Below are 42,117 nucleotides of genomic sequence, written 5' to 3'. Positions count from 1 at the left end.
ATATATTATATATATAGTAAAATAGTTAATTACATATTTTGAGGTGCTCATGAGAAAACTGTGCTCTGTGCTCTGTGCTCATATCAATATACTTATCGATTTTAACAATTCATTAACAATTAATATTTCAATATATGACGAAATTTTCGTACCTTTGCATAGTCAAGACAAAGATAGAGATGATGCTCCCGCGCGAGGAAAAAGATTCTCCCACGTGCACTAAGAAAATCTCCCACACGTGGCCGCAAAATCAACATCGGAATTGAGACAAACCGCCAACAAAACAACACTAACAAAATTATTAACAATACAAAAAAAACAAAGGTGCACCCAATAACAGACACACCCTTGTTTTAGTTAGGAAAAACCGTGCTTACTTTCCTGTTAAGAAAGCTTCGAGCTTGGCTTTGATGGCGGCATCGGGATAGCCATTAGGAGTGACGCACACAACGCGCAGATCGGCATTGCTGAACAGCTCATTACAGCAGTTGCGGATATCCTGGTCGGTAACCTCGTGCTTGAAATACTGGTAAGGCATAGTCTCCTTGAGCAGTGGTTTGCCATACACGAAATTGTTCTTAATACAGGTATGAGTGTCGAGCACCGTATAGCTACGAACATGGGCTAACTCCTGCTGCTGAAGCTGCTTTCGCTTTTGGAGGGGCAACTGGGTGATATGGGCCTGCACGCCGTTACGCATGACATCAGTGAGATTATGGATAACCTCATCAGCAAAATCACCAAACTGCTGCTGGTCGGCATTAGGCTCTAAGCCCTTTACGACAGTCAAGGTGAATACTGGGCGGTTGAAAAGCCTGTGGTTATCATCGAACGCCGACACCACATGGGCATTAAAAGCTGTGCCTATCACCTCGCCAAGACGGTTGTAAGCGGCTGCCTTGCGAAGATCGTCGAGACTCTTTGTATCGGATGGCGACACACGAGGCTTCAGGAAACAGAACTGAATAATACATGCTGGCACATCCTGCTGGATCATCAGCACCAACTGGTTGCTAAGCTGGTTGGGGGTTGGCTGGGGAGCGGGCATGCTGGGGCGGCTGCCGAACTGCTGCTTGATGATATCAACGATGTTGGCGGGCGCCTTGCCAAACACATACAGGCACTGATTCTGCGGCACATACCAGCGCTGGTAATACGACTGGAGCTGCTGGAGGGTTATACTGCGGATACTGGCAATCTGCTTGCTAACGAGCTCGTCGAGGGTGCATCCATCTACGAAAGCGGCCTTGAAGTAGTTGGCCTCGGACAGGGCAAGATTGTAACGGCTGTTAGTAATCTCGTTGATGGCCAGCTGCTTCTGGCGCTCCAACTCGGCAGCCGAGAAACGGGCATTGCCTGCAATCTGGGCCAGCAATCCCATACACGACGCCGCGTAGGCGCGATCGTTCTTTAAACGGAACAGATTATACTCTGTGCATCTGTTCTCGATTTCGGAACAGTAGGCAGCCACATTGGGCACAAGGCCATCAACGGCACGGAACTGGGGGAGCAGCTGCAGTTGCAGTTCGTCGAGCTTATCCTTCAGCACACCAGCAGTACCGGCAGTGAGGTTCTCGGAGCAAAGCATCCGTCGTAATAAGAGCGCGATGCCCGGGTTATCACCCTCGTCGTCGGTGCCTGATTTCTGGATGAGTCGCATCTCGAGTTGGTTACCAGGAACACCGTTGTCGCACAAATAATAGCGGAAACCATTGGCAAGTACACCTTGCTTGATGTTGGAAGAGTTGGTTACGACGAAATCGTTGTACTTAACACTTCCCGTCTGTGCCGATGCTTGCACGGTAAGCGCACAAGCCATCGCAAAAAGTAGAATTCTTGTTTTCATCATTGTTGTTTATTATAGATAATAATCAGTTTTATAAGTTTTTTTGACGGTACAAAGGTATGGCAATCCGGCTATTAACACAAGGCATATAGCAGTTGTATCATGAATTAACCCTCATGATAATACGGCTTAAAATTCACAAATAGATGATTACCAACCATTTACAGATACAGTCAGCAGACTGCTGTATCTATGCATGTATTATGATTGTATCAGGCGGGTGTGTTTGCGGGCGGCGCGCCAATTGGGGAAATACTGATCCATGAGGGCGTGGAAACGGGCGTTGTGGGTGGGCTCTAACAAATGGCAGAGCTCGTGGGCCACTACATGCTCGATACACCACTCGGGCAGCAGCAGGGTGTAGATTGAGAAACAGATGGCATGGGTCTTGATGTTGCACATGCCCCAACGGGATATCATGGCCTTGTAGGTGATGGCGGATGGGGTGACACCCATCTGACGGGCATAGCGCTCGACCATGGGCTGGACAATGGCATCAAGACGGGCGATGGCCTCGGCACGCTCCTTGCGGGTTTTAAGCGGCAGCTGACCATAGAAGGCAGCACGCTGCTGCTGACGGGCCAGGGTGCGCTTACGGGCCTGCTCAATCCAGTTGAGATGCTCGGCAACGAACTTCTCGACGGTCGTCCTGGGCAGTCCGACAGGTGCAGAAACATGCACATCGCCATTTTTGGCGATGCGCATGGATAATCGGCTTGTAAACCTATATGTAAGCTTTACTTGCATACAATTACTGCTGCTTGCTCTTGTCCTTGGCCTGCTTGGCAAACTTAAAGAGCTCGAGGGGCAGGTGGCAGTAGCCATCGGGATTCTTATCCAGGTAGTCCTGATGATACTCCTCGGCCGAATAGAACTTCTGCAAAGGCAGCTTTTCTACTGCCAAAGGCTCTGCGTACTGGGCCTGCTGCTGGGCATAAACCTTCTCGATAACAGGCAGATCGTTGGCATCCTGATAGTAGATGCCCGTACGATAGCGGGTGCCCTCGTCGTGGCCCTGCTTGTTCAAGCTGGTAGGATCGATGGCATTGAAGAACATCTGCAACAGGAACTCGAGACCAACTACCGCATCGTTGTACTTGATACGAACGGTTTCGGCGTGGCCTGTGGTATCGGTATAAACCTCCTTATAGGTTGGGTTCTCGGTGTGGCCGTTGGCAAAGCCCACTTCGGTCTCGATCACACCTTCTATCTGCTTAAAGAAGTGCTCTGTACCCCAGAAGCAACCTCCAGCCAGGTAAATCTCTTTTTCCATAATTTATCATGCTTTTGTTAAATCCGGGTGCAAAGATACGACTTATTTCTGAGAAACCAACAAAAGTTACCTACTTATTTTTGGCAATGACGAGTACACCAGCCGACAAAGCGGGTACGGCGAGCACTACATCGGTGCCATCGACCTGCGCCTGGGCCTGCTTGAGGGCTACAGCGTGCTTGTTCTGCATGCTGTTGGCTACGGTAAGCGAGCCTGGGGCGTAATACTCGAACTGTGCACGCTCTACCCCAGCCCAATCGCCCTTGATACGCAGCGTGGCAGGTGTTTCGGTAGGATTAACCACCTTGACGATGACATCGGCGCCATTCTCGGAGAGCGTGGTGCTGACACTTACATCGCCTGTTTCGCCGCTATAGGCCAAGCGGTACTTTGAGAAGTGGTTGTACCAGAGCTCGGTAACCTGACAGTTGGGGGCCTTGAACAGGTCCTTATAGTCGAAATTGATAAAGGCATTGTTCCAGTCGGGGGCATCGGTACGGCGGATAAACAGGGCTGCAGCACCCATGGCCACTACATCGCGGGCCTCGCACATATTCAAGAAGCCGCCTGCAAACAAACCTGTACGCCAGTCGATACTATTCAGGTTCCACTCGGAGATAAAGAGCTTGATGTTGGGGTTAGGACCATCGGCAATCATCCTGGCGTAGTTATCGTACTGCTGACCAAGGCGAACGGGACCGCTGGCATAGCCGCCCTGCTGCTCGTAATGGTGCAGACTGAGGTAATCGAAATACTGGCCGCTACGCTGGATGAACTGCTCGTCCTCGCGGAAGCCGCCACAGGCGATAATCTTGATGCTGGGATCGACCTTACGCATGGCGGTGCTGAAATCGCGCACGCACTGCTCGTAGCGCTCGATACCCATCTCCCACATCTCGTTATCAATCTCCCAGTACTTCACGTTGTAAGGCTCGGGATGACCGTTGGCAGCACGCTTGGCACCCCACTCATCGGTAGCGGGGGCATTGCAGTAACGCAACCAGTTAACGGCATCCTGCAGTATCTGATTGTACTCGCTGGCGGGGCGCTCGAACTTAACGCTTACCACAATCACTGGCTCGGAGTTAACCTCGCGACAGAAACGGATAAACTCGTCGGTACCAAAGCAGTTCTGATCGTAATCCATCCACATCCAGTGGTCCCAACGCTGACGGTTCTCCTGCGGACCGATACCCCACTGCCAGTCGTACTGGGCCACATAACCGCCACCAGGCCAGCGCAGACAGGTGGGATGCAGCTCCTTAACGGCCTGCAGGATGTCGGGACGGAATCCACCCAGGTTGATACCGGTCTGGGTGGTCATGGTGGCCATATCAACCTGTACGCTACCATTGTTAACCACGATGGCGAAATCGCCGTCGCAGCTGGTTTCGGGCTCTAAGGTAAAGGCATACTTCTGCCAGCTTTTACCTACCTTACCAAGCGATTGGCGGGCCACAAAGCGGCCATTGGTATCGCGCAGGCCCACCATGAGCTCGCCCTTACCCTTGGCATAGATAGAGCCTACGTATTTCTCGCCCTTGACGATGTTCTGCGGACCCTGGAAGATACCGGCCTGGCCTTTGGTGGCGGTAATAAGCTGCGAATAGCGCATGTTGATGGCATCGTCCTTCACCAAGCGGTACTGACCACCATCGCCAAAGGCGGTCCACTGCTGGGCTACGGCAGGTGTCTGTACATCGCCAGGGGTGCCCTGGAACAGCACCTTGCCATCGGCAGCGGTGAGCTGGATGTTACGATAGGTGGCCTCGGTATAGTTTACCCAGAAGGTTACAAAGTTCTTGCCTTGCAAGCGACCAGAGGTCGAGCGTCTATCGGCTACCTCTAAGCCATCGTAGGTGAGCACCTGCACATCGTCCCAGAACACGGTAACACGGCTGCCACGACTCTCGACACGCAGCTTGTGCCACTGCTGACTCTCGTTAACCTGCTCCTTAGTGGCAGGGGCCGACACCAATGGTACGAGCGTGTTGATGCGACGGGTACGACCGCCCCAGCCTGGCACCTCGCGTTCTTCCATGCGGCAGATAGAGAAATCGGCTGTAGCGGCCTGCTGCTGGAGGGCGGCACGGGCTTCGGCCTCTTTGGCCGCCTGGATCTGTGCCTGCGTCTGAGCGGGAGTGAACATACGGCTCTCGTAATAAGGATCGTGTATGCGCAGATAATATGGTGTGCCATCGGCCTTGTTGCGGAAGGCAAAACGGATATCCATCAGGCCGCCACTCCAACTGCGACGGGCCAGCTTATAGGCGCGCCAGTTGACATCCATTGTGAGATTGAAATCGCAGGTGCCGATGCTGTCGATCCTGAGGGGCTGCTCGTAGCGGGTTGGTGAGTGCAGCACCTGATCGTCGTCGATAAACCAACCATCAAAGTAGCCATCGCGCGGATGGATGCCAGGATACTGCTCGGGTTCGAACGAGCGCTCCTGTATCAGCTCCTGCCACACACCATTGTTGGCACTAAAGTAGATGTGCTCAAAAAGCTGTCCGTAAAGCATCTCATCGATGATGCCCGACGGCTTTTTGCTCTGAACGGTAATCTGGTACTCACTCTGGGCACTGACAGTTAATCCAACAGCCATGAATGTCAGCAATAGGGTTTTCTTCATTTTACTCTTTATTTATAGTTATTCAAAATTTAGCCGGTAAATACAAAAAAAACCGCCAACTATAAATAGCTAGCGGTTAAAACCATTTTGTTTTGGTCGAGGTGACAGGACTCGAACCTGCGACAGCCTGGTCCCAAACCAGGAACGCTACCAACTGCGCTACACCTCGTTTTTGTTTTGCGGGTGCAAAGGTACGAAGAAAATTTGGAATACAAAAATATCAAAGCCAAAAAGTGGCATTTATTTACGTATTTTAACAAATAAGCCATTTTCATCCCCCAAAACACAAAAAAGCCTCCCAATTTGGGAGGCTAATTATCGAATTTCAATTTTCAATTATCAATTATTTGATAATGCCCTGCTCTACGAAAATCTTCTTCAGAGCAACTACAGAACGGTCGACCTGTTCCTTAGTGTGAGTTGCCATCAGCGCGTAGCGCACCAGTGTATCCTGAGGTGCACATGCAGGAGGTATTACGGGGTTGATAAACACACCAGCCTTGAATGCCAGAGCGGTTACCAGGAATGTCTTATTAACATCGCGCACGTAAAGAGGAATAATAGGACTCTCGGTCTCACCGATCTCGAACCCTTCCTCGCGGAAACGCTTCAGGGCATAGTTGGTAACATCCCACAGAGCCTGGATGCGCTCGGGTTCCTGCTGGATGATGTGCAGAGCCTCGAGAGCTGCAGCTGTAGCAGCAGGTGTGTTAGATGCCGAGAAGATATAAGTGCGGCAAGTGTGACGCAGATAGTTGATGGTATCCCAATCAGAAGCGATGAAACCACCGATAGAAGCCAGACTCTTAGAGAATGTACCCATGATCAGGTCAACCTCGTCGGTAAGTCCGAAGTGGTCGCAAACACCGCGTCCCTGCTTACCGAATACGCCGATACCATGAGCCTCATCAACCATGATAGAGCAGTTGTACTTGTGCTTGAGCTCAACGATAGCAGGCAGGTTAGCCAGGTCGCCCTCCATAGAGAACACGCCATCAACCACAATCAGCTTAACAGCCTCCTGAGGCAGCTTCTGCAGCACGCGCTCCAAGTCGGCCATATCGTTGTGCTTGTAGTGCAACTGACGGGCAAAAGCCAAACGACGGCCATCAACGATAGATGCGTGGTCGCGATCATCGCAGATAACGTAATCGTCCTTACCCAGCAGAGCAGGGATAACACCCTGGTTTACTGAGAAACCTGTTGACAGGCACAGACAATCGTCCTTACCAATAAACTTTGAGATTTCCTTTTCGAGCTTAACATGCAGATCGAGTGTACCATTAAGGAATCGACTTCCGGCACAACCAGAGCCGTACTTGTCGAGTGCTGCCTTGGCTGCATCAATAATACGCTGGTCGCCAGTCAAGCCTGTATAGGCATTAGAGCCGAACATCAGCACCTTGTGGCCACCCATCTCAACTTCCGTTCCCTGCTTTCCTTCAATCTCGCGGAAATAGGGATATACGTCAGCCTCCATAAACTTCTGTGGCTCACGATAATGCTTGAATCTTTCTTGTAACTGTCCCATTCCGATATAGGTATAGTCTATTATTTTCTAAATTTCAGGGTGCAAAGATACACATTTTTCGGCAAAACGTGCAAGTTTTTACTAAGAAATAGTTAGTTTTTGCTATTTTTCTTGTCTTTAGGGCCTATTTTTCGCCCAAATTTCGTAAATTTGCACCATAATTATGACGAAAAAGAGAAAGATTACATTTATTTTGAACCCTAAATCGGGAACCACTTCGAAGGCCGAGGTTCCCGCGCTGATAGGACAGATTATCGACAAGGATCTGTTCGACACCGAAATATGCTTTACTGAATACCGAGGACACGCTGCTGAGATAGCAAAACGTAAGGCCGAAGAAGGCGTTGACGTAGTAGTTGCCGTGGGTGGCGACGGCACCGTAAACGAGGTGGCACGATCGCTGGTACACACCAATACTGCCCTGGGCATCGTACCCTGCGGCAGCGGCAACGGACTGGCCCGCCACCTGTGTGTGCCCATGGACATCAAGAAAGCCATCGGCATGATTAACAGTTGTAAGATTGATTCGTTTGATTATGGCGTGATTAACGGTATGCCCTTCTTCTGCACATGCGGCATGGGTTTCGACGCCTTTATATCGCTGAAGTTTGCCGAGGCTGGCAAGCGCGGTCCCATCACCTACGTGGAAACCGTGCTGAAGGAGGGACTGAAGTACAAGCCCGAGACCTACGAGGTGAGCGACGATACCGGAGCACGCAAGTACAAGGCATATCTGATAGCATGCGCCAACGCCTCGCAGTATGGCAATAACGCCTACATTGCTCCAGGCGCCACCATGAAGGATGGCGAGATGGACGTGATTATCATGGAGCCATTTACAGCACTCGACGCACCACAGATTGCCGCCGACCTGTTTATGAAAACCATGCATAACAACTCGAAAATAAAAACTTTCCGCACCAAAACACTGCATATCACCCGTAAGCAGGCAGGTGCCATACACTACGATGGCGACCCGATTATGACGGATGCCGAGATTGATGTGCATATTGAGCCACAGGGTATCAAGATTCTGATTAACCCTGAGGCCGAAGAGGATGCCGGACAGCCCAACGCAGTGCTGAATGCCTTTAGCGACTTCTTTAATAATATAAATAATGTACGCGAGGACATTGAGCGACAAGGGCACCGAATCCAGGTGATCAATAAAGTTTTGTTGAGGAAGCTCACAAAACTTTAGTAATTGACAATTGATAATTGACAATTATGCAGCAGATTGCGGTTTATTTCATCTTAGCTTGTGCGATTGGTTATGCCGCGTGGTGGGTTTACCAGCGACTGCAAAACACCAACGATCCGTGCGAAGGTTGCGACGGATGCCAGCTAAAAGAGCTGAAAGAACACGTAAAACAGTGCAAGAAACAGAAAAAAAGCGGTTGCTGCGCGAAAAAGTAGCTAAAAAATTTGGTAGTCTCGGAAAAACTCACTACCTTTGCACCCGCATTTGAGAAAATGTCAGTCATTCTTTTTACCTGGTGCCTTGGATGAGTGGCTTAGTCAACGGTCTGCAAAACCGTCTACGGCGGTTCGAATCCGCCAGGCACCTCTGAAAAATCCTCAGCAAACGCTGAGGATTTTTTGTTGTCCTGATGTTTAATCTTCAGGTGCGAGAATATCACCAATCTCTGCGATCTCTTCCTCGTCGAACCAGCGACTAAGCTTGCTCTTAGCCTGCTCTACGATCTCGGGATCGATACCTGTCCACACCTTCTTCAGCACGTACAGCAGCACGGCCAAGTCGTCGGTAAGTCCGGCAATGGGGATGGCATCGGGAATCACATCGAGCGGACTGATCATGTAACCCAGAGCACCAATGATGATAGCCTTATCGGCCTTGCTCACCTTGTCGCTCTGCAGGGTGTAATAAAGTATCAGTGCCGCATAAACCAGTTTGGCACCAGCGCGCTTAGCAATACGCGCAATCTTCTCGGCAAATTCGGTCTGCGAAAACTTGTTCGCATAACTCATAAAATCGGGTAATTCCATCTTTTACTCTCCTTTGGTTAAGTTACTATTTTATTTTGTTATTCTGATAATTCTGATTCCAGTATGCGAGGGATGCTTCTTAAGATACTGATAGAGCGTCATGGGCTCTAACACTACCTTGTGATGCAGCTGCGAGGCATTCAGCAGATGCAGTCCGTCGGCACGCCATACGGCAAAGCCTAAGTGGGCGATATCAAGTCCGGTCTTATTGCAGGTAATGGCAATAATATCGCCATCCTTGATAGCCTTATGCAGCAGCTGACTCTTTCCCACCAGCTTTTTGGGGATAAAGCGGTACTTGGCACCCGACACCTGACGCTCTTGCTTGGCAATAACGCTTACATACTCGGGATGCTCCTTCAGGGCCTGATAGCTCTTGGGATGGGTACTCATATAGCTCACCTTGACGGTTTGTACAGCAGTAAAGGGGGGATTTGGGGTCTGTACCTCGTTTACTACCCCAGCCTTGGTATTATCGGTAATCCACTCGGTAAAGTAATGCAACCTGCTGGGATAGCCATCAATCACCCCACCACGATAGCGCAAGCCCACCAACGCCTGCTGATAGGCCAGCCACGAGTAATCCTTGCGCTGGGCACAGAGGGTAAGGGCTGTAACTGTCTCGACCAGCGTGGTGCAATCCAGCTGACGGGTATTGACTACCAAGCGCTCCTGTTTATCGCCTTCGAGGGTATGCGCCACATAGGGGATGCCCACGAACTTCTGTGCAAAAAACAGCGGCAGACAGGTTGATGCAGGCTGCTGCTCAGCCTCGGCAAGCAAACGGCAGATAGTGGCGCTATCCTGAGGCAGCGCCTTTACACTGCCCCAACCTGCGGCATACGATGAGAGGCAGGCGGTAATACCTATGATGATATATAAGATACGTTTCATGCTTTACGATATTTCTTTTTCAACAAAAAATTATAGCCGATATAGGCATTGAACGAGCCAAAGATATTATTGGCCGTGAATCGCGACGTACGGTAGTTGTTGGTGCGCAGGATAGCACTCCAACCGGCATACCAACGGGTATTATTGTAAACCATTCCAAAGCGGCCGATACCATCCATGTTCACCTTATCAAAGCTAAAGCCCTTCTTCTCGTCGGCTATTTCGCCATAGCTCGACTTATAGCAGAGGGCCAGCTGGGCACTGGCACAGAACAGCCAGTTCTTAGCAAACACCCAGTTATAGGCGTAGCCACCAGATATCATAAAATCGCTGTACTTGATGTCCTTGAACATCAAGCCTGAATCCAGTTTCAGTTCCTGACTACGGTCCATGCGCGACTTGAGTGTGGTCTGCAGTTTATCGTAGTCCATATCGAGCGTGTTCCTGGTAAAGCCGATACCCGCCATCCATGAGCCACAGCTAATCTTCTGACAGGTACTCTGACTGAAAGCAGCCGGATAAGAAAAGCGTCCGTGATTAAAGATGTAATAGGCGCTGGCACCTGTGATACCCACATTCACACCATCGAAAGGCATACCCTCGAACAAGTCGCCATTCATGCCGTAGCCCAAGCGCACATCGCGGATCTTGTAATCGTTGCCCGTACGGCGATAGAAGATGTCGATACCCACCTGCGACGAGTAGATACTGAGATCGAACTCCTTACGCAAGCCACTCTGACTAAAGCCGATATTCTTGATATCGAACGTGTAGCCCAGGAAGAACCAACGCCAGCCAAAGTAAGGACCGATTTTGGTAAGTCCATCGGGCGCCAGCTTGATCTGCTGCCCGTTGCTACTCAAAATAAAACTCTCGTAAGTGCGGGTAATCTGTCCCATCACCGTAAACTCGTAGTGCTGGGGCTCGATATATTCATCGTTCAGACGGTCGAACTCGCGTACGGTTCGGCGAATCAGACCCAACTCCTCCTTGGTGCCGACGGTATCAACAGACAGCGTGTCGGGCTCAGCAGCCAAAGCGCTCAGCCCCACCATCATCCATAACAACACCATCAGTCCCTTCTTCATATCACAAAAAACAATCAGAATTTGCCCAGAATACGATCCATCACCCAGTTAACAGGCGTGGCCGACATACTGGTACACTCGCAAACACCAAGGCCCTGCAAGTGCTCAATCATATTCTTAATAAGCGGATATTGCACGTAAGGCGGATTGGGCACCGTTATGCGCTCTTCGCCCTGATTGGTTTGCAAACGGATGGGGGTATAATCGAACACCGAGAAGCTTACCTGACCCTCGGTTCCGATAATCTCGATACAATCCTCACGCGCCGACTCGTGGGCCACATAACACCACGAACCACTTCCCGGCAAACCATTCTCGAACTGGAAACAAGCACTCACCGAATCCTCGGCCTTGTACAGTCCGCCACGATTACTACAGATACCTCGCGCCTCGAGAATCACACCAAACATATCCTGCAACAGGTCGAGCTGGTGGGGCGCCATATCGTAGAAATAACCACCACCCGCAATGTCGGGCTGCAAGCGCCAAGGCAACGGCTCGTGGTTGGCAATCGCATCCAAATCGGCCTGACGAGGGGGTTCGGTATAGCGTATCTGTACGTTGATAATCTTTCCTATTCTACCACTTTCAATAATTTCCTTAACTTTCTGGAAATAAGGTAGATATCTGCGATAATAAGCTACAAAACAGGGAACTCCGGTCTGCTCGCTGATGCGGTTGATACGGGCACAATCCTCGTAACTGGCTGCCAGCGGTTTCTCCACATAAACAGGTTTGCCAGCCTTCATGGCCATGATGGCATAAGTGGCATGACTGGAGGGCGGCGTGGCCACATAAATGGCATTCACATCAGGATCGTCGATCATTTCCTGCGCATCAGTGTACCATTTGGCGATACCATGCTGAACAGCATAAGTACGTGCATGCTTCTCGGTGCGACTCATCACAGCCACCACACTCGAGCCTTCAACCTCGCTGAAAGCGGGACCGCTCTTCTTCTCGGTCACTTCGCCGCAGCCTATAAAACCCCATCTTAATAACTTCATTATTAAAAAATTTGCTGCAAAGATAAAAAAAATCCGTGTAATCCGTGCAATCCGTGCCTAAAAATTACTATCTTTGCACGCGAAAAAATGATATTTGCAATGGATACAGAGAAAAAAGAGATAGAAATGAAGGTGCGTAGCAGTCAGGCGTGCATTCGCGAGGGCTACCAGTTGTACAGTGCTAACTTCCGAAAGATATTCCGTGCCACCTGGTGGCTGGCTATCGGCTTTGCACTCCTCACGGCTGTGGCTCAGGCTTTGCCTGTACTGATATCACCCACCCTACTCTTACCCGCTTCGATACTGGCTATAGTAGCCGTAGGCGTATGGCTGGCAGCAGCCAAATGGCGCCTGAAGAAACTGCAGATGCTACCCCCTGTAACACTGCGCTACGGCTCGTGGCTAATACACTCAGGCAAACTGCTGTTAGTAAGCATTGTATGTCTGGTGATCGTAGCCGCTCTGGCACTACTGACCACCCTGCCTGCAGTGATACTGATTACTGCCAACTGGCAGTCGCAGGTAGGCATGCTTTACGGCGATCCTTCAGGTATGCCCGAGAACGTAAAATGGCTGAGCATTGCGGTATTCGCGATAGCTGGCTTTATTCAGGCTTACGTATGGCTTACGATGGTGCTGCCCATGTACCTGGTTAAGATTTCGATGTACAAGCAGGACAAAGAGAAAGAAGAATTCAACAAAAAAACAATATGAAAAAGATTTTATTTATCGACCGCGACGGCACGCTGATTGAGGAGCCCGCCGATGAGCAGATAGACAGCTTTGAGAAGCTGAAGTTTGTAAAAGGAATGATACGCAACCTGGCCTTTATCCGCGAGAAACTGGACTTTGAGTTTGTGATGGTTAGTAATCAGGATGGCTTAGGAACAGACAGTTTTCCAGAAGACACATTCTGGCCAGTACATAACTTTATTCTGCAAACACTTGATGGCGAAGGCATTACCTTCGACGAGATACTGATCGACCCTCACTTCCCCAAAGACAATGCGCCAACCCGTAAGCCAAATACCGGATTGGTAGAAAAATATATTAACAATCCCGACTACGATATCGCTAACTCGTACGTGATTGGCGATCGCGAGACCGACCGTCAGTTTGCCCAGAACATCGGCTGCAAATCGCTGATTCTGAGCGACGAGGGCATCACGTGGGCCAAAATTGCCGAACTGCTGTTTGCCGGTGAGCGTACAGCCGAGGTGAAGCGCACCACAAAAGAGACCGACATCTGGGTAAAAGTAAACCTTGACGGATCGGGTAAGTGCGACATCAGCACGGGTCTGGGATTCTTCGACCACATGCTGGAGCAGATTGGTAAGCATGGTATGATAGACCTGACCATCCACACCAAAGGTGACCTGGAGGTTGACGAACACCACACCATCGAGGATACCGCCATTGCCTTAGGCGAGTGTATCCTGCAGGCACTGGGCGATAAGCGTGGTATTGAGCGCTATGGCTACTGTCTGCCAATGGACGATTGTCTGTGCTCAGCCTGTCTGGATTTCGGCGGTCGCCCCTGGCTGGTTTGGGATGCCGAGTTCCATCGCGAAAAAATCGGCGAAATGCCTACAGAAATGTTCCTGCACTTCTTCAAGAGTCTGAGCGACGCATCGAAGATGAACCTGAACATCAAGGCCGAAGGACAGAACGAACACCACAAGATTGAAGGCATATTCAAAGCCCTGGCAAGAGCACTGAAAATGGCTGTGAGACGCGACATTTATCACTACGAACTCCCTTCAACGAAGGGAATGTTGTAGAAAATTTGGTAATTTCAGATTTTTTTCGTACCTTTGCAGCCCAAATAACATAAAGGTTTAAGAAGTTAAGATGATTACAGTTACAAATCTGGCAGTCCAGTTTGGAAAGAAGGTTCTCTACAAGGATGTGAACCTGAAGTTTACAAGTGGTAACATTTACGGTATTATCGGCGCAAACGGCGCTGGTAAGTCAACCCTTCTGCGTGCCATCAGCGGCGAGCTCGAGGCCAACAAGGGTACCATTGAGATGCAGCCAGGCGAGCGCCTGAGCGTGCTGGAGCAGGACCACTTCAAGTATGATGAGTTTTCAGTGATGAACACTGTGCTGATGGGACATCAGCCACTTTGGGAAAACATGAAAGAGCGTGAGGCTCTGTATGCAAAACCCGAAATGAGCGAGGAAGACGGTGTACGTGCCGCCGACCTTGAAATGGCTTTTGCCGAGATGAACGGCTGGGAGGCCGAAAGCGAGGCTGCACAGCTGCTGCAGAACCTGGGCGTTGCCGAGAGTCAGCACTACAAGCAGATGAGTGAGATCTCGAACAACGAGAAGGTACGCGTAATGCTGGCTAAGGCCCTGTTCGGACATCCCGACAACCTGTTGCTCGACGAGCCTACCAACGACCTCGACCTGGATACCGTTCAGTGGTTGGAGGAATACCTGAGTAACCTGGAGCAGTGCGTGCTGGTTGTATCGCACGACCGTCACTTCCTGGATGCCGTTTCTACACAGACCGTAGATATCGACTTTGGTAAGGTAACCCTGTTCTCGGGTAACTACTCGTTCTGGTACGAGAGTTCGCAGCTGGCTCTGCGTCAGGCTCAGAACCAGAAGATGAAGGCTGAGGAGAAGAAGAAGCAGCTGGAGGAGTTTATTCGTCGATTCAGCGCCAACGTAGCAAAATCAAAGCAGACCACATCGCGTAAGAAGATGCTGGAGAAGCTGAATGTAGAAGAGATTACACCATCAACACGTAAATACCCAGGTATCATCTTCCAGATGGAGCGTGAGCCTGGAACACAGATTCTGGAGGTAGAAGGACTGAAGGCTGTTGACAGCGACGGTACCGTACTGTTCGACAACGTGAACTTCACCATCGAGAAGGGACAGAAAACCGTATTCCTCTCGCACAATCCAAAGGCTATGACCGCCTTGTTCGAGATTATCAACGGTAACCGTCAGGCCGATGCAGGTACCTACAAGTGGGGTGTTACCATCACTACCGCCTATCTGCCACTCGATAACACCGAGTTCTTCCAGAGCGAGATGAATCTGGTTGACTGGCTGAGCCAGTGGGGACCAGGTAACGAGGTTACCATGAAGTCGTTCCTGGGTCGTATGCTGTTTAAGGAAGAGGACGTACTGAAGCATGTAAACGTGCTTTCGGGAGGTGAGAAGATGCGTTGTATGATTGCTCGTATGCAGCTGAAGAATGCCAACTGTCTGATCCTGGATACACCTACCAACCACTTGGATCTGGAAAGTATTCAGGCCTTCAACAACAACCTGATCAACTTTAAGGGTAACATTCTGTTTGCATCGCACGACCATGAGTTCATCAACACTGTGGCCGACCGCATTATCGAGCTCACTCCAAAGGGCACCATCGATAAGCTGACAACTTACGACGAATACATCTACGACGAGACCATCAAGGCTCAGAAGGAGAAGATGTACGTGTAATTGGCACGCATTTTGCTATGCAGTAAGCAGAAACTTTAAACAACGCTATTATGACAGAAAAAGATATCAACATCGAAAGCGAGGAGAACCTGAACGAGGCTCCCGTTGAAGACACTGACAAAGAGACAGCAGAGGCAACCAAGAACCAGGAGGCTGCTGCCGACGAGACTGCAAAGGAAGAAGAGGAAGTTGATCCTCTGACAAAAGCACAGCAGGAGATTGAGGAGCTGAAGACACAGCTGCTCTACAAAGCTGCCGAATTTGAGAATTACCGCAAGCGCACCCTGAAAGAGCGTGCCGAGCTGATTCTGAACGGTGGCGAGAAGGTCATCTCAGCCATTCTGCCTGTACTCGATGATATGGAGCGTGCCATTGCCAATGGCGCCAAGACTGACGACCCACAGGTACTGCGCGAGGGTGTGGAACTGATTTACAACAAGTTCGTAAAAACCCTCGAAGGTCAGGGCGTTAGCAAGATTGAAACCAAGGATGCCGACTTTGACACCGACCTGCACGAGGCCGTAGCAATGGTTCCTGGTATGGGCGACGACAAGAAAGGCAAGGTTATCGACTGCCTGCAGGAGGGATACAAACTGAACGACAAAGTAATCCGCCACGCCAAAGTGGCAGTTGGACAATAATACAATATGGCACAAAAAAGAGACTACTACGAGGTGCTGGGCGTAGAAAAAAGCGCCACAGAAGACGAAATTAAGAAAGCGTATCGTAAGATAGCCATTAAGTACCACCCCGACCGTAATCCTGGCGACAAGGAAGCCGAAGAGAAATTTAAGGAGGCGGCCGAGGCATACAATGTACTGCACGATCCAAAGACACGTCAGCAGTACGACCAGTTCGGATTCGACGGACCAAGCATGGGCGGCGGATTCGGCGGTTTCAGTGGCTTCGAGACCAATATGAACATGGACGATATCTTCTCGATGTTCGGCGATATCTTCGGCGGTCACGGCTTTGGTGGCTTTGGCGGTGGACAGCGTCGTCCACAGCAGCATCGCGGCAGCGACCTGCGTCTGAAGGTGAAGCTTACACTCGAGGAGATCAATACTGGTGTTACCAAGAAGTTCAAGGTTCGCAAGGACATTCCTTGTCCACATTGTAGCGGTACTGGTGCCGAGGCTGGCAGCATGAAGGAGCAGTGCCCCACCTGTCACGGTCAGGGTTACATCACCCACACCACCCAGAGCATCTTCGGAATGATGCAGCAGCAGAGCGTATGCCCTACCTGCGGTGGCGAAGGTCAGGTGATCAAGAACAAGTGTAAGCACTGCGGCGGTACTGGCGTTGAGAAAGGCGAAGAGGTGGTTGAGATCAACATCCCCGCTGGCGTTGCCGAGGGTATGGTTGTAAACGTGCCAGGCAAGGGTAATGCCGGCAAGCACAACGGTACATCGGGCGACATCCAGGTGTTTATCGCCGAGGAGCCACACGAGACATTTATCCGTGATGGTAACGACTTGATTTACAACCTGTTGCTCGACTTCCCAACAGCAGCACTTGGAGGCGAAATTGAGATTCCTACCATCGAGGGAACCAAGCTCAAGGTAAAGCTCGAGAATGGTACCCAGCCAGGTAAGACCTTGCGTTTGCGCGGTAAGGGTCTGCCCGTGGTTCAAGGCTATGGTAGCGGTCGTGGCGACCTGGTGGTTAACATCAGCGTTTACGTGCCTAAGACCTTGAGCAAGGAGGAGAAGCAGGCCATTGAGCAGTTCAAGGGCAGCGACAACTTCAAGGGCGACAAGCAGACACGCGACTCGATCTTCCAGAAATTCAAGAATTACTTTAATTAATATATAATAAGGTATAAAGCTATGACTTATCAGGAAACGTGTGAATACCTTTACAGCCAGTTACCCATGTTCGAGCGTCAGGGAGCAGGCGGGTATAAGGAAGGACTGGAAAACAGTCATGCACTCGACAAGCATTTCGGACATCCACATCAAAAGTATGTTACTATTCATGTGGCTGGTACTAACGGAAAGGGGTCGTGTGCTCACACGCTTTCTGCTATTTTACAGATGTGCGGCTATCGTGTAGGTTTGTACACATCGCCACATCTGGTTGACTTCAGCGAGCGCATCCGCGTAAACGGTCAGCCCATCAGCGAGGAGTATGTCATTGACTTTGTGGAGAAGGAGAAGAGTTTCTTCGAACCCATCAAGCCCTCGTTCTTCGAGCTTACCACCGCACTGGCCTTTAAGTATTTTGCCGAGATGAAGGTGGATATCGCCGTGATCGAGGTTGGATTGGGCGGTCGATTAGACTGTACCAACATCATCACCCCTGCCCTATCCGTCATTACCAATATCGGTATGGACCACACGCAGTTCCTGGGTAATTCGCTCGAGCAGATTGCTATGGAGAAAGCTGGAATTATTAAGAAGGATGTGCCCGTAGTTATTGGCGAGACCACACCCGAGACACGTATGGTGTTCGAGGCTGTTGCCGTTGAGAACCACGCCCCCATCGTATTTGCCGAGGATCACAACCAGATTATTTCAGCATCGAACAGTGCAGCAGGCTTTGAGTACAACACCAAGGACTTTGGCATCATCAAAGGCGAGCTGGGTGGCAGCTATCAGGAAAAGAACACCAATACCATCCTGTGTGCCGTACAGCAGCTGGAGGCTCTGGGTTATATGCACGCCTACCCATGCGAGGCTAACAAGCCCAGCATGAACCGTGAGGTGCGTCAGGGATTCCTGCATGTCTGCAACCTGACAGGCTTGAAGGGACGCTGGCAGAAGATCAGCGAGGCCCCACTCACCATCTGCGATACCGGTCATAATGTGCCAGGTTGGACTTATCTGAGCGAGCAGCTCAAGTCGGTAAAGTGCAATCATATGCACATTGTATTCGGCATGGTCGACGACAAAGACATACAGGGCGTACTGGCACTGCTGCCCAAGAATGCTACCTATTATTTTACAAAAGCGAACAATAAACGTGCCGTTTCGGAGAACGTTCTGAAGCTTTATGCCCAGACCATGGAGCTGATGGGCGAGGCCTATCCCGATGTAAAATCGGCTTACGAAGCAGCCAAGGCAGCAGCCGATAACAACGACTTTGTGTTCGTTGGAGGTAGCAGTTATGTGGTAGCAGACCTGCTAAAGAACTGTATTTAGATTTTTTTAAGACTGCAAAAACTTTTTTTTCGCTGAAACGTTCGTTAGTTTGATTTTTTTTCTGTTACTTTGCAGAAAATTAATTTTTAACTAATAAACATATTCATATGGCGAACACTACAGAGACAGTGAATCTGTGCGGCTTGAAGCGTGAGAACTTCCAGGCCACAATCAACGGTAAAAAAACCGACTTGTATATTCTTAGAAACCGTAAAGGATTCGAAGTTGCCATCTCAAACTATGGCGGTGCCATTTGTGCTATTATGGTTCCCGGCAAGGATGGTAAAGTAGCTAACGTTATCCAGGGTCACGACAGTATCGAGCAGCTGACCAGCGGAAACGAGCCTTATCTGTCGACTCTGATCGGCCGTTGGGGTAACCGTATCTGCAAAGGCCAGTTCATTCTGAACGGCAAGGAGTACCAGCTGGCTCTTAACGATGGACCTAACCACCTGCACGGCGGTTCAGTAGGTTTCAACGCTAAGGTTTGGGATGCCCGCCAGATGGGTCCTCGCTCTTTGGCTCTGCACCGTATTTCTTCTTATGGTGAGGAAGGTTTCACAGGCGAGCTGGATGTAACAGTAGAATTTACCTTTACCGACAACAACGAACTGGTAATCGAGTACCTGGCTACTACTAACAAGAAGACTATCGTTAATCTGACACACCACGCCTTCTTCTCACTGGCTGGTACTGCCGATCCTACACCAAGCATCGACGATCAGATTTGCGAAATCAATGCCGACTTCTATCTGCCTACCGATGCTACTGCTATCCCAACAGGTGAGATCCTGAAGGTTGAGGGAACTCCATTCGACTTCCGCAAGCCAAAGGCATTCGGACAGGACATCAACGCCGATCACGAGCAGATTAAGTTCGGACACGGTTTCGACCACAACTACGTACTGAACAAGCAGGAAGAGGGCGAGCTCTCATTCGCTGCCAAGGTTACCGATCCTAAGAGCGGCCGTACTATGGAGGTTTACACCACCGAGCCAGGCCTGCAGCTTTACACAGGTAACTTCCTGAGCGGCTATAAGGGCGCTAATGGTTGCACCTTCCCACATCGTTCAGCTGTCTGCTTCGAGGCACAGCACTTCCCCGATTCACCTAACCGTCCATACTTCCCAAGTGTGGTTCTGAATCCAGGACAGCGTTACAAGCAGAAGACCGTATACCGCTTTGGAGTGGTAGAGTAGAAATTATCCAACATTTAAAATAAATAGACGACAAATATGACTGAAACAAACAAGAATGGCAAGGTGATTGCCATTGTCACTATGTGCTTCATCTTCGCGATGATCAGCTTTGTAACTAACATGGGCGCTCCCTTTGGCAACATCTGGGGTTTCGAGTATCCTTTTGCCAAAGCTTGGGGTAACCTGATGAACTTTGCGGCTTACCTGTTTATGGGAATACCTGCAGGTAAAATGCTTACGAAATACGGATACAAAAAAACAGCCCTGATCGCTCTGATCGTGGGTATCGTTGGTTTGTGTTTCCAGTATCTCTCAAGCCTTGTAGGCGCAGGTACTTACGTATTTACATACGATAGCATTCCTGTAGCCCTCAACTTGGTAATCTACCTGCTTGGTGCATTCATCTGCGGTTTCTGCGTATGTATGCTGAACACCGTAGTTAACCCTATGCTGAACCTTCTTGGAGGTGGCGGTAACAAGGGTAACCAGCTCATTCAGGTGGGAGGTACTCTGAACTCACTCACCGGTACACTCACCCCGCTGTTGGCAGGTATCCTGGTAGGTACTGTAACAGCCGAGACCAGCATGGGCGACGTTGCTCCACTGCTGTTTATCGGTATTGCCGTATTCGCCATTTCGTTCGTTATCATCAGCCGTGTTAGCATTCCAGAGCCCACACTCGGAAAGGTATCTCCTAAGTACGAGCGCAGTCCATTGGCATTCCGCCACTGCGTGCTGGGTGTTATCGCTATCTTCTTCTATGTAGGTATCGAAATTGGAATTCCTATGGAGCTGAACTTCTACGTAACCGATCTTGGTTTCGAAGGTGCAGCCGCCATCGGTGGTACACTGGCTGCTGCCTACTGGTTACTCATGATGATTGGTCGTGCTTGCTCGAGTGCTATCTCAGGTAAGGTTTCTACCAAGCTGCAGCTGTCAACAGTTAGCGCTGTTGCTATCCTGCTGCTCGTAGTAGCTATCTTTATGCCTGAGAGCGTAACCATCTCGTTCAGCGGACACGACGTACCTGCTAAGGCATTCCTGATTCCTGCTTGCGGTCTCTGCACCTCTATCATGTGGGGTGGTATCTTCAACCTCTCTGTTGAGGGACTGGGCAAGTACACTGAGGCTGCCTCTGGTATCTTCATGACAATGGTTGTTGGTGGTGGTGTGATGCCTCTCCTTCAGGAGGCTATCGCCAAGTCAGCCGGTCCAATCTTCAGCTACTGGCTCGTCATCGCTATGTTGGCCTATATTCTGTTCTACGCCCTCGTAGGTTGCAAGAACGTGAATCAGGACATCAAAGTCGATTAATATTAACCCTTTAAATTTTAAAGCTTATGGACATTGAATTTGTAAGAAGCCGCTTCATCAAGCACTTTGATGGAAAGACTGGTAACGTATATGCATCTCCCGGACGTATTAACCTGATTGGTGAGCACACCGACTACAATGGTGGTTTCGTGTTCCCAGGTGCTGTCGACAAAGGTATTGTAGCCGAAATGCGTGCTAATGGTACCGACGACACTGTGATGGCATACGCTATCGACCTGAAGGACCGCGTTGACTTCAAGCTCTCTGACCCTGCAGGTCCTAAGGCCTCTTGGGCTCGTTACATCTATGGTATCGCTCTGGAGATGAAGAAGCTGGGTGTTCCCGTTAAGGGCTTCAATATCGCTTTTGCCGGCGACGTTCCCCTTGGTGCTGGTATGTCATCATCAGCCGCTATGGAGAGCTGCTTTGCCTGTGGTTTGAACGATATCTTCGGCGACAACAAGGTTTCGCAGTGGGATATGGTACTGGCAGGTCAGGCTACCGAGCACAACTACTGCGGTGTTAACTGCGGTATCATGGACCAGTTTGCCTCAGTATTCGGTAAAGCAGGTTGCCTGATGCGCCTCGACTGCCGCAGCCGCGAGTTTGAGTACTTCCCATTCAAGCCCGATGGCTACCGTCTGGTACTGCTCGACTCAGTAGTTAAGCACCAGCTGGCAGGTTCGCCTTACAATGATCGCCGCAACAGCTGCGAGAACGTAGTAAAGCACATTCAGGCTAAGCACCCAGAGGGTAAGTTCGAGACCCTGCGCGACTGCACATGGGAGCAGCTGGATGAGGTTCGTGCCGAGGTAGGCGAAGAGGACTACAAGCGCGCTAAGTTCGTTCTCGGTGAGAAGGACCGCGTACTGGCAGTCTGCGACGCACTGAACGAGGGCGACTACGAGAAGGTTGGTGAGCTGATGTATCAGACTCACGCTGGTCTGTCGAAGGATTACGAAGTATCATGCGAGGAGCTCGACTTCTTGAACGATATCGCCAAGGAGAACGGTGTAACAGGTTCACGTATCATGGGTGGCGGCTTTGGTGGCTGCACCATCAACCTGGTTCGCAACGACCTCTACAAGAAGTTCATCGACGATGCTAAGGCAAAATTCAACGCAAAGTACGGACACGAGCCAAAGGTTTACGATGTAGTCATCGGCGACGGTTCACGCAGAATTTGCTAACTCCGAACCAACAAAAAACACATTTTTGTGTTTATAAAGGTTAAATATTGGGGGTAAGGTGTGTTTTTTACACCTTACTCCTTATTTTTTTTGCATTTTTGTTTGTCAGTTCAAATTATAATTGTAATTTTACACCCAAATTAGCATTAACAATAACGTAATAATTAAAAACAAGTAAAACAATGAAAGCATTGAAAGCAACATTGATGGGAGTTGGTGCAGCCGCACTGATGCTCTCATGTGCAGGTAGCCAGCAGGCTCCACAGCTCACGGTATCGGGGCTTAACCCAGCCAAGTTCGACACTACTATTCAGGCAAAGCCAGTAAAGCTTTACACACTGAAGAACGAGAATGGTATGGAGGTATGCATCACTAACTATGGTGCCCGTATCGTATCGTTGGTAGTTCCCGACAAGGATGGTAAGCCAACCGACGTAGTTCTGGGATTCGACAACATCGCCCAGTATGCCGATACCATCAACACCCCATCTGATTACGGCTCAAGCGTAGGCCGTTATGCTAACCGCATCAAGAACGGACAGTTCCTGCTGAAGGGCGACACCGTTAAGCTGCGCACCAACGATGGACCTAACTCATTGCACGGCGGTGGCAACACAGGTTGGATGCACAAGGTTTATGATGCCGAGCAGATTGGCGACTCAATCCTGAAGCTTACCATCGTAGCTGCTGATGGCGAAAACGGATTCCCCGGCAAGGTAATGGCTGTTACCACCTACAAACTCACAGCCGACAATGTGCTGGATATGACTTGGGAGGCTGAGACCGACAAGCCAACTATCATTAACCAGACCAACCACAACTACTACAACCTGAGCGGCGACTTTACACAGCCCGCTTACGACATGGTATTGTATGTTAACGCTGATAACTTTACACCCAGCGACAAGCTCTATATCCCCACAGGCGAGATCAAGTCGGTTGAGGGCACTCCAATGGATTTCCGTCAGCCACACGCTCTGGGCGACAGCATCAACTCGCAGTTCGACCAGATTCAGAACGCTACTGGTTACGACCACAACTACTGCCTGAACACCTTTAAGAACGGTAAGGGCGACGACACTCAGGTATGCGCCAGCCTCTACAGCGCCAAGACAGGTATCCTGATGGAGATGTTTACCAACGAGCCAGGTGTACAGGTTTACAGTGGTAACTTCCAGGGTGTAGGTACCGATAAGGACATCGCCCGCAAGCATGGTATCACCTATCCTAAGCACGTGAGTGTTTGCTTGGAGAGCCAGAAGTATCCCGACTCACCAAACCATCCTGAGTGGGTACAGCCAACCTTGAACCCAGGCGAGAAGTACTACAGCCACGCTGCTTACAAGTTCTCGATCAAATAACACGGAATTTCTAATTATTAACTAATATCAAATATTAAAAAATGGCATTATTAGACTGGATTGTCATCGGTGCGTTCTGTTGTGCACTGATTGGCATTGTACTTTGGGTTATTTCACAGAAGAACAATAACTCAGCAGATTATTTCTTGGGAGGTAAGGACGCAACATGGATTGCTATCGGTGCGTCGATCTTTGCTTCGAACATCGGTTCTGAGCACCTGATTGGTTTGGCTGGAGCCGGTGCCTCATCAGGTATGGCTATGGCCCACTGGGAGATTCAGGGTTGGATGATCCTGATTCTGGGTTGGGTGTTCGTACCATTCTACACCCGTTCGATGGTTTACACCATGCCTGAGTTCCTGGAGCGCCGCTACAACACTCAGAGCCGCACCATCCTCTCGGTAATCTCTCTGATTAGCTATGTACTTACCAAGGTTGCCGTTACGGTTTATGCCGGCGGTCTGGTATTCCAGCAGGTATTCGGTATCGAGCAGCTCTGGGGTATCGACTTCTTCTGGATTGCAGCTATCGGTCTGGTAGTTATCACAGCTATCTACACCATCTTCGGTGGTATGAAGAGTGTGCTCTACACCTCTGTTCTGCAGACTCCTATCCTGCTGCTTGGTTCACTCATCATCCTGGTACTTGGTTTCAAGGCCCTGGGCGGATGGGACGAGATGATGGCTGTTTGCGGTGCTGTTGATGCTAACGAGTATGGCGACAAGATGACATCGCTGATTCGCGACAACCGCGATGCCAACTATCCTTGGTTGGGTGCCCTTATCGGTTCTGCTGTTATCGGTTTCTGGTACTGGTGTACCGACCAGTACATCGTTCAGCGTGTACTCTCTGGTAAGGATGAGAAAGAGGCTCGTCGTGGTACCATCTTCGGTGCTTACCTGAAGCTGCTGCCCGTATTCCTGTTCCTGATTCCTGGTATGATTGCCTTCGCTATGAGCACAAAGGGAATCACCCTGCCAAACGGCGAGGTATTTGTACTGAGCACTCCCGATGCTGCCTTCCCTACCCTCGTAGCTAAGTTGCTGCCTGCTGGTGTGAAGGGTCTGGTAGTCTGCGGTATCCTCGCGGCCCTGATGTCATCACTGGCTTCGCTGTTCAACTCTTCAGCTATGCTGTTCACTATCGACTTCTGGAAGCGTCTGCGCCCCGAGACTCCTGAGAAGCAGCTCGTACGTATCGGACAGATTGCAACTGTAGTTATCGTAATTCTGGGTATCCTGTGGATTCCCATCATGCGTTCGGTAGGAAACGTACTTTACAACTACCTGCAGGACGTACAGTCAGTACTGGCTCCTGGTATCGCTGCCGCCTTCCTGCTGGGTATCTGCTGGAAGCGTGCTACTGCCAAGGGTGGTCAGTGGGGCTTGCTCTCTGGTATCATCATCGGTTTGACACGTCTGGGTGCTAAGGTTTACTACAGCAATGCTACCGATGCTGCCGACAGCTGGTTCAAGGCTGTGTTCTACGACTTCAACTGGTTGTTCTTCTGTGGTGTAATGCTCATCGTTTGCTGTCTGGTTGTGATTGCAGTATCACTCTGTACCGAGGCTCCCGACGAGCAGAAGATTCAGGGTCTGGTATTCGGTACATCAACACCCGAGCAGATCGAGGCTACCCGTAATAGCTGGAATAAGTGGGATGTATTCCATACCATCGTTATTCTGGGCTTCACAGTAGCTTTCTATATCTATTTCTGGTAATAAAAAGTTAGAATATGACGTTTTATAACGAACATTCCAAGGTCTGGTTGTCGGTCGACTGCATCATCTTCGGTTTCGATGAAAAGAAACTGAAGGTGTTGATCGGTCGCCGCAAGATGGACCCGGGACGTGGCGAATGGAGCCTCTACGGAGGCTTCGTTGGCGCCACCGAAAGTGTGGACGAAGCAGCTTCGCGCACACTTTTTGAGTTAACAGGTTTGCGTAACATCTACATGCGCCAGATTGGTGCCTTTGGTAAGGTGGACCGCGACCCGGGCGAGCGCGTAGTATCAATTTCGTACTATGCCCTGATTAATGTGATGGATTACGACGACAAGCTGCGCCAGGAGCATGGAGCCGAGTGGATCGACGTTGAGGAGATTCCCCAGCTCTATTCCGACCACAACGAGATGGTAAGCAAGGCTCGCAAGCTGGTTCAGCAGAAGATGTCGCACGAGCCAGTAGGCTTCAATCTGCTGCCCGATCTGTTCACACTCACCCAGTTGCAGACGCTCTACGAGGCCGTTTATGGCACCGAGCTCGACAAACGCAACTTCCGCAAGCGTGTCAAGGAGATGGACTTCATTGAGAAGACCGAACTGATTGACAAGAAGAGTTCAAAACGCGGCGCTTATCTCTATCGTTTCAATAAGCGCGCTTATACCGAAGATTCAAATTTCAAACTGTAAGAACAATGTTAGAAGAACTGAAAGAAAAAGTATTCAAGGCAAATCTCGACCTTGTAAAGCAGAACCTGGTAATCTTTACCTGGGGTAATGTCTCAGGTATCGACCGTGAAAAAGGACTTGTAGTTATCAAGCCCTCTGGTGTTGACTACGATGTAATGAAAGCCAGCGACATGGTTGTTGTTGATCTCGAGAGTGGAAAGGTAGTCGAAGGCGATCTCAACCCTTCGTCTGACACCCCCACACACCTTGTATTATATAAGGCATTCCCCAACATTCAGGGCGTGGTTCACACCCACTCTACCTATGCCACAGCTTTTGCTCAGGCTGGTAAGGATATCCCCAACATCGGTACAACGCATGCCGACTACTTCTACAAGGATATCCCCTGCACCCGCGATATGACCGAGGCTGAGGTTAAGGGAAACTACGAGTTAGAGACAGGTAACGTGATTGTAGATGAGATTCTGAACATCCGTAAGATTAACCCCGATCACACTCCCGCTGTGCTGGTTAAGAACCACGGTCCATTCTCATGGGGAACCTCACCCGACAATGCCGTTTACAATGCCAAGGTGATGGAGCAGTGTGCCAAGATGGCCTTTGTAGCCTTCTCGGTTAACCCTAACCTTACTATGAATCCGCTGCTTGTTGAGAAGCACTACATGCGCAAGCACGGACCTAACGCCTACTACGGACAGAAGGGACAGAAACATTAATAATTAACTAAGAAACAATTATACGATAATGAAAGCATTTGAGAACTACGAAATTTGGTGGGTAACTGGCGCACAGCTCCTGTACGGAGGCGACGCAGTAGTTGCCGTTGACGGACACTCTAAGGAGATGGTCGAGGGTTTGAACGCCTCTGGCAACATCCCTGTTAAGATTGTATATAAAGGTACAGCCAACAGCTCTAAGGAAGTAGAGCAGGTGATGCTGGCTGCCAACAACGACGAGAAGTGCGTAGGTATCATTACCTGGATGCACACCTTCTCGCCTGCAAAGATGTGGATCAAGGGTCTGCAGCAGCTGCAGAAGCCTCTGCTCCACTTCCACACACAGTATAATGCCGAAATCCCCTGGAGCGAGATCGACATGGACTTCATGAACCTGAACCAGAGTGCTCACGGCGATATCGAGTTCGGACACATCTGCACTCGCATGCGTGTAGCCCGCAAGGTGGTTTGTGGTTACTGGAAGGACCAGAAGGCTCAGCAGCAGATTGCCGTTTGGGCACGTGTAGCTGCTGGTGTAGCCGATGCTCATAACGTACGCTGCCTGATGTTCGGTATGAACATGAACAACGTAGCTGTAACCGATGGCGACCGCGTAGAGTTTGAGCAGCGCCTGGGTTACCACGTAGATTACTATCCCGTAAGCTCGCTGATGGAGTACTTCAAGAAGGTTACCGATGCCGAGGCCGACGCCCTGGTTGAGGAGTACAAGAAGCTCTACACCATCAAGATCGACGAGAGCGGTGAGCAGGTTTACTGGGAGAAGGTAAAGAACGCTGCCAAGGCCGAGATTGCCCTTCGCCGCGTACTGAAGGACGAGGGCGCTACTGCTTTCACCACTAACTTCGACGACCTGGGCGATGCCAACATCGACGATCCTAACTTCTGCGGTTTCGACCAGATTCCTGGTCTGGCTTCACAGCGCCTGATGGAAGAGGGTTACGGTTTCGGTGCCGAGGGCGACTGGAAGACAGCCTGCCTGTATCGCACTCTGTGGGTTATCCAGCAGGGCATGCCTACTGGTTGCTCATTCCTCGAGGACTACACACTGAACTTCGCTGGCGACCGCAGCTCTTGCCTGCAGAGCCACATGCTCGAGGTTTGTCCTCTGATTGCTACCGATAAGCCAAAGCTCGAGGTTCACTTCCTGGGCATCGGTATCCGCAAGCAGCAGACCGCCCGTTTGGTATTCACCTCAAAGACTGGCGCTGGTATCAAGGCTACCGTAGTTGATCTGGGTAACCGTTTCCGTCTGATCAGTCAGGAGGTAGAGTGCATCGAGCCACAGCCCATGCCAAAGCTGCCTGTAGCTTCAGCACTCTGGGTTCCACAGCCCACATTCGAGATTGGTGCTGCAGCCTGGATTCTGGCAGGTGGTACTCACCACAGTGCCTTCTCTTACGACATCACCGAGGAGTACTGGGAGGATTTCGCCGAGATGACTGGCATCGAGTATGTTCGCATCAACAAGCAGACAAACATCGCCGACTTCAAGCAGACTCTCCGCAACAACGAGGTTTACTTCATGCTTAACAAAGCGCTGAGATAATAATTATAGGCACGGATTACACGGCCTTATAAATAAGGACACGGCTATATCACATCATAAAAAAGCAGTGTCTTTTAGAATAAAAGCCGCGTAATCCGTGCCAAAATAAAAATGATCAATATGACAGCAAAAGAAACTATTCAGGCAGGTAAGGCCATTCTCGGTATCGAGTTTGGCTCTACCCGCATAAAGGCCGTCCTCATCGACGAGGACAACGAGCCCATTGCACAGGGTTCACACGAGTGGGAAAACCAGTTGGTAGATGGTCTGTGGACCTACTCTACCGAGGCTGTTTGGTACGGTCTGCAGGACTGCTATGCCGACCTGCGCAAGGACGTTATGAAGCAGTACGACTGCGAGATTGAGGCGCTGGCCGCCATCGGCTTCAGCGCTATGATGCACGGCTATATGGCCTTCAACAAGGACCAGCAGATTCTGGTTCCTTTCCGCACCTGGCGTAACACCAACACAGGTAAGGCAGCTGCCGAGCTCTCAAAGCTCTTCAACTACAACATCCCCCTGCGTTGGAGCATCAGCCACCTGTATCAGTGCATTCTCGACAACGAGGAGCACGTAGCCGACATCAAGTACCTCACCACCCTGGCTGGTTATGTTCACTGGCAGGTAACAGGCGAGTTTGTACTGGGCGTAGGCGATGCATCAGGTATGATTCCTGTTGATCCCGCTACCAAGACCTACGATGCCGAGATGGTTCGTAAGTTCGACGAGCTCGTAGCTCCAAAAGGCTTCTCATGGAAGCTGCTCGATATTCTGCCTAAGTCACTCAACGCTGGCGAGAATGCAGGTTTCCTGACTCCCGAGGGTGCTAAGAAACTCGACGTATCAGGCCACCTGAAGCCAGGTTGCCCCGTTTGTCCTCCTGAGGGCGACGCCGGTACTGGTATGGTTGCCACCAACGCCGTTAAGCAGCGTACAGGTAACGTTTCAGCCGGAACTTCATCATTCTCAATGATTGTGCTCGAGAAGCCACTCTCTAAGCCTTACGAGATGATTGATATGGTAACCACACCTGATGGCTCGCTCGTAGCAATGGTACACTGTAACAACTGCACCAGCGATATCAACGCCTGGGTAGGTTTGTTCAAGGAGTACCAGCAGCTGTTGGGTATCGAGGTTGATATGAACGAGCTCTACGGCAAGCTGTTTAACAAGGCCCTTGAGGGCGAGACCGACTGCGGTGGTCTGATGGCATACAACTACGTATCTGGTGAGCCTGTAACAGGTCTGCCCGAGGGTCGTCCTATGTTCGTTCGCTCTGCCGGCGACAAGTTCAACCTGGCAAACTTTATGCGTGCCCACCTCTATGGCGCTATCGGTGTACTGAAGATTGGTAACGACATCCTGCTGAAGGAAGAGAAGATTCAGGTAGATCGTATCACCGGTCATGGTGGATACTTCAAGACTCCTGTTGTGGGTCAGCGCATGCTGGCTGCAGCCCTTAACTCACCTATCTCGGTGATGGAGACTGCTGGCGAAGGTGGTGCCTGGGGTATTGCTCTGCTGGCTGGCTACCTGATTAATAAGAACGGTAAGAACCTGGCCGACTACCTCGAGGAAGTGGTATTCGCCGGTAACACAGGTACCTCTTTCGCTCCTACCGCCGAGGACGTAGCTGGTTTCGAGAAGTATATCGAGAACTACAAGCGCTGTCTGCCTATCGAACAGGCTGCTGTAGATAACAAGTAATTTTTTATCAACGACATGAAAAAGTATATTTTTACCGCGACTATCGCACTGGCTTTTGCCACATCGGCATCAGCCGCTGACCGCTCGGCGACGCAAGGAGACGCTTCGCTTGCGAAGAATGTGAAAGCTACGGTTCATGCCGATCAGGCTGGAGCCAAGATCAACAAGGAGATTTACGGTCAGTTCTCTGAGCACCTGGGTAGCTGTATCTACGGTGGCCTGTGGGTTGGCGAGAACTCTCAGATTCCTAACATCAACGGTTACCGTAAGGATGTGTTCGAGGCTCTGAAGGCTCTGCAGATTCCAGTACTGCGCTGGCCAGGCGGTTGCTTTGCCGACGACTATCACTGGATGGACGGTATCGGTCCCAAGTCAGAGCGCCCCTCTTTGCGTAACAATAACTGGGGTGGCACCATCGAGGACAACTCGTTTGGTACCCACGAGTTCCTGAACCTGTGTGAGATGCTGGGCTGCGAGCCATACATCTCGGGTAACGTAGGTTCTGGTACCGTAAAGGAGATGGCTCAGTGGGTTGAGTATATGACCAGCGATGGCGATACGCCTATGGCCCGTCTGCGCCGTGCTAACGGCCGTGAAAAAGCCTGGAAGGTAAAGTACTTCGGAATTGGTAACGAGGCCTGGGGCTGCGGTGGTAACATGAGTCCCGAGTACTACAGCGACGAGTTCCGTAAGTTCAACACCTACCTGCGCGATCAGGGTGGCAACCGTTTGTATCGTATTGCATCGGGTGCCAGCGACTATGATTACAACTGGACCAAGGTTTGTATGGATAAGATTGGTGCCCGCATGCAGGGTATCTCTCTGCACTACTACACCTGCACCGGTTGGAACGGTCCTAAGGGTTCGGCCATCAACTTCGATAACGATCAGTACTACTGGGCACTTGGTAAGTGCTTGGAGATCGAGGAGGTGATTAAGAAGCACAAGGCTATCATGGACGAGAAGGATCCTCAGAACAACATCGGCCTGCTGGTTGATGAGTGGGGAACCTGGTGGGACGAGGAGCCCGGTACTATCCCTGGCCACCTGTACCAGCAGAACGCCCTGCGCGATGCTTTCGTAGCTGCTCTGAGCCTCAACGTGTTCCATAAGTACACCGACCGTGTAAAAATGGCTAACATCGCTCAGGTGGTTAACGTGCTGCAGTCGATGATTCTTACCGATCAGGAGGGTACAGGCCACATGGTTCTCACCCCAACCTATCACGTATTCCAGATGTACACCCCATTCCAGGAGGCTACTTATCTGCCCGTTGATCTGCAGAGCGAGACTGTACAGTGCAGCACCGAGTACTTCAAGGAGAAGCAGAAGACCAGCGACAACACCACACGTCCTTGCCCACTGCTCTCTGCATCGGCAGCTAAGACCAAGGATGGCAGCATTGTTCTGGCCATCACAAACGTAAGTCTGGATAAGGATCAGACTGTAGATTTCAACTTTGCAGGTTTCAACGCCAAGCAGGTTAGCGGCCGCATCCTCACTTCAAAGAATGTAGCCGACTTCAACGACTTTAATCATCCTAACGTGGTTGCTCCAAAGGAGTACAAGGACGCTAAGATTAAGAAGGGCGTGCTTACCATGAAGGTGCCAGCTAAGTCGATTGTTGTGGTAACGCTGAAATAAAAAATTGCCTCGCACTTAAAATGTGCAAGGCAATGTAAGCAACTGATAGTAAAGGGTACGGGCCAAGCGCTCGTGCCCTTTATCATTGGGGTGCAGACGGTCGTTCTCGGCACTCTTAAAATACTGGGTGTGCTCGTCCATCAGCGGGTACAGTCCACTCATAGCGCCCCAGTCAATCACAGGCAGCGCCCAAATCTGGCCAGCCTGCTTTACCGACTGCACGTAGGCATCCACATACTCGCCACACTGGTTGGTATAATCCTCGGTAGGCTGCCAGTTCTTGTCGTTGGCATAAAAGCCCGCACGGTGGATGGGTGTCAGCAGTATGATCTGCTTGGTGGGATACATACGCTTTACCTTATTTAATGCGATGTTGATACGTCCGCGATACGTACTGTCGGTCATCACCGGATAGCGATGCAAACGGTCCACGGGGTGCTTCTGCTCGTGTATGCCAGCCACCACCTTCTCGGGTTTCTGTGTAAACCACTCGCCTATGGGCACACCCGCATTGTAATCGTTGGTACCAATAAAAATCATAATGGCATCAATGCTGTCGCCATGCTCCTCGTAGCACTTATCCGCCTGTCGTGGAATATCGTTCCACTGGCGTCCGCTCACCCCATATACGTAAGGCTTGATATCCAACCAATCGGCCAGATAGCCCCAATACTTTATTTTCGAACCATTGTTACGCGGGTCGGTAATCGAGTCGCCAAAGTAAGCCACACGCTTACCCTGCCAAGGATGTGTAAAAACGGTTTGCGACAAAGCCTGGATGGCAAAAGCAGCACACAGCTGCACCACCATCAATCGTAGTTGTAGATTAATTTTGTTGTACATCGTTATTAATTTGTTTTTATTATTCGCCGCAAAGGTAATACATTTTGCCAACTTTTTTGTACCTTTGCCCCAAAATCTTTAATTAAAACCCATTTATGAAACTAAAAAGACTACTTGTAGGAGCCCTGCTGCTCCTCTCTGGGCTGCATGTTACGGCTCAGGACACCAAAATGAATGATTTTATCAGCCAGCTGATGGCCAGGATGACCGTCGAGGAGAAGTTAGGACAGATGAACCTGCTGCCAGGCACATCGGCAACCACAGGCGAACTGAAGAACAGTCCGCTGATGCAACTGATAGCCCAGGGCAAGCTGGGCACCATCCTGAATCAGAAAGGTGTGGATGGCATCCGTCAGCTACAGGATGCCGCCGTCAAGAAGAGCCGTCTGGGTATTCCCCTGCTGGTGGGTATGGACGTGATTCATGGCTACGAAACCATTTTTCCTATTCCCCTGGGCATGTCGTGCAGTTGGGACCTGGCTGCCATCGAGCAGGCTGCACGCATCGCAGCCAAGGAAGCCACAGCCGATGGCATCTGCTGGACCTACAGCCCCATGGTGGATATCGCCCTCGATGCCCGCTGGGGCCGTATTGCCGAGGGTAATGGCGAGGACCCGTTCTTAGGCTCACGCATTGCCGAGGCATTGGTACGCGGCTATCAGGGCAACTATGGTCCTGAGAACATGATGGCCTGCGTAAAGCACTACGCCCTGTACGGCGGTGCCGAAGCCGGTCGCGACTACAACACCGTAGATATGAGTCACATACGCATGTACAACCAGTTCTTCCCACCCTACCAGGCAGCCGCCAAGGCAGGGGCTGGCTCGTTCATGACATCGTTTAATATCGTAGATTACACCCCTGCCACAGCCAACCGCTGGCTTATCGACGATGTGCTGCGCAAGCAGTGGCAGTGGGATGGCTTTGTAGTTACCGACTACGGCGCCATCGCCGAGATGATGAAACACGGTCTGGGCAATCTCCCACAGGTATCGGCACTGGCCCTGAAGGCAGGCACCGATATGGATATGTGTGCCGAGGGATTCATCGGTACCTTAGAGCAGTCGCTCAAGGAGGGTAAGGTCACTATGGCCGAGATCGACCAGGCCTGCCGTCGTGTGCTGGAGGCGAAATACAAGTTAGGACTGTTCCAGAATCCCTACCGTTTCCTTGATAAGAAACGCCGCGCCACCGACATCTATACCACCGAACACAAGCAGGCAGCCCGCAATCTGGCAGCCGAGAGTTTTGTGCTGCTTAAGAACCAGGACCAGCTGCTACCACTCAAGAAACAAGGCAAGATAGCCCTTATCGGTCCGATGGCCCACAACCGTGCCAACATGGCTGGCACCTGGGCACCTACAGCCGACAACAGCAAGTACATCACCCTGAAAGAGGCTATGGAGCAGGCGCTGGCAGGTAAGGCCACCGTGAGCTATGCCCAGGGCTGCAACTTTACCAGCGACTCTACGCTGCAGAAGGATGGTGGTTTTTATCGCGCCACCCCGTTCAAGGATAGCGAACTGTTGAAGCGCGAGGCACTGGCCATAGCCAAGGATGCCGACGTGATTGTGTGCGCTATGGGCGAGAGTGCCGAGATGAGTGGCGAGAGCAGCAGCCGCGCCACACTCGAGATGTTTGATGTGCAGCGCGAACTGCTCCAGGCCCTGCTGCAACTGGACAAGCCCGTAGTGGTACTCAACTTTGCAGGCCGCCCCACCGTGCTCAGCTGGGAGCAGGCCCATGTGCCCGCCATCCTGCAGGTATGGTTTGGTGGCAGCGAGGCAGGCGATGCCATCTGCGACGTACTGTTTGGTGACAAGGTGCCCAGCGGCAAGCTCACCACCTCTATGCCTCAGGTCACAGGTCAGGAGCCACTCTACTACAACTATCTACCCACCGGTCGCCCTGTAGGCGAGGATCGCAAGGAGTTCCAGAAGTTCGGCAGCAACTACTTCGATGTACGTAACGACCCACTCTACCCCTTCGGCTACGGTCTGAGCTATACCACCTTTGCTTATAGCGATGTAACGCTTAACGGCCGCACAGCACAGGTAACGGTTACCAATACCGGCAACTACGATGCCGACGAGATTGTGCAGCTGTACATCCACGATGTGGTGGCCAGCATCACCCGCCCCGTAAAAGAGCTGAAGGGCTTTGAGCGCATTCACCTGAAGAAGGGCGAAAGCAAGGTAGTGAAGTTCGAGATTACCGACGACCTGCTGAAATTCTACAACAGCCAGTTGGAATATGTGCTGGAACCAGGCGACTTTGAGATTATGATTGGTCCCGACAGCAGTCTGAAACATCTGAAGAAAGCCGTACTTACCATACAATAAAAAGAGAAGCGCGACACCTTTTTGCAGGTGCCGCGCTTATTCTTTAAGTGTACCATATAGATGGCATTTGTTTCGGTGTACTGGTCTCGACTAACTTATCGTCGATCTGTAATTCTTCGTTTTTTGTTTCGTTCTTAGTTATCATAAGCATTCCTTTTTGGTGATTTTTAGTTGGTACAAATATAGGCAATTTTCCCGTTCATTGCTCTTCCAACCGCATTAATTTAGTACTTATTAACTATAAGAACGCTGTTTGTAGTATTTACATTCAGATTTTATTCAGCAAGCCTCCTTACGAATCCAACCAGCGCTTCACGCTGGCTACTTTGTCTTTGCTAACTATGATTTCGGTATCCTGAAAAGCAGCCACGTGCACGCGCATTTTTCCTAAGAAACAACAAAATAGGTGAAACGGGAAAAATGGCCGGTGAAACGGAAACAAAGAACATCAGGTTAAAATATAACAAATTCGGTAAAATTCCTTAATAAATCCATGCAAACAGCCTAATTTTTCGTATTTTTGCCGAAAATTTTAAAATTTGTAAATATGAAAATCTATTCTATTGTACTAACTGCAGGTCTGTGTTTAACCGCTTCTTTATCCTCATGCACAAAGGAAGCAATCACCACTTACGAGGAAGCACAAAAAGAAACCTATGCCAGTAGTTTCGTAGCCAAGTATGGCGAAATTAGCCCCACCCAGTCGTGGGATTTCACTACAGGCGAGCAAAACCTCGCTAAAACCCGTGGTGTATCTACGATCAACGTCGAAGTTCTGGAAAAAGGTGTCGACTGGGGCGATGTGTCGAATCTGGAATTAGAGCACCATACCCATTCTAATGCGGTATGGAATTATGATATTATCAAAAGTGGCATCCAAAAGAATGCAGCTTTATTCAATGCCATCAATATCAAACTCCCCGAGAAGAAAGTTTGGGTGGGCAACGAAGTAGCATTAGTTGCACCATCCAGCTCATTCTATATCTTCCCCCTGCTCAGTGGTGGTCTTAATCGCTACGATCTGAAGGTGAAGGTTGGCAATGAAGACCCTGTTATTATTTTCAGTAAGGACTACAACTTTTTCCAGACCATCAACGGCATGACTACACCCGATGGTAAAACCGTCAATATGCGTGGTGTAAAGATTGAGGCGCCCGTTGGCACACCTATCGAGATTTATCTGGATAACATGAGGAATGAAAAGAACGAAACACTGCCAACTGTTGGTACCACCAATGGCCAGGCTGTTTACATCGATGTGCCCGACAACGTAGAACTGGAACTCGACGGTATTGAACTGGCCGACGATCATGTGGCCAAGTACATCGGTATCGAGGATGCCATCAGTGGCAGCGACAACGATTACAACGACCTGGTGCTGGCTGTTGTGGGTAATCCCGATGTACCTCAAGAGAAGGTTATCACCGAGAACACCTATCAGGTTACTACCTGCCGCGCCAAGCGCTATATGATTGAAGACCTGGGTGCCATCGGCGACTTCGACTTCAACGATGTGGTAGTAGATGTAGAGGAATACACCGTCTATACCCATAAGGTAACATCCGAGAATGGTGTGAAGACCAGCGACGAGGTTATCAGCACTACCACCGCTCCCACCAAGGCATTTATCCGTGCTCTGGGCGGCACCATCGACTTTGAGTTAACCATCGGTAGTACCAAGTGGGTAAAGAGTGAGTCGGATTACGATACCGCCACCATGTACAACACGCAGGGCACCATCGACTACACCAAAGCCCTGGCAGAGTTCGAAGTGAGCGGTTATAACTACGACAATAACAACATCACCTTCCGTGCCAACGGCAAGGACGGCAAGATGTACACCGTTTCGTTCCCCAAGAAAGGCGAGGCCCCAATGATGATTGCCGTAGATCCATCCACCAACTGGATGACCGAGCGCACCAGCATCCCCAGTTCGTGGTTCACCAAGGGAGAGTAAACACAAAGCGGGCACCTGCGGTGTAGGTGGTGTCGAGAACCACATCACCTCCCAAGCGGCGTGCCAAACTGCGAGCCACTGTGAGTCCGATGCCTGTACCATCGTAGTATTCATTAAGCTGCACGAACTCATCGAAAATGCACTCGGCCTCGGCAGCAGGTATGCCGATACCCGTATCTTCGACGATGAACTGTATGCCGCCGTCAACTACACTAAGTTTCAAAACTACACGTTGTTTCTCATCTGCTGAAGCGTGGTGCCCATAAGCCTCTGCAGGAGCCGTAAACTTGCGGGCATTATCGAGTAGCAGCGACAGCGCACGTGTTGCAGCACTTTGGCTTGTGGTGAGTTTTATTGTCTCGCATCCTTCGTCAATCAATAATTCGAACGCCAGATGACCTGCCCTCTCAATGCCAGAGGCTTCCACAGCACTCAATGCTATTTGAACGGCCGGAACCTGATCGGAAAGTTCGATAACGGTACGGCTGCTGGCATCAGAGAGTTCGAGCATTTTGTTTACCAAGCCAGTGATGCGGTCGGTGTTCTCGAGTATCCGGATGTTGGCTTCATGGCGCGAGGCTTCGTCAAGTTCTGCGCCCTCGGCAGTAACCACTTGCGCAAAGCCAGAAAGGATATTCAGCGGTGTGCGGAACTCATGTGATATCTGCTGAATAAACTTAGTCTTCATGCGCGACGACTCCTCTGCACGCTCGTTAGCTATGGTGAGCTGTTGGTTCTTCTCCTCCAGACGCCTACGTTCACTACGACGTATCAGCGCATAGATGGTAAAGAATATGATGAGCAGTATCATAACCACGCCCATGGCTATCACTCTGGTATGCATCAGCTTTGCCTTCTGCTCGGCTATCTGCATCTCCTTGCCTTGGATATCGTACACAGTTGCCATTTCTGCCATCTGACTGCGTTTCTGCCACATATAGGCCGAGTCAAAGCGTTCGGCTATCTGTTTGGCTGTATAAAGCGCTGAGTCATTCCGCCCAGCATTGATATTGGCACGGAACTTAGGCAGATAATAGGCATGAATTTCCTCCAGATACACCTTGGGTACACGCCACTTGATGAAAGCATCCAGATGTTCATAGTTCTCAGCTGCTTCTTTCCAGCGTCCGGCAGGCATTAAGTAGTCGTTAGCCTGGATGTACCCATTCTCATCACGGGTAGTTTCGTATTTACAGAATTTATCATATTCCGCTGCAGCCGAATCCTTCTGTCCCATAATCCATAATTTGGTGGCACGGTCCAGGTGAATATAGCCATCATAAACTTCCCATACAGGTGCATCCGGATGTCTGCGTCTGAACACCTGTTCAACAGAATCTACAATCTCAAACCAACTCTTGCTTTGCTCCCAATCCTGCACCATCACGTAGGCATCTTTCACTCTGGCATAACAATTAATGAGCCTCTGATGAATGCCTATCGATGAGTCGGCAGCCAATATATCCCAGCAATAGCTTCGGGCCCTGTCTGCCACAACCTTAGCCTTTTCGGGCTCTCCCAGTTTAACGTAACAGCAGGCCATCATGGTAAGCACGTTGGTCATCTGGTCGTATTGTCTGTTACCCAGCGAGTCCATAGATGCTATCAATGGCACGGCTACGCGCAGAAAACCATCGTAGTTGTGGGTCATATACAGTTCATATGCCAACCAGCTTACACCGTAGTTGTAATACCACTGCTTACGGTCTGCCAGACTATTGTGAGTCGCAATCCGCCTGCCCAATCTTTCTGTTTCGGCATCAATCTCATTAAGATGATAGAAACGCTGATGAGCAATAAGCCGAAATGCTTCAGCACCCAGTTCGTTCAGGTCTCCCGTCTGTTCCAAACTGTCTATCAGAAAATAAGTACGCACTGTATCGCCGGCATCAATACCCTCTCTCAATATCAGAGAGTCGGTCTGACTATAGTTGGGGTGTAATAACATTTGTTTCTTTCCTTGCTTATTATCGCATGCGAAAAGAGAAGCAATTAATGCAACCACAACAAAAGGTGTTATGAAAGGCTTTTTAATTGGTAATAATCTAATCATCAAATAATTGGTTATAAGTTTTATGGCTGCAAAAGTACAAATAATATTTTACTTACAAAGCGTGAAATACCTATTTTTTGTTAAAAACAAATTGTTTTTCAAGAAAAAATGACTATCTTTGCAGAAAAATTGACCAACAATGAAAGCAACATCTAATCTCTCCTTTCTATTCATTGCCATCTGTCTGTTGGCGATAACATCCTGTAACAAGCAGCAGACTTATGTCCCAAAGACAACACTTGCCGATAGTCTGCTTTATGCTGCTACCAGTGTGCAGGATCTTGATCGCGCCGTTTTCCTTTCCGACAGTTTACTGGCAACTGGCGACATTTCGATATTCCGAAACAGCTACCTGAAAGGGAGTATCTATACGCGAACAGGAAAATTGCGAGATGCAGAAACAATCCTGAAGCATGCCTTAGCTATAAAGCCCCAAAATGCCTACGACAGTTTGTTTTATTTCCAGTGCCTCAAGGCCATGATAGAATACAATACCAAGAAAGGTGATTACGAGGGGGTGTTACGCGTGGCCTTGCCTGCCTACGAAGGTCTTTACGACTTAGTCTCTAACCCCGAATACGCTGCCGAAGCCTATGATATCTTAGCCGAAATATTGCAGCAGGTAGGTGCGAGTCAGATTACTCAGGGCTTGACTACCGAAGCAGAGCAATATTTCGAGAAATGTTATGATTGCATCCAGAAAGTCAGGGCGTTAGACAAGTCATGGAAGCACGATTACTATGCCACTGTGTTCCTGTATAACATCGCCAGTTCGTATTCATTTCAGAAATATTTCTCTACGGCCGAAAAATGGCTGAACTACACCGAGCCCATCATTAAGGAAATGGCAAACAAAGAGAATGTTCCGTCCCTTGTCACCGACATGTCGTGGTGCACCTATTACCTCGATCGCGCTACGGTCTATATTGGCTTGGGTAAGCAAAAAGAGGCCGAAAAAGCCTATGAAGCGTATAAGCGCACACAATATGCCAAGACAGATCTTGCACAAATTCATGAGGGCGAGTATCTGATGAAAACTAAGCGTTACGCCCAAGCTGCCGATGCTTATGCCGTAACATATCGGTATCTGTCCGAATCTGGTTCGGAGCATACACTCGATAACGTAGGATTCCTGACAAGGAAATTCCGAGCCAACTACAAAGCCGGCCGTAACGACTCGGCATTAAACGTAGCTGTTTACACCTTCGAGTATCTCGACTCTGCCATTGCTTTTGAAAAGAAGAATCAGGCCATCGAACTGGCAACCATCTATCATACACAGCAGAAAGACGCCGAGATTGCCGACCAAAAAGCCAAGCTGTTACAAACACGTGTGCTGGCTTTGCTGGTTGCCCTTGTGCTGGCTGTTTTCTTCTTTACTATTTATGCTGTTATCCGTCGCCGCCAGCGCATCAGTTTGGAGGAGAAGAATCAGCAGCTGATGATTGCCAACGCCCGTGCCGAGGAGTCGTTGCGCATGAAGACCAAGTTTATCCAGCAGATATCACACGAAATCCGTACGCCACTGAATATCCTTTCGGGCTATGCACAGGTAATTACCTCCCCGGATATGGAGATTGATAATGAAACTCGCAATGATGCCAACCAGCAGATTCTGGAGAATACCGACCGCATCACTGGCTTGGTAAACAAAATGCTCGAACTCTCTGATGCCAGCAGTCGTACCGTTATCGAGCTTTCCGATCAGGTTCCGGCCGTTCAGATAGCCAACCAGGCAGTGCATTCGTCGGGCATCGAGGATGCTGCGCATCTTGATTTCCAACTGCAGGATACCGATGGGGCTGGGCAGACGGTGCTTACCACCAATCAGCAGGCCGCTGTACGCGTATTGTCATTGCTGCTTGATAATGCCATGAAGTTTACCGCTCCTGCCGAAGCCTATGGGCATCACTCCGACGCTGATAAAAAGCGTGCCACGCTTACGATTAGCAAACACGATAACAATGTACAGTTTATAGTTGAAGATACAGGTATTGGTGTGCCTGCCGCCGAGGCTGAGCATATCTTTGATGAGTTTGTACAACTTGATGAATACTATAATGGGACAGGTATCGGACTTACTGTTGCCCGTAGCCTGTCCCGTCGTTTAGGCGGCGATGTGGTTCTCGACACCACCTACACCGCAGGTGCCCGCTTTGTGCTTACACTCCCATGCAGCTTGTAGCGCCAAGGGCTGTTACAATCGCTGTGGCGATGCTGGCAATCATCTGGATGATGAACTTCAGGGTTTCTTTCTTACTCATAACTCACCTCCTTCCGTTAGTTCATGTCTGAGCCGCCACTACCTGGGTTGCTGGGCTGATTGCCGCCTCCGGTGTTTCCACCAGTGTTTCCACCAGTGTTTCCACCGGTATTGCCGCCGGTATTGCTACCCTGGTTGGTGTTACCACCACTCTCGTTCTCAGGATCCTCTACCTCGCCAGCGTTGCTGGTTACACGCTTCACCTCCTTACCGGTGCGATCGTAGCAGGTGATGACGATGGCGGTTGCTGCCAGCTCATCCTTCAGATCCGTGCTTGGGGTGAAGATGATACGACGACTCTCAATCAGACCAGCCTTCACGTCGTTCACGTTCTCCACAGCCTTACTACGCAGACCGAATCGCATGCTACCCAGCCCGGGCAGAGCCACACTGTGACCCTCGGTAGCCCATGCCTTAATCACTTCGCCAGCTGCATCCCAACAGGCCTGCATCACGCCCTCCATTACACCGCTGCGACTAGCAGCCTCCTTGATCACCTTGTCCTGATCCAGACTCGAGTACAGGTCGGGGCTCAGTACATAACGATACTTTCCTTCTTTCTCTTTGTCAAACTTAAGCAGTCGCTCAACTGCCTTAACTTTAAGTGCCATAATTTTGTTTTAAATAAAAGGGTTTGTTAAAATCTTTCCTTTTCCTTAAAACCT

General features: G+C 50.1%; 34 protein-coding genes and 2 tRNA genes. 22 read left to right on the top strand and 14 right to left on the bottom strand.

Annotation, left to right across the window (positions count from 1 at the left end; genetic code table 11):
* Positions 1–373: 373 nt before the first annotated feature.
* The 6 genes from T500_RS0112785 to spt all read right to left on the bottom strand — a co-directional run bounded on the left by T500_RS0112785 (position 374) and on the right by spt (position 7,282).
* Positions 374–1,846, bottom strand: a complete 1,473-nt coding sequence (locus T500_RS0112785) for a M16 family metallopeptidase (protein ID WP_196243518.1) — start codon at positions 1,844–1,846, stop codon at positions 374–376.
* A gap of 201 nt (positions 1,847–2,047) precedes the next feature.
* A complete protein-coding gene (locus tag T500_RS16530) occupies positions 2,048–2,551 on the bottom strand; it encodes a M48 family metallopeptidase (RefSeq protein WP_051612066.1) in 504 nt (167 codons plus the stop codon).
* 46 nt (positions 2,552–2,597) lie between these two features.
* Entirely contained in the window at positions 2,598–3,119 is a 522-nt protein-coding gene (gene msrA / locus T500_RS0112775) for a peptide-methionine (S)-S-oxide reductase MsrA (RefSeq protein ID WP_028908438.1), read from the bottom strand.
* A 70-nt stretch (positions 3,120–3,189) separates the two neighbouring features.
* A complete protein-coding gene (locus T500_RS0112770) occupies positions 3,190–5,751 on the bottom strand; it encodes a family 16 glycoside hydrolase (RefSeq protein ID WP_028908437.1) in 2,562 nt (853 codons plus the stop codon).
* Between the two features lie 93 nt (positions 5,752–5,844).
* Positions 5,845–5,920, bottom strand: a tRNA-Pro gene (locus T500_RS0112765).
* 174 nt (positions 5,921–6,094) lie between these two features.
* Complete coding sequence (gene spt, locus T500_RS0112760) at positions 6,095–7,282, bottom strand: serine palmitoyltransferase (protein ID WP_013065412.1); 1,188 nt, start codon at positions 7,280–7,282, stop codon at positions 6,095–6,097.
* Between the two features lie 163 nt (positions 7,283–7,445).
* Here spt and T500_RS0112755 point away from each other — a divergent pair, with 163 nt between their 5' ends.
* The 3 genes from T500_RS0112755 (at position 7,446) to T500_RS0112745 (ending at position 8,849) form a co-directional block, all read left to right on the top strand.
* Positions 7,446–8,483, top strand: a complete 1,038-nt coding sequence (locus T500_RS0112755; RefSeq protein ID WP_036909093.1) for a diacylglycerol/lipid kinase family protein — start codon at positions 7,446–7,448, stop codon at positions 8,481–8,483.
* Between the two features lie 26 nt (positions 8,484–8,509).
* On the top strand, positions 8,510–8,698 hold the full coding sequence (locus T500_RS15985; RefSeq protein ID WP_036909091.1) for a hypothetical protein: 189 nt from the start codon (positions 8,510–8,512) through the stop codon (positions 8,696–8,698).
* Between the two features lie 79 nt (positions 8,699–8,777).
* Positions 8,778–8,849 (top strand) — tRNA-Cys (locus tag T500_RS0112745).
* Positions 8,850–8,896: 47 nt separating this feature from the next.
* Here the strand turns inward: T500_RS0112745 and T500_RS0112740 are convergent.
* From T500_RS0112740 to T500_RS0112725, 4 genes are read right to left on the bottom strand one after another with little or no spacing between them, the layout of a single operon-like run.
* Positions 8,897–9,289, bottom strand: a complete 393-nt coding sequence (locus tag T500_RS0112740; RefSeq protein ID WP_028908435.1) for a YkvA family protein — start codon at positions 9,287–9,289, stop codon at positions 8,897–8,899.
* Between the two features lie 30 nt (positions 9,290–9,319).
* On the bottom strand, positions 9,320–10,183 hold the full coding sequence (locus tag T500_RS0112735) for an N-acetylmuramoyl-L-alanine amidase-like domain-containing protein (RefSeq protein WP_028908434.1): 864 nt from the start codon (positions 10,181–10,183) through the stop codon (positions 9,320–9,322).
* Positions 10,180–11,271, bottom strand: coding sequence for a DUF4421 domain-containing protein (locus T500_RS0112730; RefSeq protein WP_230580912.1), 1,092 nt, complete (start codon positions 11,269–11,271; stop codon positions 10,180–10,182). The genes T500_RS0112735 and T500_RS0112730 overlap by 4 nt, the downstream gene beginning before the upstream one ends.
* Before the next feature lie 14 nt (positions 11,272–11,285).
* Entirely contained in the window at positions 11,286–12,278 is a 993-nt protein-coding gene (locus T500_RS0112725) for a Gfo/Idh/MocA family protein (protein ID WP_028908432.1), read from the bottom strand.
* 99 nt (positions 12,279–12,377) lie between these two features.
* Between T500_RS0112725 and T500_RS0112720 the strand changes: the two genes are divergently transcribed.
* The 16 genes from T500_RS0112720 to T500_RS0112645 all read left to right on the top strand — a co-directional run bounded on the left by T500_RS0112720 (position 12,378) and on the right by T500_RS0112645 (position 31,994).
* Positions 12,378–12,992, top strand: coding sequence for a hypothetical protein (locus tag T500_RS0112720; protein ID WP_028908431.1), 615 nt, complete (start codon positions 12,378–12,380; stop codon positions 12,990–12,992).
* Positions 12,989–14,059: a bifunctional histidinol-phosphatase/imidazoleglycerol-phosphate dehydratase HisB gene (gene hisB, locus T500_RS0112715; protein ID WP_028908430.1), complete on the top strand. Its 1,071-nt coding sequence runs from the start codon at positions 12,989–12,991 to the stop codon at positions 14,057–14,059. Before T500_RS0112720 ends, hisB begins: the two co-directional genes overlap by 4 nt.
* A gap of 70 nt (positions 14,060–14,129) precedes the next feature.
* Positions 14,130–15,743 (top strand): ABC-F family ATP-binding cassette domain-containing protein, encoded by a 1,614-nt coding sequence (locus T500_RS0112710; RefSeq protein WP_028908429.1) that lies wholly within the window; start codon positions 14,130–14,132, stop codon positions 15,741–15,743.
* Between the two features lie 50 nt (positions 15,744–15,793).
* Positions 15,794–16,384 carry a nucleotide exchange factor GrpE gene (locus T500_RS0112705; protein WP_028908428.1) on the top strand — a complete coding sequence of 197 codons (591 nt, stop codon included), beginning with the start codon at positions 15,794–15,796 and terminating at the stop codon, positions 16,382–16,384.
* A 6-nt stretch (positions 16,385–16,390) separates the two neighbouring features.
* A complete protein-coding gene (gene dnaJ, locus T500_RS0112700) occupies positions 16,391–17,551 on the top strand; it encodes a molecular chaperone DnaJ (protein ID WP_028908427.1) in 1,161 nt (386 codons plus the stop codon).
* 21 nt (positions 17,552–17,572) lie between these two features.
* Positions 17,573–18,886 carry a bifunctional folylpolyglutamate synthase/dihydrofolate synthase gene (locus T500_RS0112695; protein WP_028908426.1) on the top strand — a complete coding sequence of 438 codons (1,314 nt, stop codon included), beginning with the start codon at positions 17,573–17,575 and terminating at the stop codon, positions 18,884–18,886.
* A 107-nt stretch (positions 18,887–18,993) separates the two neighbouring features.
* Positions 18,994–20,085: an aldose epimerase family protein gene (locus tag T500_RS0112690; protein ID WP_013065033.1), complete on the top strand. Its 1,092-nt coding sequence runs from the start codon at positions 18,994–18,996 to the stop codon at positions 20,083–20,085.
* A gap of 36 nt (positions 20,086–20,121) precedes the next feature.
* Positions 20,122–21,399 carry an MFS transporter gene (locus T500_RS0112685; RefSeq protein WP_028908425.1) on the top strand — a complete coding sequence of 426 codons (1,278 nt, stop codon included), beginning with the start codon at positions 20,122–20,124 and terminating at the stop codon, positions 21,397–21,399.
* A 26-nt stretch (positions 21,400–21,425) separates the two neighbouring features.
* Positions 21,426–22,589, top strand: a complete 1,164-nt coding sequence (gene galK / locus T500_RS0112680; protein WP_013064299.1) for a galactokinase — start codon at positions 21,426–21,428, stop codon at positions 22,587–22,589.
* Between the two features lie 182 nt (positions 22,590–22,771).
* Positions 22,772–23,950 (top strand): aldose epimerase family protein, encoded by a 1,179-nt coding sequence (locus T500_RS0112675; protein WP_028908424.1) that lies wholly within the window; start codon positions 22,772–22,774, stop codon positions 23,948–23,950.
* Positions 23,951–23,991: 41 nt separating this feature from the next.
* Positions 23,992–25,671 (top strand): sodium:solute symporter, encoded by a 1,680-nt coding sequence (locus T500_RS0112670; RefSeq protein ID WP_028908423.1) that lies wholly within the window; start codon positions 23,992–23,994, stop codon positions 25,669–25,671.
* Between the two features lie 14 nt (positions 25,672–25,685).
* On the top strand, positions 25,686–26,360 hold the full coding sequence (locus T500_RS0112665; protein WP_028908422.1) for an NUDIX hydrolase: 675 nt from the start codon (positions 25,686–25,688) through the stop codon (positions 26,358–26,360).
* Positions 26,361–26,365: 5 nt separating this feature from the next.
* Positions 26,366–27,076 carry an L-ribulose-5-phosphate 4-epimerase gene (locus T500_RS0112660; protein WP_028908421.1) on the top strand — a complete coding sequence of 237 codons (711 nt, stop codon included), beginning with the start codon at positions 26,366–26,368 and terminating at the stop codon, positions 27,074–27,076.
* 28 nt (positions 27,077–27,104) lie between these two features.
* Entirely contained in the window at positions 27,105–28,643 is a 1,539-nt protein-coding gene (araA, locus tag T500_RS0112655; protein ID WP_028908420.1) for an L-arabinose isomerase, read from the top strand.
* 111 nt (positions 28,644–28,754) lie between these two features.
* Positions 28,755–30,350, top strand: a complete 1,596-nt coding sequence (locus T500_RS0112650) for an FGGY-family carbohydrate kinase (RefSeq protein WP_036909090.1) — start codon at positions 28,755–28,757, stop codon at positions 30,348–30,350.
* A gap of 15 nt (positions 30,351–30,365) precedes the next feature.
* Complete coding sequence (locus tag T500_RS0112645; protein WP_028908418.1) at positions 30,366–31,994, top strand: alpha-N-arabinofuranosidase; 1,629 nt, start codon at positions 30,366–30,368, stop codon at positions 31,992–31,994.
* A gap of 15 nt (positions 31,995–32,009) precedes the next feature.
* Here the strand turns inward: T500_RS0112645 and T500_RS0112640 are convergent, their stop codons facing one another.
* A complete protein-coding gene (locus T500_RS0112640; protein WP_028908417.1) occupies positions 32,010–32,837 on the bottom strand; it encodes an SGNH/GDSL hydrolase family protein in 828 nt (275 codons plus the stop codon).
* A gap of 95 nt (positions 32,838–32,932) precedes the next feature.
* Between T500_RS0112640 and bglX the strand changes: the two genes are divergently transcribed.
* Together bglX and T500_RS0112620 are read left to right on the top strand one after the other, a co-directional pair.
* Complete coding sequence (gene bglX, locus T500_RS0112635) at positions 32,933–35,179, top strand: beta-glucosidase BglX (protein WP_013064472.1); 2,247 nt, start codon at positions 32,933–32,935, stop codon at positions 35,177–35,179.
* Between the two features lie 547 nt (positions 35,180–35,726).
* Positions 35,727–37,136, top strand: a complete 1,410-nt coding sequence (locus T500_RS0112620) for a DUF4114 domain-containing protein (RefSeq protein ID WP_028908416.1) — start codon at positions 35,727–35,729, stop codon at positions 37,134–37,136.
* Here T500_RS0112620 and T500_RS0112615 read toward each other — a convergent pair.
* Complete coding sequence (locus T500_RS0112615) at positions 37,120–39,084, bottom strand: sensor histidine kinase (protein WP_028908415.1); 1,965 nt, start codon at positions 39,082–39,084, stop codon at positions 37,120–37,122. The two genes, T500_RS0112620 and T500_RS0112615, sit on opposite strands and share 17 nt — an antisense overlap.
* A 244-nt stretch (positions 39,085–39,328) precedes the next feature.
* Here T500_RS0112615 and T500_RS0112610 point away from each other — a divergent pair, with 244 nt between their 5' ends.
* Positions 39,329–41,374: a sensor histidine kinase gene (locus T500_RS0112610; RefSeq protein WP_028908414.1), complete on the top strand. Its 2,046-nt coding sequence runs from the start codon at positions 39,329–39,331 to the stop codon at positions 41,372–41,374.
* Here T500_RS0112610 and T500_RS17025 read toward each other — a convergent pair.
* Positions 41,352–41,453 (bottom strand): smalltalk protein, encoded by a 102-nt coding sequence (locus tag T500_RS17025; RefSeq protein ID WP_155267545.1) that lies wholly within the window; start codon positions 41,451–41,453, stop codon positions 41,352–41,354. The genes T500_RS0112610 and T500_RS17025 overlap by 23 nt on opposite strands.
* Before the next feature lie 16 nt (positions 41,454–41,469).
* A complete protein-coding gene (locus tag T500_RS15980) occupies positions 41,470–42,063 on the bottom strand; it encodes a DNA-binding protein (protein ID WP_051612065.1) in 594 nt (197 codons plus the stop codon).
* Between the last annotated feature and the right edge of the window lie 54 nt (positions 42,064–42,117).

Source organism: Xylanibacter ruminicola Ga6B6 (genome assembly GCF_000687715.1).
In the GTDB taxonomy this organism is placed as follows: domain Bacteria; phylum Bacteroidota; class Bacteroidia; order Bacteroidales; family Bacteroidaceae; genus Prevotella; species Prevotella ruminicola_B.
Note: the sequence above shows the minus strand (reverse complement) of the source record. Positions and strands in the feature narration are given on the sequence as shown.

What these genes read in the sequence shown, in the direction of transcription:
- T500_RS0112785 (WP_196243518.1), bottom strand. Translation starts at nt 1,846, where the DNA reads ATGAAAACAAGAATTCTACTTTTTGCGATGGCTTGTGCGCTTACCGTG.
- T500_RS16530 (WP_051612066.1), bottom strand. Translation starts at nt 2,551, where the DNA reads ATGCGCATCGCCAAAAATGGCGATGTGCATGTTTCTGCACCTGTCGGA.
- msrA (WP_028908438.1), bottom strand. Translation starts at nt 3,119, where the DNA reads ATGGAAAAAGAGATTTACCTGGCTGGAGGTTGCTTCTGGGGTACAGAG.
- T500_RS0112770 (WP_028908437.1), bottom strand. Translation starts at nt 5,751, where the DNA reads ATGAAGAAAACCCTATTGCTGACATTCATGGCTGTTGGATTAACTGTC.
- spt (WP_013065412.1), bottom strand. Translation starts at nt 7,282, where the DNA reads ATGGGACAGTTACAAGAAAGATTCAAGCATTATCGTGAGCCACAGAAG.
- T500_RS0112755 (WP_036909093.1), top strand. Translation starts at nt 7,446, where the DNA reads ATGACGAAAAAGAGAAAGATTACATTTATTTTGAACCCTAAATCGGGA.
- T500_RS15985 (WP_036909091.1), top strand. Translation starts at nt 8,510, where the DNA reads ATGCAGCAGATTGCGGTTTATTTCATCTTAGCTTGTGCGATTGGTTAT.
- T500_RS0112740 (WP_028908435.1), bottom strand. Translation starts at nt 9,289, where the DNA reads ATGGAATTACCCGATTTTATGAGTTATGCGAACAAGTTTTCGCAGACC.
- T500_RS0112735 (WP_028908434.1), bottom strand. Translation starts at nt 10,183, where the DNA reads ATGAAACGTATCTTATATATCATCATAGGTATTACCGCCTGCCTCTCA.
- T500_RS0112730 (WP_230580912.1), bottom strand. Translation starts at nt 11,271, where the DNA reads ATGAAGAAGGGACTGATGGTGTTGTTATGGATGATGGTGGGGCTGAGC.
- T500_RS0112725 (WP_028908432.1), bottom strand. Translation starts at nt 12,278, where the DNA reads ATGAAGTTATTAAGATGGGGTTTTATAGGCTGCGGCGAAGTGACCGAG.
- T500_RS0112720 (WP_028908431.1), top strand. Translation starts at nt 12,378, where the DNA reads ATGGATACAGAGAAAAAAGAGATAGAAATGAAGGTGCGTAGCAGTCAG.
- hisB (WP_028908430.1), top strand. Translation starts at nt 12,989, where the DNA reads ATGAAAAAGATTTTATTTATCGACCGCGACGGCACGCTGATTGAGGAG.
- T500_RS0112710 (WP_028908429.1), top strand. Translation starts at nt 14,130, where the DNA reads ATGATTACAGTTACAAATCTGGCAGTCCAGTTTGGAAAGAAGGTTCTC.
- T500_RS0112705 (WP_028908428.1), top strand. Translation starts at nt 15,794, where the DNA reads ATGACAGAAAAAGATATCAACATCGAAAGCGAGGAGAACCTGAACGAG.
- dnaJ (WP_028908427.1), top strand. Translation starts at nt 16,391, where the DNA reads ATGGCACAAAAAAGAGACTACTACGAGGTGCTGGGCGTAGAAAAAAGC.
- T500_RS0112695 (WP_028908426.1), top strand. Translation starts at nt 17,573, where the DNA reads ATGACTTATCAGGAAACGTGTGAATACCTTTACAGCCAGTTACCCATG.
- T500_RS0112690 (WP_013065033.1), top strand. Translation starts at nt 18,994, where the DNA reads ATGGCGAACACTACAGAGACAGTGAATCTGTGCGGCTTGAAGCGTGAG.
- T500_RS0112685 (WP_028908425.1), top strand. Translation starts at nt 20,122, where the DNA reads ATGACTGAAACAAACAAGAATGGCAAGGTGATTGCCATTGTCACTATG.
- galK (WP_013064299.1), top strand. Translation starts at nt 21,426, where the DNA reads ATGGACATTGAATTTGTAAGAAGCCGCTTCATCAAGCACTTTGATGGA.
- T500_RS0112675 (WP_028908424.1), top strand. Translation starts at nt 22,772, where the DNA reads ATGAAAGCATTGAAAGCAACATTGATGGGAGTTGGTGCAGCCGCACTG.
- T500_RS0112670 (WP_028908423.1), top strand. Translation starts at nt 23,992, where the DNA reads ATGGCATTATTAGACTGGATTGTCATCGGTGCGTTCTGTTGTGCACTG.
- T500_RS0112665 (WP_028908422.1), top strand. Translation starts at nt 25,686, where the DNA reads ATGACGTTTTATAACGAACATTCCAAGGTCTGGTTGTCGGTCGACTGC.
- T500_RS0112660 (WP_028908421.1), top strand. Translation starts at nt 26,366, where the DNA reads ATGTTAGAAGAACTGAAAGAAAAAGTATTCAAGGCAAATCTCGACCTT.
- araA (WP_028908420.1), top strand. Translation starts at nt 27,105, where the DNA reads ATGAAAGCATTTGAGAACTACGAAATTTGGTGGGTAACTGGCGCACAG.
- T500_RS0112650 (WP_036909090.1), top strand. Translation starts at nt 28,755, where the DNA reads ATGATCAATATGACAGCAAAAGAAACTATTCAGGCAGGTAAGGCCATT.
- T500_RS0112645 (WP_028908418.1), top strand. Translation starts at nt 30,366, where the DNA reads ATGAAAAAGTATATTTTTACCGCGACTATCGCACTGGCTTTTGCCACA.
- T500_RS0112640 (WP_028908417.1), bottom strand. Translation starts at nt 32,837, where the DNA reads ATGTACAACAAAATTAATCTACAACTACGATTGATGGTGGTGCAGCTG.
- bglX (WP_013064472.1), top strand. Translation starts at nt 32,933, where the DNA reads ATGAAACTAAAAAGACTACTTGTAGGAGCCCTGCTGCTCCTCTCTGGG.
- T500_RS0112620 (WP_028908416.1), top strand. Translation starts at nt 35,727, where the DNA reads ATGAAAATCTATTCTATTGTACTAACTGCAGGTCTGTGTTTAACCGCT.
- T500_RS0112615 (WP_028908415.1), bottom strand. Translation starts at nt 39,084, where the DNA reads ATGTTATTACACCCCAACTATAGTCAGACCGACTCTCTGATATTGAGA.
- T500_RS0112610 (WP_028908414.1), top strand. Translation starts at nt 39,329, where the DNA reads ATGAAAGCAACATCTAATCTCTCCTTTCTATTCATTGCCATCTGTCTG.
- T500_RS17025 (WP_155267545.1), bottom strand. Translation starts at nt 41,453, where the DNA reads ATGAGTAAGAAAGAAACCCTGAAGTTCATCATCCAGATGATTGCCAGC.
- T500_RS15980 (WP_051612065.1), bottom strand. Translation starts at nt 42,063, where the DNA reads ATGGCACTTAAAGTTAAGGCAGTTGAGCGACTGCTTAAGTTTGACAAA.